The organism is Pseudomonas sp. 2 (genome assembly GCF_056627435.1).
In genome coordinates this window covers 170,955-227,129 of record NZ_JBWXNG010000010.1, presented here as the reverse complement: position 1 = coordinate 227,129, position 56,175 = coordinate 170,955, and the positions used below count along the sequence as shown (strand labels likewise).

The window sequence follows — 56,175 nt, the reverse complement described above, 5'->3', positions numbered from 1 at the left end:
TCGTTGTACACATCGATGGGCTGGCCCTTGAGGATCGCGTCGGTGAATTTGAACAGCGCCATGTCCGGCCGGCCCCAGGGTCCGTAGACCGTGAAAAAGCGCAGGCCGGTGGTAGGAATGCCATAGAGGTGCGCGTAGGAATGAGCCATCAGCTCATTGGCGCGCTTGGTCGCGGCGTAGAAGGAAATCGGCTGTTCGACGGCATCACTCGTGGCATAAGGCAGCTTGTGATTGAGGCCGTACACCGAGCTGCTGGAGGCGTAGATCAAATGCGCCGGCGTGTGCGCGCGGCAGGCCTCCAGCACATTGAGAAACCCCACCAGATTGCTCTGCGCGTAGGTGTCGGGGCTGTCGATGGAGTAACGCACGCCCGCCTGGGCGGCTAGGTGAATGACTTGTTCGAAACGGTGTTCGGCGAACAGCGCCAGCAGCGACTGTTTGTCGGCCACATCCAGCAAGTGAAACTGAAAGTTGCTGCACTGTTGCAGCTGTGCCAGCCGCGCCTGTTTGAGTTCGACGCTGTAATAGCTGTTGAGGTTGTCGATGCCGACCACCTGATGACCGTCGCGGCACAAACGCCTGGCCGTGTGAAAGCCGATGAAACCTGCGGCGCCGGTGATCAGTATTCTCATGCGCTCACTTCCATGGCGGGCTCTGCGAAATAGCGGAATGCGTTTTTTCGGATGCCAAGCCTTATATCAATCGCGAATGACCGTTTTGTGAGCGGCAGATGACGGAACGACGAAGGGTTTTTGACGATGCGGCCCACTTTGTGCGTCAGGCGAATGGCAAAAATTCGGGAGATTTCCTACACCACGCGCACCACGGCAGAACGGCTGTCGAGATTTTGTTCCAAAAATACTCATATTTTGTACACAAAAATCCATTGAAACGACCCCGGAAAAATCCGCCGGACGGTTCGCCCTCTTACGCCATATGGCTTGCATGGCTGATGGAAAGCAGCAACCTGACCACTCGATCAGCTTATTGGCGTAGTTATTGCTCAGACCGAGCCCTTCGCACTGTTCCATCGTGGTTGTGCGCTCGTTTACCCGGAGTTTTCTATGCCTGTGTGGCGCAAGAGTATTCAGTGGCAACTGACCCTGAGCATGGGGGCCGCACTGGTCATCAGCAGCCTGATCGTGATTGCGATCTACGCCTTTGCCCTGAACCGGCTCACGGATCGTTACCTGCTCCAGCAGGCCATGCCCGCCAGCGTAGAGGCGATCCGCAATGACCTGGAGCGCCTGCTGGCCGCGCCACTCACTGCCGCCAGCGACATCGCCGACAACACCCTGGTGTCCGAATGGCTGGCCAACGGCGAGGACGCCACGCAGCAACCGGCCTTCATTCGTTACCTGGCGAAAATCAAGGACCAGCACAATGCGCTGACCACCTTTATCGTCGCCAAAAACAGCGGCCTGTACATCACCAGCAAGGGCGCCGACCGCACGCTGGCGCGCGGCCCGGCAGAGAACGAGTGGTTCTACGGTTTTCTGGACAGCAACAAAAAGCGCTCGCTGGACATCGATATCGACGCCACCACCAAGGTGCCGACGCTGTTCATCAACCAGCGCATCGAACACAACGGCCAGGTGGTCGGCGTGGCGGGCCTGGGGTTCAGCATGAGCGCGCTGTCGCAGATGGTGCGCGACTTTCATTTCGGCAAGGACGGCCAGGTGTATCTGGTCAGCGCCGACGGCAAGATCAAGGTGCACCCCAACGCCGACCTGAACGACCGCGCCAGCTTGACGCAGCTGGTGGGCAATGGCGCCGCCAGCAGCCTGTTGAGCGCTGCCGGGAACGGCCAGGCGCAGGAGTTCGAACGCAACGGCCAAGCGTATGTGGCCGTGGCCAAACCCGTCGCCTCGCTGGGCTGGACGCTGGTGAGCGAAGTGCCGCTAGCCGAAGTCTATGGCCCGGCCAAAGAAGCGCTGACCACCATTTCGGCGATCAGCCTGGCGGTGGTCTTGTGCTTTCTGGGCTTTGTGGCCTGGATCGCCCGCGGCATCGTGCGGCCAATTCAGCAGGTGACCACGGCGCTGGTGGACATCGGCAGCGGCCAGGGGGATCTGACCCGTCGCCTGGACGACAGCCGCGCCAACGAACTGGGCGACCTGGCCCGGGGCTTCAACCGTTTCATCGAAAGCCTGCGCCAGTTGATCGGCGACGTGCTGCAGACCAGCGAGCAGTTGCGCCATAGCGTGGTTGACGTGGCGCAGGTGGTGGACAGCACCTCGAATCGCGCGCTCAAGCAACAGCAGATGACCGACATGGTCGCCACGGCCGTGCACGAGATGGGCCTGACCGTACAAGAAATCGCCCGCAATGCTGGCGCGGCTGCCGATGTGTCGCGCAATACCCATTTCGAGGCGACGTCGGCGAAGAAGGTGGTGGGCGAATCCATCAGCCACATTCAGAGCATGTCCGACGGCGTCGGCACGGCCGCAGGCGCGGTGGAAAACCTGGCGCTGCAGATTTCCACCATCGATCAGGTGCTCAGCACCATTCGCAGCATTTCCGAGCAGACCAACCTGTTGGCGCTGAACGCCGCGATCGAAGCGGCCCGCGCCGGTGAGATGGGCCGAGGCTTCGCGGTGGTCGCCGATGAGGTGCGCACGCTGGCCGGGCGTACCCAGAGCGCGACGGCAGAGATTCAGCAAATGATGGGCGAACTCAAGACCGGCGCCGATCAAGCCGTGAGTTCCATGCGCTCGGGCCAGGCCGCCACTGGCACCGGCGTTGAAGCCAGCCGCCGCACCGGCAACTCGCTGGACGCCATCGCCGGGCATGTCGAGGAACTGACCGATCGCAATCAGCAGGTAGCGGCCGCCACCGAAGAACAGAGCACCGTGACCGAGGAGATCAACCGCAACGTGCAGGGCATTGCGGATCTGGCGCAATCCACGGTCAGCGACGTGAAGGCCTGCCGCGAGGATTGCCAGCGCCTGTCGGAACAGGCCGCGCACCTGGCGGCGCAGATGGCGCGGTTCAAGCTGTAGGCCGCCTGCCACAACGATCAATGGCGTTTATAAGATCTCGGATCTTCGCACAGCCCCGTAGCAGCACGGCTTGCCGGCGGGGCGGTGTGTCAGGCGATATTTTCGTCACAGACATACCGTCCCGCCGGCAAGCCGTGCTGCTACGGGATGGGCGTTTGACTCAAGATTCCCTGAAGGATTTCCTGCGTCGCCAGCACCTGCGCGTACTCGCCCTGCAAATTGCCCAGCGACATCCCGTGAATCTCCTCGGCACTGCGCGGATGGCCGAAAAAATCCGCGCCGTCGAAGGTGTAACAGGCGTCGAACGGCACGATCACCTCGAACCCCAGGTTGCCGCCGGTCCGCGCCGTCGACTCCACCGAGTTGTTGGTCACCACGCCGACAATCACCACCTGACTGACCCCGTCCGCCCGCAACCAGCCTTCCAGCGCCGAATGACAGAACGCATCCGGCACCTGTTTGTGCAACTCCCCCTCCCCGTCCCACGGCAGGAACTCGGGCTGGAACTCGACGCCCGATTGTTTGGGCCAGAACACCGAGTCTTCTGACCTGGAAAAATGCCGCACATGAATCACCGTACGCCCGGTGCGACGCCAGGCGTCCAGCAGCGCGAGCATCTGCTGTTCGGCATCCGGGTTGTTGCGTCGGCCCAGCTTCGGGTGGTTGATGCCCTGCTGCATGTCGATGATGACCAGCGCGGCCTTAGGGTGAATGTTCATGTGCGCCCTCTGACGATTTGCCTCGGAATCGACCATGGTCGCGGCTGCCTGCGGTTTCATCAACAAATGGCTGCGCCTGCCGCTGCGAAACCCGTTACACGTACTACGCTGCAACAGCCTTCGCCGCAGCCATGCCGTTTCGATTTTCAACCAATGGTTTAGACAGAAAACGCCAATTACTGGCTACCGACGCGGTAATCAAATCCAGATACTGAACCCATCCACTCACTACCCAACGGTTACAAGGAGATCGACATGACTCACCCCACCAACCTCACTGGCAAAGTAGCACTGGTTCAAGGCGGTTCCCGCGGTATCGGCGCAGCCATCGTGCAACGTCTGGCCGCGCAAGGCGCAGCGGTTGCCTTCACCTTCGTCAGTTCCGAAGACAAGGCCCGAGCCCTGCAGGACAGCATCACTGCCACCGGCGGCAAGGCCCTCGCGATCAAGGCCGACAGCGCCAGCGAACAAGCCATTCGCGCAGCGGTCAGCAAGACGGTCGAAGCCTTCGGCGGCATCGACATCCTGGTCAACAATGCTGGCGTGCTGGCCATCGCCCCACTGGAAGAGTTCAGCCTGGAAGATTTCGACCGCACCCTGTCCATCAACGTGCGCAGCGTGTTCATCGCCAGCCAGGAAGCCGCGCGCCATATGAAGGAAGGCGGACGCATCATCAACATCGGCAGCACCAACGCCGATCGCATGCCCTTCGGCGGTGGCGGCGTGTACGCCATGAGCAAATCGGCACTCGTGGGCCTGACCAAAGGCCTGGCCCGTGACCTGGGCCCACGCGGCATCACCATCAACAACGTGCAGCCAGGCCCGGTCGACACCGACATGAACCCGGCAGACAGCGACTTCGCTGACTCGCTGATCGGCCTGATGGCAGTGCCGCGCTACGGCAAATCCGAAGAAATCGCCGCCATGGTCGCCTACCTGGCAGGCCCCGAAGCGGGCTACGTCACCGGCGCCAGCCTGACCATCGACGGCGGCTTCGGCGCCTGATCGACCCGCCCACCGCTGTACCGCCAGGCCCCGACGCTCCCCCCGAGAGATCGGGGCCTGCTGCTTTTTTGCTTAAGCGCATGAAAATTCTGAAAAAAAGTTTTGCGTTCGGCAAAGCTTTCGACTACATTAGCGCGCCTCGACAGACTGAACGTCTGAAGATCTACGGTGAAGTGTCCGAGTGGCTTAAGGAGCACGCCTGGAAAGTGTGTATACAGGAAACTGTATCGAGAGTTCGAATCTCTCCTTCACCGCCAAATTCGCTACAAACGAAACCCCTGAATGCTGAAAAGCTTCAGGGGTTTTTCGTTTTTCTGCCCCGCAGACCATCGGAAATCTCCCACAGCAGCCAATTGGCCAGCTACTGTCTAGACATTGAACTCTTTTCAACGAGTATCCATTCAGTACGAGGGTAGTTCTGCACCAGAATCACCCAGCCCGTATTCCAGCCCCCATTGCGCGCCCCATCCGTACGAGTGTCGGGACGCGAATTTCGCAGGAGCAGGTTGATGAACGGTATCGGCAAGCGGTTAAGGCAGGAAAGGAAGCGGTTGAAACTCACCCAGAGCGCGCTGGGTGCCATCGGTGGCGTGGAGGCCAACGCCCAGGGCCACTATGAGAGCGGGCAGCGCCTGCCCCGGGCGGATTATCTGTTTCGCATCGCCGCGGCGGGGGTGGACATCGGTCGAGTGGTCACGGGCATCGAGTCGGGCAATCGGGTCGACATGCCGATGTTCCCTTCCCTGATCGCCAGCCAGGCCGACATTGCCAGCGAAGACGCCAGCAGCGCCGAGAGCGTGGTGCGGATCATCGGCCAGTTGCGGCAAAGCCTGTGGGTCACGGCCAATGCCTTGTGTGAGGTGACCCGATTGGTCGATTCGCGGGATCAGCACGAGATCGATCACGTCGAGGATCACTTGCGGGTCTTGCAGGGCGACGCCGACATGTTTGTCGCCATGGCCCTGGCTCGGGTGCAGAAGGCCAACCACGAAGCCCGTTGAGTTCGTCGCCGCCACACTGACAGCCACTCTCGTGGATGGTAGCCTTGCGCCATTCAGGGAGAGTTTTGATGAAACGGCTTGATATCGTGCTCGCGGCGCTCGCCGTGTGCCTCAGCAGTGCGGCCAACGGTGAAGCCTTCAAGTGCGTGTCCCACGACGGCAAGGTCAGTTTCGCCTCGACCCCGTGCCCGGACTACGTCGGCAGCTCCATGTTGCAACGCCCCGCCAGCTCGCGGCTTTCCAGTGACTGGGAAGAGCGGGACTTCCCGCACCGGGTGAACAAGAATGCCACGGACATTCTGCAGGTCAGCCGCCGCAGAAAGATCATCATCACCAACGAGAAAGAAATCTCCGACCACATGCAGGCCATTCGTCCGCCACCGCCCGGGGTGCCATCGACCTGCGTTGCGCCGATCTACAACAGCGCCTGTTTCGACCCGTCAGGCGGGAAGATTCGTCAGCCGGCGAAGGGCACGCTGTTTCAGTCCGGTGGGAATTGATCCGCGCTGGCGTATTACTTGCGAAATTTCTGAACTAAGTATTTATCGGCAACGATGTTACCGAATGTAAGAGCTGCTTAAAGTCATGCCCCATCGCCAGTACCACAATAACGAGACGGCCATGACCTCCACTGCGCACCTCAAAGAACACGTCCAGCATGCCGCCAACGCACTGGTGGCGGCGTTTTCCAGCAACGACACCGAAGCGTATTTCGCCGCCTTCAGCGAAGACGCCACTTTCCTGTTCTACACCCTGCCCGCGCCCCTGCTGTCCCGCGCCGCTTACCGCGAAGTGTGGAACGGCTGGCAGGCCGATGGTTTTGCCGTACTCGACTGCCAGTCGAGCAACGTGCACATCAACCTGCAGGGCGACGTGGCGATCTTCATGCATGACGTCGCCACCCGCGTGCGTTTCGGCAGCGAAGAGAGCCAGTTTCAGGAACGCGAAACCATCGTTTTCCGCTTCGACGGCCAGCGCTGGCTGGCCTGTCACGAGCACTTGTCGGAGCAGCCTGCGGCCTGAATCCGACGCTGGTGAGCGCCCGATCAGAGGCCGCCGCCAGATCTCTCATACAAGACTTTCATACAACAAGCAGTACCCTTACCCGCAATAACTGCCAAGCCAGCGCCGGACCCGATCCGGCCTCATAACAACACGACTGCGCGCAGGAAAACGTCATGTCACAACCCACTACCACTATCGAAACCTTTGGTGTCGAACAGATACCGGACGATCAGCGCGATGCCCGGCCCATCGACCTGTTCCGCCTGACCTTCGGCGGCGCCAACACCTTCGCCACAGCAGTACTCGGCAGCTTCCCGGTGTTGTTCGGGCTGTCGTTCCAGGCAGGCGTGTGGTCGATCATTCTCGGCATCGTGCTGGGCTCGATCATCCTCGCGCCCATGGGGCTGTTCGGTGCGCTCAACGGCACCAACAACGCCGTGTCGTCCGGCGCCCACTTCGGCGTGCACGGGCGGATCGTCGGCTCGTTCCTGTCTCTGCTCACGGCGGTGGCGTTTTTCTCGCTGTCGGTCTGGAGTTCGGGCGACGCGCTGATCGGCGGCGCCAAGCGCATGATCGGCCTGCCCGAAAACGACCTGACCCTGGCCATCGCCTATGGCGTATTCGCGGTGCTGGTGCTGGTGGTGTGCATCTACGGCTTCCGCTTCATGCTGTGGGTGAACAAGATCGCGGTATTCGCTTCCAGCCTGTTGTTCCTGCTGGGCATCTTCGCCTTCGGCGGCAGCTTCGATGCGGGCTTTGCCGGCACCGTGAATCAGGGTTCGGAAGGCTTCTGGGCAGCCTTCATCGGCGCAGCGCTGCTGGCCATGAGTAACCCGGTGTCGTTCGGCGCCTTCCTCGGTGACTGGTCGCGCTATATCCCACGCAACACGTCGAAAAAACGCATCATGGCCTCGGTGTTTCTCGCACAGGTGTGCACGCTGATTCCGTTCCTCTTCGGCCTGTGCACCGCCACCATCGTCGCCACCCAGGCGCCGCAGTACATCACCGACAACAACTATGTGGGCGGGCTTTTGGCGGTGTCGCCGGGCTGGTTCTTCCTGCCGGTGTGCCTGATTGCGATCATCGGCGGCATGTCCACCGGGACCACGTCGCTGTACGGTACAGGCCTGGACATGTCGAGCATGTTCCCGCGCCTGCTCAACCGCGCCCAGGCGACGATTCTGATCGGCATCGCGGCGATTGCCTTCATCTTCATCGGCCGTTTCGCCTTCAACCTGGTGCAGAGTGTGTCGACCTTCGCGGTGCTGATCGTGACCTGTACTTCGCCGTGGATCGTGATCATGGTGCTGGGGCTGATCATTCGTCGTGGCTTCTATCACCCGGCAGACCTGCAGGTGTTCACCCGCGGCCAGAGCGGCGGGCATTACTGGTTCGAGCATGGCTGGAACTGGCGCGGGCTGGGGGCGTGGATTCCGAGCGCGGCGGTGGGTCTGTGTTTCGTCAACCTGCCGGGGCAGTTCGTGGGGCCTTTAGGGAATCTGGCGGGCGGGATTGATGTGAGTTTGCCGATTACCCTGGGTTTGGCGGCGCTGTTGTATCTGACGCTGTTGCGCACGTTTCCGGAGCCGATCGGGGTGTATGGCGATCATGGGCCGCATCCGCTGTTGGGCAGCGGTGCGCATCGCAATGTGAAGAAGCCGATGGCGATTGGTTAATTTGCCTTAGCGGACTGATCCAAATTCTGCGGTGATGCTGATGTTTCTGGGTCTGGCTAACGCCAGACCTGTTTCGACTTCGTCGAATCACGATCAAGAGCGCTCTTCCTAACGTCAGATCTGTTTCGACTTCGTCGAGTTACTTGGAAAAGTCGGAATGCCGCACCACACCCAAGTAACCAAGGTGTCCTGCTCCTGGTTTGGGTCCTCCTTCGTCGGACTACCCTCTCTCCGGCGATGTTCCGTGGGCCCGGCGCGAATGGGCCATCCATGGCCCCGCGCCTCGCGCGGCATCCTGCCGCTTGACCCACTCCACATCACCTCCGTTCGGCCTGCACCCAAGTCGCGATTTGTGGTGTCTGGACTGTTGCGCACGAAGATCAAAAGCCAAATCAAAAGCGGGTGGCGTATGCCGTCCCGTAGCAGCCGAGCTTGCTCGCGGGTCGCCCTCAAGATCGCCCCCGCCGGCAAGCCGTGCTGCTACGGGACGACGTTAGCCGGTCGATGGCGTTAGCCGTTTGCCTTTGATTTGGCTTTTGATCTTCATGCGCAAATCTTCCAGACGACACAAATCGCGACTTGGGTGCAGGCTGAATGGAGGTCTCGCGCAGTGGGCCAAGCGGCAGGATGCCGCGCGAGGCGCGGGGCCATGGATGGCCCATTCGCGCCGGGCCCACGGAGCGAGGCCGGAATGAAGGAAGTCCGACGAAGGAGGACCCAAACCAGGAGCAGGACACCTTGGTTACTTGGGTGTCTTTTCCAAGTAACTCGACGAAGTCGAAACAGGTCTGACGTTAGGAAGAACGCTCTTGATCTTGATCTTGATCTTGAAGCGCCACACTCACCTCCACCGTTCGCGAAAAAACGCCCCCACCCCACAATCAGCCCGACTACACTGCCCTTCCCCCCTTCCGGCAGCCCGACTGCCCGAGTCAGGCTTGCCAACGCCCACGATTGGAAAGGATGACACCCCATGAAAACCCCAGGTCCGGACCACCCCATCACCATCGCCCCGGTCAAAGGCCGCGTCACGGTTCAGTTCAAAGGTGTGCGTGTCGCGCAAAGTGACAAGGCCCTGGAATTGAAGGAAGCACAGTACCCGGTTGTCATCTACGTGCCCCGTTCGGATATTTCCATTGAACATTACGAAATAACCAACCATCGAACCCATTGTCCCTACAAGGGCGATGCCAGCTATTTCACCCTCAAGGCCAATGGCGAATTCGCCGAAAACGCCGTCTGGAGCTACGAACAGCCGTACCCTGCCGTGAAGGAAATCAGGGAACACGTCGCGTTCTACCCGGACAAGGTGACCATCGAAGTCCACTGATGCTCGAACCGGCGCACCAATGCGCCGGCATGAACCGGAGAAAGCCCCGATGACGCGTCACTCCCGCCAGCTACGTGAAACACCCGCCAGCACCGCACTGTGCAAGCGTTATCAGAGCGTTCGCAGCCGTACCGAACAACTGGTTGCACCCTTGACCGCCGAGGACATGGTCGTGCAATCGATGCCCGACGCCAGCCCCGCCAAATGGCACATGGCGCACACCACCTGGTTTTTCGAGACCTTCCTGCTGGCGCCGAATGTGCCGGACTATCAGGTTTTCGACCCGACCTTCTGTTACCTCTTCAATTCTTATTACGAGGCCGTCGGCCCGCGTCATCCGCGCCCGCAACGTGGGTTGATGACCCGGCCAAGCGTGGACCAGGTGCGTGCCTATCGGCAGTACGTCGACGAGCACATGGCGCAGCTACTGATGGGCCGGCTCTCGGATGACACCATCAGCCTGATCGAACTGGGCCTGGCCCACGAAGAGCAGCACCAGGAACTGCTGCTGATGGACATCCTGCACCTGTTCAGCCTGTCTTCGCTCAAGCCGGCCTACGATCCGCGCTGGCCGAAGGATGCCGCCGGGCGGCGCGGTCGCTTCAAACCGCTGAATGCCGGCCTGACCCAGATCGGCCATGGCGGCGAAGGCTTTGCGTTCGATAATGAAGGGCCGCGTCACACCACTTACCTGCAAGCATTCGAGATCAGTGATCGGCTGGTCACCAACGGCCAGTGGCTGAGTTTCATCGCCGATGGCGGCTATCACACCGCCGCGCTGTGGCTGTCCGAGGGCTGGACGCTGGTGCAGGAGGCCGGCTGGAACGCGCCGCTGTACTGGCAGCATGACGACAGCGGCTGGAAGCGCATGAGCCTGCGCGGCCTGGAAGCCATCGACCCGAACGCGCCGGTGACTCACATCAGCTATTACGAAGCGGCGGCTTTTGCCAACTGGGCCGGGGCGCGCCTGCCCACCGAAGCCGAATGGGAAGCTGCCGCCCGCGCGGGCCTGCTGGAACAGGTGGACGACGTGGCCTGGCAGTGGACCCAGACCGCCTACAACCCCTACCCCGGCTTCAAGCCATCGGTGGGCGCGGTGGGTGAGTACAACGGCAAGTTCATGGTCAATCAGATGGTGCTGCGCGGCGGCGCCAGCGTGACCTCGCCCGAGCACTGCCGCCTGACCTACCGCAACTTCTTCCACGCCGAGAAACGCTGGATGGTCGCCGGATTGCGCCTGGCCCGGGATCCTCGGCAACCGGGCGTGGTCAACCCCCACGACAGCGAGTTTGCTCGCGACGTCATCGCCGGACTGTCGGCGCCGAGCAAATCCCTGTCCCCCAAATATTTCTACGACGCCAAGGGCTCGGACCTGTTCGAAGCCATCTGCGAAACCGCCGAGTACTACCCGACTCGCGCCGAAACGGGCCTGTTGAAAAACGTCGTCGGGCAAATCGCCGCGAGTATTCCCGAAGGTGCCGCACTGGTGGAATTCGGCAGCGGCGCCAGCGAGAAAACCCGCCTGCTGCTCGACGCCGCACCGCACATCGCCGTGTACGTGCCCATCGACATCAGCGCTACGGCGTTGAACAAGGCCGCCAAAGCGTTGCGCCAACGATATCCATCACTGGTTGTGGCACCACAGGTCGACGACTTCACCCGCGTGCTGACCCTGCCCGAACAAGCCCGCAGCCACGTGCGTGTAGGCTTTTTCCCGGGCTCGACCATCGGCAATTTCAGCCATGAACAGGCCGTGGAGTTCCTGCATTCAGCCCACGATGTACTGGGCGAGAACGCGCACTTCATTGTCGGCGTCGACATGGTCAAGGACGAACACACGCTGGTAGCGGCCTACGACGACGCCGAAGGCGTGACCGCGCGCTTCAACAAAAACCTGCTCGCGCGAATCAACCGAGAACTGGGCGCGAATTTCAACGTCGACGCCTTCAGCCACCTGGCCCTCTGGAACGCCGAACAGGCGCGCATGGAAATGCATCTGGTGAGCCAGGCCGAACAAGTCGTCGAAGTCGCCGGACAACGCTTCCACTTCGCCGCAGGAGAGCGCCTGCACACGGAAAACTCCCACAAGTTCACCGTGCAATCGTTCACCGAACTGGCAGCCCGGGCAGGCTGGACCGTCGACGAACACTGGATCAGCGAAGCCCCGCAGATGGCCTTGTTCAGCCTCAAGGCCTAGACCAAAAGCCAAGAGAACAACCATCCGTAGCAGCACGGCTTGCCGGGGGGATCGACCTTGAGAACGCCCCCGTCGAAACAGGCCTGGCGTTAGCCAGAACAAAAAAGGGGCCCGAAGGCCCCTTTCCAATCCCAATCTCAAGGCTTGGCGTCTTTCACCCCAGCCGTGTTATCCAACAGGCTCTTGGTCGCCGTCTGCAGGAAGCTGTCCAGCTTCTTGCGCAGCTCCGCCACATCCGGCGCATCCGGCATCAACTCGGCATGGGGCTTGGTGCCCAGCTCATAGCTGTAAACCTTCGGCTCCATCTCCTTGGGCTCGATCAGAATACGATTGCCCGTCACGATCGCCACCGTCTGCTCACTGCCCGACGGTTTGATCACACCAAAGCCCAAGTCACCCGCCGGCAGGTTCAACAGATCGCGGCCCCAGCACTGATGCACCGTCTCGCCACCCAGACGACCCATGATGGTCGGCACGATATCGATCTGCGTACCCACAATGCTGCTGCGCTTGCCGAACTTGTCCTGCAGTCCCGGCGCGATCATCAGCATTGGCACGTTGAAACGGCCCAGGTCCATCTCGGTGATCTGCTCGTTGTTGCCAAAACCGTGGTCACCCACGACCACGAACAGCGTGTCCTTGTAGTAAGGCTCTTTCTTGGCCTTCTCGAAGAACTGACCCAGCGCCCAGTCGGAATAACGCATGGCAGTCAGGTGCTCGTCCAGCGAGCCGTGCCCGGTGACGCGCTCCACAGGCAGGTTGGCCGGCAAGGCGTATGGCGTGTGGTTGGACAGTGTCTGCAGCAAGGCATAGAACGGCTTGCCCTTGGCCTCGCGCGCCTTCAGCTCCTCGGCGCCGCGGTCGAACATGTCCTGGTCGGAAACACCCCAGGTCGGGTCGGAGAACACCGGATTGACGAAGTCGTTGCGGCCGATGAAGTTGGTCATGCCCTGGTTGCTGAAGAACCCGGACTGGTTGTCCCAGGCGAAGTCGCCGTTGTAGACATACACGTCGTCGTATTTACGCGCGCTGAGCAGCTGCGGCAGGCCGGACAGCTTGTGGCTGCCTTCCGGCGTCTGCATCAGGTATTCGAAGCCCGGCAAGTTGGGGAAGCACGCCATGGTGGCGAACATGCCCTGGTGGGTGTGCGTACCGTTAGAGAAGAAGTGGTCGAACAGCAAGCCTTCTTCAGACAGTTTGTCGAAGTACGGGGTGATGTTGGACTCGTCGCCCAGCGCCCCCACCGAGTGACCGGCGAAGCTTTCCATCAGGATCACGACCACGTTCTTGATCGGCAGCGTGTTGCTGGCCGGCGGCGTGAAGTCGCGGCGGACGGCGGCCCTGTCGGCATCGACCAGCTTGTCGTTGGCGGTCAGCAGCATGTCACGCACGGTCTGCTGCGCTTCGGGCTGGGGCAGTGTGGCTTTCCAGATGTTGTCGCGGTCTTCGGACATCCGGCTCTTGGCCGCTGCGATCAGCGTCAGGGTGCCGTTCAGGCCCAGGGTGTTGGCGAAGTTCGATTCGGTGGTATAAGCATCACCCCAGCGCAGCGGCGGGCCTTGGCGCAAGGTGCCGCGAGCGGCGATTACAGCCACCACCAGGCACAGCACGAACACGCCGACCCGGGTGTACCACGGCGCGATCGCACGGTTGCTGGAACTGCCGATATTGAAACCGCCGCGAGGACGGGTCAGGCGGTCGATGCCCTTGAACACCAGGCTCAGCAGCCAGGTCAGCAGCGCCCACGCCAGCAGATAGCGCACCACCGGGTAGCCGTACCAGATCATGCTCAGCACGGTTTTCGGATCTTCCTTCACGTACTGGAACACCAGGCCGTTCAGGCGCTGGTGGAACTCACGGTAGAAGTCCATCTCCATCAGGCCGAAGAAGGTGGTCAGGCTCGCCACCAGGGTCAGCCAGAAACGGAAGAAGCCGCGCGCGGCCATCAATCGTGCGCTGAACAGCGCCAGCAGCAGCGGAATGAGGATGTAGACCACCAGGCGCAGGTCGAAACGTAACCCGTTGCCGAAGGCCTCGATGAACGTCGAGGCTGGCGTGGCGCCGATGCCTTCACGGTTGTAGACCAGCAGCGCCACGCGCAGCAGGGTGTACAGCACCATCAGCGCCAGGCCGCTCAACAGCGTGTAAGCCAGGTGCGATTTGACGGTAGGTTGCGGCGTGCGCGCCGGGGCGTCCGTTTTGGCCATGGGTCTTTAGATCCGTTGGATTCAAGTTTAGGTTCGAAAAGCCTGTGCGGCCGCAGCAAGCAGTGCAGGTCCGGTCGCGGGGGGCAAATATTACGTGAACGCCTGAGCTTTACCACCGGTGCGCAGCATTCTTCATGCTCGCTCGAAGGGCGACCTCTTCAAATCAGGCGTTGGCAAGGCAAAGCGCAGGGATTTTCCCGAAGAAACAGTGAAAATTCCGTCGTTTCGCCAGTAATCTCATATTTTCTTACAAACCAGTCACTTGAATGACTGATCGTAGAGTTTCAGCGCGTATCTGATCGCTTCGAACACCTGCGGTGCATGGGGAGCCAACGCCGCATTGTGCTCCAGTGACGCTTTCACGGCCTCGATCAGGCGCCTGATGCGCGGTTGCGGTTTGAGGATGTTGCAAGCCGATGCCAGCTCGAGAATGCCCAGTCGCGAGCCAAACAGACTTTTCGAGCCCGCCAGACGCAGCGCCAGACTGTCTCCTTCGATATAGGCCGTTGTGTTGACGATGTCGTACGCCGGGGCAAGGTGAGCATCGCCACCCAGCGGATCCCGGTACAAGAGCCCGAAATTCTTCAGATGGGCGTCGCCGTTGCCTACCATGCAGCTCAGGGCCACGATGTCGAAGAACCGCTCTCTGGATGACTGCACATGTTCGGGAGCACAGAACAGGGCGATGGCCCGCGCGATGTTTTCATAGCTTGAGTCGTACTTCTGTTCTGTGCCCAGGCCCATCAATACCGCCATGTCCTCGAATCCGATGGGACGCTGATCTGCCTCGCGGTCAAAGCGACGCATGACGAACAGTTGGCGATTGTCCGACAGATAGAACTCGGGCACCGGCATTCCCGCTCTGCGCGCGGCATCCATGCAGACGAACTCGTTGATGGCCAGTCCTGGGAAATCCGCCCTGCCCGACTTCACGATCAGCTCCGGCATCAGCAGAGTTGCCTTGGGATCCGCTGCAAAATCCTCCGGAACGATGACCTTGGGTTGCACCCCGGAAATACCGGTGCGCAGGATGTAGCTGTCCACCAGTTCGGCGAAAAGATCGTGCGCACCGTCCCAACTGAGAATCTGCGCCAGACTTCGCCCCTTGCCCTGAGTCGCGCTACCCAACAGCTGGTCAATCGCCGGCGAATGAACGGCAACCCGCCCGATGGGGGAGCCGCTGCCCGTCAGCGCCATCAGCAACATGGGATTGATGGGAGTGGTCTTGGCCAGACGGTTGCGCAGTTGTTCGAGGACATACCCTTCCGGCAGGTTCATCTGGAAAACCGGATGCAGGGTTCGCGACGTGAAACCCGCATCGCGCACGCCCATGGTCAGGCTGATCTGCGACTGCACCCCGGCGTCCAAGCCATAGCGAAAAAGGTAATCACCGGATTCGGCCAGAGACAACTCGCCGCTTTCGCCTTCGGGCGTATGAATTCGCACGCGATCCAGCGCTTTCATTGAAACACCTCACGCAGCTCTTCGAACGTCGGCCGCCGGGCAGGTGCCGTTTTGATTTCAGCATTCAGCGCAGCGAGCGCCTTGGCGTAAAAGTTGATGGACACCGTCGGGCTACCCCGCTCGACTTCCGCAAGTTTCTGCCGTGTCATCCCGGACTGTTCGGCAAGCTGGACCAGCGTCAGGCCTCTGCTTTTACGCATTTGCGCGATTTGCTGACCGAGGCGCTGGGTAATCAGAAGAGCGTCCATAAGTTACGTCTGCATAACATTTCAAGATGAAAGGAATATATACGTAACATCATACCCTCACAAGAAAATGTTACGTATAAATAACTTAAAATGTTAAATGTAACGTATAAATAACATTCAACCTGATAAAAACACCCGATTGCCGTACCGGCCAATCGGGCGTCGATGTCCATTGCCGCCTGCGGGCATTTATATCCGCACGTTCCCCCGCGGCCCGGCGATGGCCCAGATGATCAGCCCCAGCACCGGCAGCAGGACGATCAGCAGCACCCAGAGGATTTTCATGCCGGTTTCGGCGCCGCTCTTCAAGACGTTGAGAATGGCCCAGATATCGAGGGCCAGAATGATCAAACCAACCAGACCATTAAAGGTGGAACCCATGGTGTCGCTCCTTATTGAGGGCTTGCCCTTTTAGGAGTGGTGGCCTTTGGCAAGGGTTCCGTGGGTCGCCCTCGAATTCAACAGGCGTACGCCTCAATCCTGGCGCTTGAGCGCGTCCAGCGTCGGTTCGATCAGGATGCCCAGCTCGACGCCCAGCTCCATCACCCGCGCCAGGTCGTTGCCGTAGACCAGCACGGTCTGCAGCTCATCGTCCAGTGGCTCACTGAGGTTCATCACCACGTAGCCGCCCATTTCCTTGTTCATGCTGCCCATCTGGATCTGGATGCGGTTCATCGCCGTCAGCGGTTCGGTCTTGGCCAGTTGCTTGGGCTTGATGTTGAATGCCACGCCCGGACCGAATGAGGCCGTGATCTCGCTGAACAGGTCCATGTAAGTGTCGGCCTGGAACATCACGGTTTCCGGCAGGCTGCCGACCACCACCCATTCACCCAGCGGGATGGGGAAAGTGTCGTCGTAGTTGATGTCGGGATTGGCCGCCAGAAAGGTATCCGGATCGGCGTAGGCCTGGGCGGCTTCGTCGGCGATCTTTTCGATTTCCTCCTCGCTCATGCAGCCGGAGCTGATCTTGCTGATGAATTCGATGAGTGAGGCTTTCATGGCGGCGAACTTCCGGGGGATAAAAAACAGGCGCGAAGGATATCCGGAAATCCTTCGCGCCTCTATCGGCCTCTTACATCAGGCCGTTGTAGCGCCTCATGCACCCAGGCGGGTGAGCTGCTCGGCGGTTTCGGACGCGCCCATGGTCTGCGCGGCCATCAGTGGCGTGACGCCCTTGGCATCCTTGACGTGGGGGTTGGCGCCTTTGGAGATCAGGTAATCGACGATCGCGGTGCGGTTGAACATGGCCGCCATCATCAGCGCCGTGCGCCCGTCGGCGGACGCACCCTCTACATCCGCCCCGCCTTCCACGAGTGTTTTCACCACCGCCAGATCACCTTTGAACGCCGCACCGGCGATGGGGCTTTGGCCATTGTCGTTGCGAATTTCCGGGTCGGCCTTGTGCTTGAGCAGCACCTTCACCGCTTCCTGGTGGCCGTGATAGCTGGCGAGCATCAGCAGCGTGTCGCCCTTGTGGTTGCGCAGGTTGGGGGTCAAGCCGTTTTCCAGCAGGCGGTCGAGCATCGCGGCATCACCGGCACGGGCGCGGTCGAATACCTGCTCGGCGAACTCCAGCGCCTCCTCGTCGGTCATGCGCGTGGCGGAACCGGTAGTGTTCGGGGCATCAGACATTGCATAACTCCTGTAGCGCGGCATTCGGGCGCGTTCGATGAAAGGTTTTACGCGCAGAGCTCAAGGGATTCACGGCTGCGCTGATGGTCACAACGATGACAGCTCACGAGGAGTCTGACCATGAACCTTTTGGATGATCCCGATAGAAATTGCCGTTTATCGGCGCGACTGAAAAATGGGTGAAATCATTCGAAATGTTTCCGGAGCCTAGCGGTCAGACTTTTCAACAGCACTCCATTTCCTCCCTCCGCTGCCCTCCTTGCGTCAATGACTCCGGCAAAATGCAGGATGCCCCATCGGCCATTCATGCAAAATGCACGAAAGCAAAAAAACGCACAATTACTAATCTATTGATTTTAAAGGATTTTTTTATTTTACGTTGATGGCACAGTCACTGCACTAGTCCTTCCAAGCCTGTTTACACTGAGCAATGGAGCCGCTAGACATGACTTTCATCCAAGAGAAATTCGCTTCTGTTTTTTCCGATTTCGAAGTCACCACCCAGCCGCGTCCGGATGGTGGAGTGCTGCTTTCGCTGCGTAACAGCGAAGGCAAACAGATCCGTCGTTCGGTGTCTTACGCCCAACTGCACACACCGGTGCAGCTGGAATGGGTGATCAGCGCCATCCGTCGTGACTTGGCGGCCCAGGCGAGCGAACTGCCAGCCATCTCGATGCTGCAGAGCCAGCACCGCTTCGATCTGCCGACCTACCACACTCGCTAAGCCGCTACCGCTGCACTGCCTGAAGCATCCCTTGATTGATACCGCGATCGCCGTCTGGGCCATCGCGGTTTTTTTTTTGCCTTTCAACACCTGAGCGACGGTTGTCGCGTCAGCGGATGATCCCTCGGCAGAGGGCCTCGCCTACCGCCTGTGCCCGGTTGGACACGCCCAGCTTGGCGTAGATGCTCTTGAAGTGATGCTTGACCGTGGCTTCGGAAACCTCCTTGATCAAACCGATTTCCCAGGCCGTCTTGCCTTCGCGGGCCCACTTGAGGATTTCCAGCTCCTTGGGCGTCAGCGCCCGGGTCAGCAACTGCCGCCCCTTGCCCGCCACATGCAGCATCGGCACAAGACTTGTGAGCAGGTAACGGTCGGTGTGGGTCAACGACCGCGTCATGCCATTTAGCGAACACACAGTAATCACGCCGCGGTTGGCGCGGTTATCGCTGCTGTAGCCGTACGAAATGGCCGGCAACAGCTGACAGTCTTCTACCGCCGCCAGGTAGGCCGACGACGCCGGGTAGGTCTCGAATGCCTGTCGCCAGTCGAGAAACCCCATCTCGTGGCGGAAACAGCGCACCACCGGGTCCTCGATCATCAAGCGTCCCTGAACGTAGAGATCCTTCCAGTACGGATCGACATTGGAGGTGATGCAACTGAGCAGCGTACTCTCGCGATATTGATAAAGCATCGCCCGCTCACAGCCGCATTCTTGCCTGAGCCAGTCGAGGGCGTTGGCAATGGCCGCATCGCCATCCTGTTGGGTCACGCTGCTGACCATCTGCTGAATCAATGGATTCAATGTCCCTGTTTTCACGTTTTTCATTTTCCCCTCCGTATAAACATCAACTGTCGTCCCTGAGCGCTCTTTAGAGTTTGAAGTTGATTGCAGCCACCCGGACGCGCCAGGCCCTGCAGGAACACCGCAAGGCGTAGCGCAGCCCGGGGGCTGTCAGGCATCGACAGGACTAGGGTTACACAGTCGGAAGGGGTTAAACACAAGGAGGAAAACAAACAGTCTTGCCTGACTCACAAACAGGCAACGTCTTACAAAACAATAAAAACGCGCTTACAGTTTTGTCGAGCAAGCCACAAAAACAGCCCTATTTGTGACATTGGCAGTTGTACAAAGTTGTACGAACCAGAACATTTATACACCCATGAAAAAAGTTGCGCACTACCGTGTGCAACTTTCGTCTTGCTCTTTTATTCAGAAGCCAACACTTCAGTCATCCAGACCGGGGAACTGACCGGCAATATCGTCACCCGTCAATTTCGCGGTCGTGTCCTGCTCCCCGGCCGACAGATCAATGGTGACCAAGTGCGGCTGTTCTCCGATGTCGAGCCAGTGCCGGGTGCCGGCCGGGAGGCTGATCCGGTCGTTTTTCTCGCACTGCACGGCATACACGAAATCATCGAGATGCAGGCAGAGCAAGCCGCGGCCCACAACGAACAGCCGAGCCTGGTCGGTGTCGTGGAACTGCTCATGCAGCAAGCGGGTGCGCAACTCGGTGTTTTGCCCCAGGCCGCCGCTGACACTGACCACTTCGATCGAGCGATGGCCGCGCTCGGTCATCAATTGGTCGATCTCGGCCCGATAGGCACCGATCACCTCGTCCTGGCTGGCACCGGCGATAACCGGAGTCTTCGCCTGCCAGCGCTCGAACAGGATGCCGTGCTCGGCCAGCGTCGAGGCGATGTCTTCGAAGTGGGTCAGGACCTTGTTCGGCAGATCCGGGGATGACACGGGGTAGACGAACAGAATGCTCATGTGCGGGGTTCCTAGAGTTCAGTCAGCTCGCATGCGAGCAGCGGCCAGGATCGCGGCAGTCAGGGCCGCGAGGCTGGCGATGGCAAAGGTCCAGCTTGCGCCCAGCGCGTTCCAGCTGTACCCGGAGTAAAGCGCACCCATGGCGCCGCCGGTGCCGGACAGCGCGGCGTACAGCGCTTGCCCCTGTCCTTGCTGGCGCGGGCCGAAGCTGCGTTGCAGAAAATGGATGGCTGCCGCGTGAAAACTGCCAAAAGTGGCCGCGTGCAGCAATTGGGCGAAGATCAGGATTGACAGGTGGTCGGCAAAATTGCCCAGCAACAGCCAGCGCAACGACGCCAGGCCGAAACTGGCGACCAGCACATGGCGCACGCTCACTCGTTGCAGGATGCGGCTCATGAACAGAAACATCAGCACTTCGGCGACCACGCCCACTGCCCAGAGCATGCCGATGATCCCGCGGCTGTAGCCCAGGTGCTCCAGATGCAGGGTGAGGAAGGTGTAATAAGGCCCGTGGCTGAGTTGCATCAAGGCCACACTGACGTAAAAGGCCAGCACACCCGGGCTCGACAATTGTTTCAAAAAGCCCTCGCCTGCCAGGCGCTGGCTCGACTGCGCGGGCTGAGCGTTGGTCACCCACCAGCTGCTGGCGACGATTCCCGCCATGATGATCAGCAACGCCTTCGGATACAGATCCAGGCTGAACCACTCAAACAAGCGCCCCAGCCCGACCACCGTCAGGATGAAACCGATCGACCCCCACAGGCGGATCTGGCTGTAGCGCGCCGTCTGGCCCTGCAGGTGCGCAAGGGTGATGACCTCGAACTGCGGCAACACGGCGTGCCAGAAAAACGCATGCAGCGCCATGACCATCGCCAGCCAGGCGTAGGATTTGTCGACGAGAATCAGGGAAAAACACGCCAGGGTGCAGACGGCACCGAACCGTACGATCGCCAGACGTTGCCCGGTGTAGTCACCCAGCCAGCCCCAGATATTCGGCGCCACGCAGCGCATCAGCATGGGAATCGCCACCAGCTCGCCGATGCGCGCAGCGGGGAATCCCAGATGGTTGAAGTACAGCGACAGGAACGGCGCCGTGGAGCCGAGCAAGGCGAAATAGAACAGGTAGAAACTGGACAGGCGCCAGTAAGGAAGCGCTGCCACGGTCAAACGACCCTGGCAGCGACAACGGGCGAAGGCATCAGCGCTGGCCCAGAACCGGCGTGTTCACGCGCACGTCCATGTTCTGCCCGCGATGACGCAGCAGGTGGTCGAGCAGCACGATCGCCATCATCGCCTCGGCGATCGGCGTGGCGCGGATGCCGACGCAAGGATCGTGACGCCCCTTGGTGATCATCTCGACCGGGTTGCCATCGACGTCGATGGAATGGCCAGGCGTGGTAATGCTCGACGTTGGCTTGAGCGCCAGGTGCGCGACGATCGGCTGGCCCGAGGAAATACCGCCCAGAATGCCGCCGGCATTGTTGGAGGTGAAACCTTCGGGGGTCATTTCATCGCGGTGCTCGGTGCCGCGCTGGGCCACGCTGGCAAAACCTGCACCGATTTCGATGCCCTTCACCGCGTTGATGCTCATCAGCGCGTGGGCCAGTTCGGCATCCAGACGGTCGAAAATCGGCTCGCCCAGGCCCGGCATCACGCCTTCGGCCACAACGGTGATCTTCGCGCCCACCGAGTCCTGGTCGCGGCGCAGCTGGTCCATGTAGGCTTCAAGCTCCGGCACCTTGTCCGGGTCAGGGCTGAAGAAAGCGTTCTGCTCCACCGATTCCCAGCCCTTGAACGGGATCTCGATCGGGCCGAGCTGGCTCATGTAGCCACGCACGGTGATGCCCTGGCTCTGCAGGTACTTCTTGGCGATGGCACCGGCGGCCACGCGCATCGCGGTTTCCCGCGCCGAACTACGGCCACCGCCGCGGTAGTCGCGGATGCCGTATTTGTGGTGGTAGGTATAGTCGGCGTGGGCCGGACGGAACAGATCCTTGATCTGCGAGTAGTCCTTGGACTTCTGGTCGGTGTTGCGGATCAGCAGGCCGATGGAGGTTCCGGTGGTCTTGCCCTCGAACACCCCGGACAGGATCTCGACCTCGTCGGCCTCCTGACGCTGGGTGGTGTGGCGGCTGGTGCCGGGCTTGCGGCGGTCCAGATCGCGCTGCAGATCTTCCACAGACAGTTCGACACCCGGCGGGCAGCCGTCGACGATAGCGACCAGCGCCGGACCATGGCTTTCGCCGGCGGTGGTGACAGAGAACAGCTTGCCGTAGGTATTGCCGGACATGCGGGAGGCTCCGATAAATCGACCAAAATCACGAGGGCGCCAGTATACGCAGGGTCCGCGTCCAGATCACGCCCGAACCTTATTCAATTGACCGCGTCCAATTTCACACTTTATTGATGATGGCCCTGCGATGCTACGTGGTATGTCCCTGATTCGCGGCTTGATGCCGCTGCGAGTAATCGCCTTGACCCTCACTCTGCTGACCTCCCTGGCCCACGCGGGCACCCCGGTCGTGCTGCAACGTCCTATCAGCCTGGACACCGGCAGCGGAGAGCTGTTCGGCACTCTGCTGCTGCCCAAATCCAGCACGCCGGTGCCGGTGGTGCTGATCATCGCCGGCTCAGGCCCGACCGACCGCGACGGCAACAACCCTGACGGCGGGCGCAACGACAGCATGAAGCGCCTGGCCCTGATTCTGGCCCGACACAACATTGCCAGCGTGCGCTACGACAAACGCGGCGTGGCCGCCAGCCGCCCGGCCACTCCGGACGAACGCGATCTGTCCATCGAGAAATACGTCGACGACGCCGTAGCCTGGAGCGAGAAACTCAAGGCCGATCCGCGTCTTGGGCCGTTGATCCTGATGGGCCATAGCGAAGGCGCGCTGGTCGCGACCCTGGCCGCCGAACGCGCCAGCGCCCGCGCGCTGATTTCCGTCGCGGGCACCGGTCGGCCAGTGGATCAGGTCGTGCGCGAACAGTTGCAATACCGCCTGCCGCCGCCTTTGCTTGCGCGCAGCGAGGAGCTGATCGAGGAGATCAAGGCCGGCAAGACCGACGACAACGTGCCCGAGCCGTTGCAGGTGGTGTTTCGCCCCAGCGTCCAGCCATACCTGATTTCCTTGTTCCGGCAGAACCCGGCAGCGGCCTTCGGCAAGCTGAAAATCCCGACCCTGATCCTCCAGGGCCGCAACGACATGCAGGTCGGCGTCGGCGACGCCGAGTTGCTGCACCAGGCCAAACCCGACTCGCAACTGGCGATCATCGACGGCATGAACCATGTGCTGCGCATCGTGCCGATGGACATGAAGCGCCAACTGGCGTCCTACAAGGACCCGCAGTTGCCGCTGGCCAGCGAGTTGTCGGACCGGATTATGAAGTTCATCGATTCGGTGCCAGCGGCCTGAAGCGCCGCCGCCCCTCCCCCGTAGCAGCACGGCTTGCCGGCGGGGCGGTGTGTCAGGCGATAAACTCGTCACAGATATATCGCCCCGCCGGCAAGCCGTGCTGCTACGGAATGTGGGGCGCTCACAAGATCGATCCTCCCCTTCAGCTTCAGCAAAACCGGCCGATAGCGGGATGCTGGCATTGTGTTTGCCGAGCAATGTCTAGAACAGGATCGCCGTGATGACCCAAGCTACCCTTGAAGACCAAGCGCCCACCGAGACCCAGGCCCAGACCGGCGAAGTTGCCGCACCGGTGCTGTGGGAAAACGTGGTGGCCGAACATTTTTCGATGCTGCGCCTGGCGCCCTTGCCGACTGACCGCGCCACGGGCGGCCGCCCTCTGCGGTTCGTCGAGTTCGGCCGTGCGGAGCGCAACAGTAAGGATTTCAGCCTGCTGCGCCTGAGCTACAACCTGCCGGGGCAGAAGACCCGCAAAGAACAGAACCAGCTGGATATTTGGGTCGATCATGCCAACCGCTCGGTGCGGGTCGGCCCGGAATCGGGCCTGCAAGTGGAGCCGGCCAATCGCGGGCTGGGCCGTTTCATGGCCGCGCAGGGCATTCTCTGGGCGCAGAAACGCTGGTCCGAATACAAGATTGCCGGCACCGCCCTGTCCAACAAGGACGCGCTGAACGAAGACACCCGCCTGCGTCGCGACCACTTCCTCAAGACCCAGGGTTTCGAGGTGGCGTACGCCGATGCCCAGCACCTCAAGGGCACGATCAAGGACGTGAAGGTCGGCAACCTGAACAGCACCTGGAACGCCGACAAGGTGCAGATCGTCGAGATTCTCGACACCGCGCACATGCTGCAGCAGGCCGAGCAGAAGATTCAGGAACAGGAAGTCCTGATCAAGAAAGCCGAAGACAAAGTCAGCAAGTACAAGCGCGACGACAGCGGTTTGCGTTTCACCATCGCCTGCCTGGTGACGTTCGCGGTGTTTCAGGCGGGGTTGTTGATCTGGATTGCGACGCATCGCTGACGGCATCGCCCCCCCGTAGCAATCCGGCTTGCCGGCGGCAGCGGTGTGTCAGACAAAACACCTGTGACTGACACACCGCTCCCGCCGGCAAGCCGTGCTGCTACGAGGTGAGCTGCTTACGCCCGAGCGGCAAAAATCGCCTGATGCTGGCGGCACTGCTCGGCGCTGAGCATGAACACACCATGGCCACCGCGCTGGAAGTCCAGCCAGGCGAAATCCACTTCCGGGTACATCGCTTCAACGTGCACCTGGCTGTTGCCCACCTCAACGATCAGCAAACCCTTCTCGGTCAGGTGATCCGCCGCCTGGGCCAGCATGCGCCGCACCAGATTCAGGCCGTCATCGCCACAGGCCAGCGCCAATTCCGGCTCGTGCTGATACTCATCCGGCATGTCGGCGAAGTCTTCAGCATCAACGTACGGCGGGTTGGACACGATCAGGTCGAAGCGCTGGCCCGGCAGACCATCGAAACCATCGCCCTGAACGGTGTAGACCCGCTCTTCCAGGCCGTGACGCTCGATGTTCTGGTTGGCCACTTCAAGGGCTTCGAACGACAGGTCCGCCAGTGCTACTTCGGCGTTCGGGAACACGTCGGCGCAGGCGATACCGATGCAACCCGAGCCGGTGCACAGGTCGAGAATGCGCGCGGGTTCGCTGGCCAGCCACGGGGTGAAGCCGTTTTCGATCAACTCGCCGATGGGTGAGCGCGGAATCAGCACGCGCTCGTCGACGATGAACGACATCCCGCAGAACCAGGCCTCGCCCAGCAGGTAGGCGGTGGGCACACGCTCCTCGATGCGGCGCTTGATCAGACGCTGAACGTTGACCAGCTCGTCGTCTTCCAGATTGCAATCCAGGTAGTTGTCGGAGATTTCCCAAGGCAGGTGCAGAGCACCCAGGACAAGCTGGCGCGCCTCGTCCCAGGCGTTGTCGGTGCCGTGACCGTAGAACAGGTCTTCCCCGTGAAAACGGCTGACAGCCCAACGGATATGATCGCGCAGGGTGCGCAGGCGGGAAGTGATCACGAGAAACTCCTGGAAAAAAACGACGGGCGATTCTATCAGCCATCCGCTCAGGACACGACGCCTTGCACCAACGCGGCTCTGGCGGTTGAAACTTTCAACAGCCTTTCGCTGAATTTGCAGGCAATATGACAGTAACCGCGACCTGCTCGACGGCTTGAAGCCCGGCAAAAAAGCGACGCCTGTGAGCATTGAGATTCACAGAATCGCTCTGCCAGTGGACAATGTGGCAAAAGCCCCACTCGAAGGAGCCCCAGATGTCTGTTTCAAACACCGGTCCCAAGACCATGTTTCAACTCAGTGGCCGTGAATACTCGGCGGCCACCTTGAGCAATGCCACGCTGATCATCATCGACGCGCAAAAGGAATATCTGAGCGGTCCTCTGGCCTTGACCGGGGTTCAGGACGCAATCGACAACATCGTGCAACTGGTGGCCGCTGCGCGCATCGCCAAGTCGCCGATCATCCATGTTCGCCATCTGGGCACCGTGGGCGGCATGTTCGACCCTCAGGGCGAGCGCGGCAAATTCGTCCCGGAGCTGGTGCCTCAAGCTGAGGACATCATCATCGAAAAACGCCTGCCCAATGCCCTCAACGGCACCGTCCTCAACGACGACCGCACCACCCTGCATGGCCTGCTGGAAAACCTCGGCCGCCTGGACCTGGTGGTCTGCGGTTTCATGAGCCACTCCAGCGTCAGCACCACCGTGCGTGCGGCCAAGGAATACGGTTTTCGCTGCACCCTGGTCCAGGACGCCTGCGCCACCCGCGACCTGCCCACCCCGACCGGCGTGATCAAGGCCGAACAGGTGCAACAGACCGAAATGGCAATCATGAACGACAACTTCGCCAAACTCGCGTTTACCCGTGACCTGATCTGACCGACCTTCTCCTCGAGGAACTGCCCTGTTGATCCGCTGAGTCAGGTAACGTCTCGCATCATTTCCGGCAGTTCCTGAAGAAAAAGCGTACAAATACAGTCATACGGATTGTGACCCGTCTCACATAACCGCCTATCCGTTAAACGCTGATGTTTGCTTTTGAGCGGTGGCCGCACGGGAACCCCGGTGACACAAACGGGTCTGAGCGCCGATACCCATAGAGGAAGTCGGGATGAAGATAAACGATGGTTTCGATGCCCGTCGCCTGCGCCCCAAGGGCCCGAGCAACTGGCGCATGCGCATTGGCGCGGCCATATCAGCCTTGCTCGCGACCGCAGGCGTACTGCTGGCCATGGCCGGCGTGGCCAGCCTGATCGGCCACCCGGATGCCCTGGGCGAACTCAACGCCAGCCCCGCAGGCGCCGTGATCACCATTGTGTTCGGGCTGTTCCTGCTCTACATCGGCGTGTGGATGTGGCGCCGCAGCCGTCGTCGCCGTCGCCGCGCTGGCGAGTTGAGCATGTCTGCACACCTGATGAAGAAGCACGACTGACCCCTCCCCGCGTCATCCGCTGCCGTTTGCACGTATTAGTCGCGCCGTTTACGGCGTGACTTGGTTAAACTGGCGTCCTTCGCGGAGACCGACATGCAAGACGACGATTTTTCCCTGTTCAGAAACGAAACGCGCGGCATCAAGCCGCTCAAGACTGAACACGCCGATGTAGGCAAACCCAAGACCGATCGCAAGAACCTGGCCAAACTGCGGCAGGCGGCTACTGTGCGCTCGGACGCGACCATTACCGTGGACGGCCTGTCGGATCAATTCGTGATCGACGTCGGCCCTGAAGACTCGTTGCACTGGGCCCGTGACGGGGTTCAGGAAGGTCAGATGCGCAAGCTCAAGCTGGGTCAGATCAGCTTCGAGGGCAGCCTGGACCTGCACGGGATGAGCGTTGAACTGGCGCGGGAAACCATGTGGGAGTTTCTCGCCGAAGCGACCAAACTGGAAATCCGCTGCGTGCGCATCACCCACGGCAAGGCCGTACGCCTGGACGGCAAGAAGCCGATGATCAAGAGCCACGTCAACACCTGGCTGCGCCAGCATCAGCAGGTGCTGGGCTTTACCTCGTGCCTGGCCAAACATGGCGGCACCGGCGCAGTGTACGTGATGCTCAAACGTACGATGATGGAAGGCCGGGACGAGTAATCCGGAACATTCCACCGCCCCGTAGCAGCACGGCTTGCCGGCGGGGCGGTGTGTCTGTGACGCATTCATCGCCTGACACACCGCTCCCGCCGGCAAGCCGTGCTGCTACGGGAACCGAGGTGTATCAGCGCGGACCGGGGCCACCGCCGCCAGGACCACCGCCACCACCCGGGCCGCCACCTTCATAATGGCCGCCACCGCCGCCATGGCCTCCCCCGTGACCACCGCCCCAACCCGGTCCCCAGAACGGCCAGCAGCCGGACATGGCCGACATCACCGCGACAACCATCGCGACCTTCGCAATACGCCTCAACATGCTCGTTACTCTCTTGAAAACAGGTACTTATCACCTGCCAAGTCTGACAGCAGGACGCAGGCAAACTGCGTCGCCATTTGGTAGCCAGCCGGTATCAGACACGACACAGAACACACCTGGAAACGAAAAGGCCACATCAGGAAAACACCCCCGATGTGGCCTTTATTCAGTGTCTGTGCAGGGCGAGGACATCTACACCCGATCAAGGAAAGATGAATCAGCGACGATAGTAACCAGGCCCCGGCCCGTAGCCTCCGCGCCCGTCGTAATAGTGGCCACCATCATAGTGGCGATGATCCCAGCCGCCGTGACGGCCCCATCCAGGGCCAAAAAAACATCCCGAAACCGATGACATCAGGGCGATCACCAGTGCGATTTTCGCGATTCGGCTAAACATTATGATTACTCTCTTCATCCGGGCATCTATCACCCACTAACTCAGACACCAAACGGACACATTTCGACATTTTTGCTCGGTAAAGGTTAGGTAAAGGTCCCCCAGGCCCCGGCGAGTGGCGAGTTGTCGCACGTTAGTCGGTCGCCCGCCGTACCCCTCCCCGCCCAGCTACGCTACTATGTGCGCCTTTGCCGGCCACCAAGCCTGCGTTTTTTTGAACCCACACGGAACACAACCCTGTGACACTGGAACAGAACTACACCGCGATCCTTGGTCAACTGGGCGAGGACGTCTCCCGCGAAGGCCTGCTCGACACCCCCAAACGTGCCGCCAAAGCCATGAAATACCTGTGCCGCGGCTACGAGCAGACACTGGAAGAAGTCACCAACGGCGCGCTGTTCAGCTCCGACAACAGCGAGATGGTGCTGGTCAAGGACATCGAGCTGTATTCGCTGTGCGAACACCACCTGCTGCCGTTCATCGGCAAGGCCCACGTGGCCTACATCCCGAGCGGCAAGGTGCTGGGCCTGTCCAAGGTTGCGCGCATCGTCGACATGTTCGCCCGCCGCCTGCAGATCCAGGAAAACCTCAGCCGCCAGATCGCCGAAGCCGTCCAGCAGGTCACCGGTGCCCTGGGCGTGGCCGTGGTCATCGAGGCCAAGCACATGTGCATGATGATGCGCGGCGTCGAGAAGCAGAACTCGTCGATGATCACCTCGGTGATGCTGGGCGAATTCCGCGAGAACTCCGCGACCCGCACCGAGTTCCTCAGCCTGATCAAGTGACGCAGGCGTTCTGAAGAGGTTGCAAGCATGTTGATGAAGGCATTGAGGGTCGGCCTGGGCCAGTTGGTCATTCTGGGCGACCTTCTGACCCGTCCGGGCAAGAAGAAGCGCTCGCCCGAGGCGCAGGCGCGGGTCGAGGAACAGGCGAAGGACCTGACGCTGTATCAGTTCCACGCCTGCCCGTTCTGCGTGAAGACCCGCCGCACCCTGCACCGGCTGAACGTGCCGGTGGCCCTGCGCGATGCGAAGAACAACGAGCTGGACCGTCAGACCCTGCTCAACGAAGGCGGCAAGATCAAGGTGCCCTGCCTGCGGATCGAAGAAGCCGGCCAGACGGTGTGGATGTACGAATCCAAAGTGATCATCGATTACCTGGAAAAGCGTTTCGCAGCCGTTTGAGACCTTCGCGATCCCGTAGCAGCACGGCTTGCCGGCGGGGCGGTGTGTCAGTCGATGAATTCGTCACAGACATATCGCATTCGCCAGCAAGCCGGCTCCCACAGGTTCGATACTCGCAGGCTCGCGCCATTTTTGTTCGGCAAGCCGTGCTGCTACGGGGCATGCATGACTACCTCGGACAACCTTCCTGCCGGCACGCCACGAATTTCTTCAACTGCTCGACCCGCACCCGGGTCTGATCGGCCAGGCACTGGGCCTGCTCAAGCGGCCAGATCGAGCCGGAATCCTCGCGCCTGCCCACCTGATACAAACAATCGGCATCGCGAAAGGCGATCCACTTCTTCTGCGCGTCCTGCAGGGCCTTCTTCTCGCCCGGGCTCTTCAGATACGCCATCTGTGCCTTGTACTGCTTGTTCAGCTCGGCATCCAGTGCCGCGTATTGCTTGCTCGCGCACTGGTTCATCGAGGCCTGGGTGCTGTCGCAATCCTCGGCCTGAGCCGCCATGCTCAAGGCGGCCATGCTCAAACCCAGCGCAGCCACGATGACCTTCATCCTGTTTACCATCCCATGCTCCCTTCTGTTGCGTGATCGTCAGTCCAGCATACCCACATAACCGGGTTGCTGCTGAACCTGGGCCAACCAGCGCTGGATCGACGGGAACGGCGCCAGGTCAAAACCGCCCTGATGGGCCACGTGGGTGTAGGCATAGAGCGCGATGTCGGCGATGGAGAACTGTTCGCCGACCAGGAACGAAGTCTGCTTGAGTTGCTTCTCCATGACCTTCAACGCCTTGTAGCCGCGTTTCTGCAAGATCTGGTATTCCTCCAGACGCTCGTCAGGCAGGCCCAGATAGAACTGAATGAAACGCGCCACGGCGATGGTCGGCTCATGGCTGTACTGCTCGAAGAACTGCCATTGCAGCATCTGCGTGCGCAGCCGCGGCTCGGTCAGCAGGTACGGCGTGCCTTCGGCCAGGAAGTTGAGAATCGCGTTGGACTCCCACAGGCAGGTGCCGTCTTCGAGCTCCAGCACCGGGATCTTGCCGTTGGGGTTCTTTTCCAGAAACGCTTCGGTTTCGGTTTCACCCTTGAGGATGTCCACCGGCACCCATTCGTATTGCGCGCCCAACAGATTGAGCATCAGTTTGATCTTGTAGCAGTTGCCCGAGTTGTAATCGCCGTAAACCTTGTACATCGCCGCGCTCCCCTTCAATCCGCTTTCAATACTGTATCAGGCTGCCAAGTCGGCCTGTGCTTCTCTGATGACTGCCGCCAGACGCTTCAAGCCTTCGTCCAGCCGCGCCGGATCGATGTGGCTGAAATTGAGCCGCAAGTAACCGGGATTGGCGTCCGGGTCGGTGAAAAACGGCTCGCCCGGCATGAACGCCACGTCTTGCGCCAGCGCCCGGTCAAGCAGGCGGCGGGTGTCGATCCGGTTGCGCAGCGTCAGCCAGAAAAACAAGCCGCCCTGCGGGCTGTTCCATTCGGCCAGATCGCTGAAATGCCGCTGCAGCGCGGCTTCGAACTGGTCGCGCCGGCTCCGGTAGAAATCACGCAGTTCCAGCAGATGTTGCTGATACTGCTCACTGCCGATCCACTGCAACGCCTGCCACTGGCCCACCCGGTTGGTGTGCAGATCGGCGGCCTGCTTGAGTTTGAGCAGGTGCGGAAACAGGTCTTTGGACGCGATCAGGTAACCGACCCGCAAGCCCGGCATCAGGGTTTTCGACACGGTGCCGGTGTAGATCCAGCTGGCATTCTTCAAGCGGCTGACAATCGGGCGCGCGCCGCCACCGTCGAACGTCAGCTCGCGGTAGGGCTCATCCTCGATCAGGGTCACGCCATATTCATCCAGCAATGCGGCCACGGCATCGCGCGCCGCTTCGCTGTAACGCACGCCTGACGGGTTCTGGAAGGTCGGAATCAGGTAGGCGAACGACGGCTTGTGCTGCTCAAGACGCTGGCGCAACGCATCCAGATCAGGGCCTTCGGCCAGCAGCGGCACGGTCAGGCAGTCGGCGCCGAACAGCTGGAAGATCTGCAGCGCGGCCAAATAGGTCGGGCCTTCCAGAAGAATTTCCGTGCCCTTGTCGATGTACAGTTTGGCCGCCAGATCCAGCGTCTGCTGCGAGCCGCTGACGATCATCACCTGGCTGGCGTCGCACTCGATGCCCAGTTCGCGCGCCTGCGCGGCCAGTGCCTGACGCAGCGCAGGCTCGCCCTCGCTCATGCCGTATTGGCCGATGCTGCGCGGCATGTCGGACCACTCGCTGCGAGGCAGCATGCTTTCGGCGGGCAGGCCGCCGGCAAAGGACATCATTTCCGGGCGCTGGGCAGCGGCCAGGATTTCGCGAATCAGGGAACTCTTCAAACGGGTAACGCGTTCGGAAAAAGCCATGAGATCACCGCTGGCGGACACAAATGGAAATAGGTCAAACTGTTTGACCGAAATTACGACGACGCGACCGGATACGTCAATATGCTTGACCTTAAAAATTCAGCGACCCAGCAAATCGCCATGGAGGCGTTTTTCTTCGGCTACCAAGCGTTCACCGCCAAGGCCGATGAAATGCTCGACCGTCGAGGCCTGAGCCGCGTGCACCAGCGCATCGTGTTTTTCATCGCCCGCTACCCGGGTTTGAGCGTGAAGGAACTGCTGGGCGTACTCGGGGTGAGCAAACAGGCGCTGAACACGCCGCTGCGTCAGTTGGTGGAGATGGAGCTGGTGCTCAGCGTCGCGCCCGAAGACGACAAGCGCAAACGCCTGCTTGAGTTGACCGCCGAAGGCGCAAAGCTCGAAGAGTCGCTGCGTCGTGAGCAGGTCAAGTTGTTGCAGCGGGTGTTTGCCGACGCCGGGCGCGAGGCGGTGGATGGCTGGCTGGCGGTGAACCAGGCGTTGGGTAATACCCTTAACCGGGCCTGATTCAACTGTTCCGACCATAACGCTGACGGCTGTATTGCAACGAAATGTCACAACTGCGTATAGGCTTGCTGATCTGTGAATCGGCCGTTCCAAGGATAGACCGCATGACTGACGTGACCCACACCCCGCTGCGCCCGCTGAGCGACACTTCGCCCTCCGCCATCGTCGCAGGCTTCATCGCCATGATGACCGGCGTGACCAGTTCGCTGGTGTTGATCTTCCAGGCCGGCCAGGCGGCCGGGCTGACGTCGGCGCAGATTTCCTCGTGGATCTGGGCGCTGTTCATGGGCATGGCGATCTGCAGCATCGGCCTGTCGCTGAAATACCGTGCGCCGGTCAGCGTCGCCTGGTCGACGCCGGGCGCGGCACTGCTGATCGCAAGCCTGGGCCACGTCGCCTACCCCGAGGCCATCGGTGCATTCATCACCAGCGCGATTCTGGTGTTCATCTGCGGCATCACCGGCAGCTTCGAAAAACTGGTCAAGCGCCTGCCCACTTCCCTGGCGGCCGCGCTGCTGGCCGGCATCCTGTTCAAGATCGGCAGTGAAATCTTCGTCGCCGCCCAGCACCGCACGGGGTTGGTGCTGAGCATGTTTTTCACTTACCTGATCGTCAAACGCTACTCACCGCGCTACGCGGTGCTGGTCACGCTGCTGGTGGGCGTCGCGCTGTCGGCGATGCTCGACATGCTGAACTTCAGCGGCTTCACCCTGGAAGTGGCCGTGCCGGTGTGGACCACGCCGTCGTTCTCGCTGGGGGCGACCATCAGCATCGGCATCCCGCTGTTCGTGGTGGCGATGACCTCGCAGAACATGCCGGGCATGGCGGTGTTGCGCGCCGATCATTACGACGTGCCTGCCTCGCCGCTGATCAGCGCCACCGGGTTGATCTCGCTGATCACCGCGCCCTTCGGCGCCCACGGCATCACCCTGGCCGCCATCAGCGCGGCGATCTGCACCGGGCCTCATGCCCATGAAGACAGGAACAAGCGTTACACGGCGGCGATCTGGTGCGGGATTTTCTACGCCATCGCGGGGATTTTTGGCGCAACGCTGGCGGCACTGTTCGCGGCCTTTCCGAAGGAGCTGGTGTTGTCGATCGCGGCGCTGGCGTTGTTCGGTTCGATCATCAATGGGCTGACCGTGGCGATGAACGAGCCCAAGGAGCGGGAAGCGGCGCTGATTACTTTCATGGTGACGGCGTCGGGGTTGACGCTGTTTTCCATTGGGTCGGCGTTTTGGGGGATTGTGGCGGGGGTGTTGACGCTGGTGATTCTGAATTACAAGAAGTAGGTCAGGATCAAGATCAAGATCAAGAGCGTTCTTCCTAACGTCAGATCTGTTTCGACTTCGTCGAGTTACTTGGAAAAGCCCCAAGTAACCAAGGGCTTTTGCTCCTGGTTGGGCCCCTCCTTCGTCGGGGTACCTTCATTCCGGTCTCGCTCCGTGGGCCCGGCGCGAATGGGCCATCCATGGCCCCGCGCCTCGCGCGGCATCCTGCCGCTTGGCCCACTGCGCGAGACCTCCATTCAGCCTGCACCCAAGTCGCGATTGGTGGTGTCTGGGCTATCGCGCATGAAGATCAAAAGCGAGAGAGCGCCTTCATCCCCGTAGCAGCCGAGCTTGCTCGCGGGTCGCCCTCAAGATCGCCCCCGCCGGCAAGCCGTGCTGCTACGGGGTTATATCAACCCCGCAATCACAACCTGAAATGCCCCACCATCCCCTTCAACTCCATTCCCAGCGACGCCAGTTGAATGCTGGAGGCGGCATTGCCCTGCATCGCTACCGCTGACTGATCGGCGCTGGCGCGGATGCTGGTGACGCTGCGGTTGATTTCTTCGGCCACCGAGCTTTGCTCCTCGGCGGCGGCGGCGATCTGTTGGTTCATCTGCTGGATCAGCGACACCGCTGCGGCAATGCTGCCCAGGGCGCTTTCGGTCTGCAGTGCGTCGCTGACCGCCAGCTTGACCAACTCGCCGCTGCTCTGGATCTGCGCTACAGAGGCCTGGGCGCCGCTTTGCAGGCGGGTAACGAGGCGTTCGATCTCTTCGGTGGACTGTTGCGTGCGTTTGGCCAGGGCTCGTACTTCATCAGCCACCACCGCGAAGCCCCTGCCCTGCTCGCCGGCGCGCGCCGCCTCGATAGCCGCGTTTAGGGCCAGCAGGTTGGTCTGCTCGGCCACGCTCTTGATCACACCCAGCACCTTGCCGATGTTCTGGATTTCATCGCTCAGGTCTTCGATGCTGTGGCTCGCCGAATTGGCCGAGTCCGCCAGTTGCTCGATGCGCTGCATGCTCTGGCGCACCACGGCCTGGCCGCTGTCGACCTTGCTGTCGGCGGTCTGCGCGGCCAGCGCGGCTTCTTCGGCGTTACGCGCCACGTCGTGGACCGTCGCCGTCATCTGGTTCATGGCCGTGGCCACCTGTTCGGTTTCTTCCTTCTGGGTGCTGACTTCCAGGTTGGTCTGTTCGGTGACTGCCGACAGCGAATGCGCCGAAGTCGCCAACTGTTCGATGCCCGCCTGCAGGCCGCTGACGATACCGCTCAGGCCTGCGCCCATCTGCTGCATGGCCTGCATCAACTGGCCGATTTCATCCTTGCGGGTGACCTGGACCGTACCGCTCAAATCGCCGGACGCAATGCGCTGGGCGGTGGCAATCACGCTGCGCAGCGGCGCCACAATGATGCGGGTGATGACGATGGAGGCGATCAGGCCCACCAACAGCGCCAGGATCGACGAACCGATGATCTTCAACGAGTTGGCCGCCAGCTCACCGAGCATCGACTGATCTTCAGCGTCGTAGGCCTGATTGACCTGCTGCACCACGGCCTTGGCATTGGTCGCCAACGTCTGGGAAACCTTGGCTTCGTCCACCAACAGCCCGGTGTATTCGTCGAGTTTCTCGCCGAAGTTGGTGATATGGCCGCTGACTTCAGTCAGCACGGTGAGGTAGCCGGCGTCCTTGATCACGCCCTTGAGCTCCTCGGCCAATTCCTTGGCCTGCACCGCTTGTTCGATCTTGCCGCTGTTGGCCTCCTCGCCCGTGCCGGTCTTGCGGCTCTTGTCCAGGCGCACCCGCGCCTCGTCCATGGCCTGCATCATCAGCTTGGCGATCTGGCTGACCTTGGTCGACTGCTCGATGAATTCCGAACCCTGCTGCCCCTGGGAGTCCTTCAGGCCATAGGCGCCATCGTCGGCCAGGCCGGCCTGCAATACGTCGAGGTTGTTGGCCACGCTCGACACCGACCAACTGGCCATGTCCAGCGCCAGGTCTTTGCTCTGGCTGATGCTGACGAATTCGTCGAAGGATTTGCGATAGGCGGCCAGCGACTGCTGCACTTGGGCCATCAGTCGCTGATTGACCGCCGAGGTCGATTTCAGCTGCTCGGCCTGGGCATTCAAGGCGTCCAGACCTGCGTGCAGTTCATCGACCACTTTCGGATCGCTGTGCAGCGCGAATTCCTGTTCCAGCAACCGCACGCGGTTGAGCCCGGTGTTGAGCGCGGTCATTTCCTTGAGGCTGTCGAAATGCACGCTGATCGAGCGCAGCGACCAGACGCCAATGGCGGCGACCACTGCGGTCAGCGCGAGCACGAGGACGAACCCAATACCCAGTTTCTTTGCCATTCCGAGATTAGCAAAACGCGATTGCACGGCCGAAATCATAGGATCATCCCCAGTCACAGCAAAAAGGCGCCCACACGCAGGCCATGTTCTTTTGCATGACCATTCAATTTTCGTGCAGATTCGCAACGGGTTTGCGGCAAAACAAGCTTTTGACGTCGGAATAATGGCAAATAGCTACGCCAAGGTCGCTTCCAGAATGGTTATCGGCGCTTGCAGAATCCTCAGCAGGGAGAGGTGTTGCGAAAACGTCGCAAACCAGGTGTCGGTGCGACGAAAGGTAACGCGCCATGGCGGAGCGAAACCGGGCCTTGAGGTGACATTCGTGCGCCGGTAACGCCCTCCGATGTGGAGCCGCTCAGCGAGTGGCAGAGGTGACGGTCAGGGTGCCTGCATCGGCATCCAGAATCGCTGGGCAGCCCAAGGCCACTGCATGGTTGCGGTCGCCATGGCCGATCGACAGACCACCCAACACGGGGATGCCCAGTCGGCCCAGCCGCTCCATCAAAACGTCCGGCGGACGAATCGCGTTGTTGCCATGCCCCGGCTCGCTGAACTGGCCAACGGCAATGCCTGCCAGGCGTTTGAGAACGCCGCAATTGCCCAGGTGAGTCAGCAGCCGGTCGACGCGGTATGCCAGCTCGCCGACATCCTCGATCAGCAGAATCGCGCCATCGACATCCGGCATGAACGGCGTGCCGATGCAGGTGCTGAGCATGCTCAGGTTGCCGCCCAGCAATGTGCCCTCGGCAACGCCAGACGTGCGCACACTGAAGGTAGGTTCAGCGGTGTCGGCACGAACGATCAGGGGCTCGGTACTCATCAGCGCATGCTTCAACGTACTGGCGAACAGACCGCCGCGTTCCAGTTGCGCCGCGACAGGGCCGTGCACGGTGACCAGGCCGGTGTAGGACCAGAGCGCCGCGTGCAGCGCCGTGATGTCGGAAAACCCCACCACCAGCTTCGGATCGCGGCGCACGGCGTCGTAGTCCAGATGTTCGATGATCCGCTGAACACCGTAGCCGCCGCGATTGCACAGCACGGCGCGAATGTCCGGGTCGGCCAGGGCGTCGTTCAGGTCCGCCGCCCGGTTGGCGTCGCTGCCAGCCAGATAGTGCTCGGCATCCAGCGCGTGGGGATAGATTCGCGGCTTGAGCCCCCATGCCGTCAGCTCGCGCACCGCTGCCTGCACCCGCGTCTCGGCCACCGGGCCGGCGGGCGACACCAGCGCAACGGCATCACCGGGACGCAGGACTTGAGGGTTGAGGATCGGGCGGTTCACAGGCATTTCAACGACTCGGCAGGCTTTCGAATGAACCGGCAATTTAGAGCACTCCCTTGATCGAATCCAGTCGCCATTTACGCTGCGGCCAGCCAGAAATGCCTGACGCTCTATGCGCAAACTGACGCTCGAAGCGTAGTCCGATTCAACTCATCCTGTCGGGCGGGCCTTGATGGCGGCTCACCCCGAAGCGCGTGACATTCTTGCGCAGCCAGCCCATGAAACCGCTCGGATCGGTGATCACCGGGCGGGTTTCCAGCAGCGAGGCCCGGGCATTGGCGCGGAATTTCGCCAGCCCCGCCAACGCCCCGACCAGTTCGCTGTGCTGATCCAGCCAGGGCGCAAGATCAGCCTTGTCGATGCGATAGACCATGCAGTCGGTATAAGCGCAGAACCGCGCCACGGTGGGCGTGCCGTCGACAAAACCGGTTTCGCCGATCAATTCCCCCGGCCCCATGCGCCCCACTTCCATCCAGCCATCTGTACGCTGGATCGACGCCGAGATGATCCCGGATTCGATAATGAACAGCGCATCGGGCACCACCCCTTCGGACAGAATCACGTCTTTGGCGGCATAGGCGCCCAGGCGCATGTGCTGTTCGAGCTGGGCGCGGTCTTCGTCGCTGAGCATCCGCAGCGCGCCCACGGTGTTGAGCACCGCCGATTGCCGGGTGGCCGGGCGGGACTGATCGAGACGGGTTTCGGTGGACGCCAGCTGGCGATGAATGAGGTCGTACAGTTGATTGCGCACGGCAGCGCGGCGGTCGCGGGATTTGACGTAGCCGGTCACCTCATAGACCACGCTGCGCAAGCCGGATTTTGCCACCACGGCCGAAGCCTTGGGCTGGCCGAGCAGTTCGCGGCAGCCCTGTATCGCCTTGTCCAGCGAGTCCAGCACCAGGCTTGGGCGCAGGCGCACGGGCAGCTCGATGGTCAGGCTGACGGAGTGGAAATGATCAGGGCGGCTGAAATTGACGATCCGCGTCTTGGCCGCCATGGCGTTGGGAATCACCGCCATGCTGCCTTCGGAGGTCAGCAGATGGGTGGAGCGCCAGTCGATTTCAATGACCTTGCCTTCGATGTCGTCGACGCGTATCCAGTCGTCGACCCTGAACGGCTTGGTGGCGTTGAGCACGATCCCGGAAAACACGTCCCCCAGCGTGCTTTGCACCGCCAGACCGACGATGATCGCCACCGCACCGGACGTCGCCAGCAGCCCTTTGACCGGCAGGTCCAACACGTACCCCGCTGCGGCCACGGCGGCCACCAGAAAGATGATGGCACCCATCACGTCCTGCAGCAGATGGCCCTTGCCGCCGATGCGCGGCTCCATGATGACCACCACCAGCACGGTCAGGGTGCGCGCGCCGAACAGCCACCAGGCGATGGTCAGAATGGTCGCCAGCACATGACGCGACACCGACCAGTCGGCCGGCACCTGGTACAACGGGCTCAGACCGCCATCGAGCAGCGCCATGCTGAACAACACGAACAGCACAAGGCGAATCGCCAGTTTGCGTCGCAGCAGGCGCGCGTGCAGCCATTGCCAGAGCACGAGGTCCAGGATCAGCAACACCGAAGCGCTGATCAGGGGATAGGCGAACCAGAGGTGATCCATCGAAGCTCTCTAAAGGTAAGCAGCCACAGGAGCTTAGCTGATTACCTTGTAGGAGCGACCGGGGTGGCGCTCCACCTTGCCCGCGAATGGCCATGACAGGCGATATAAATGCATCGGTCTCACGGACGCAATCGCGGGCAAGCGCGCTCCTACAGACGGATATGCATCACCCGCGAAACAGCGGAATCCCCCAGGGCGCGCCGATGTTGCCGCCATCGACCACGATCTCGGCGGCGGTCATGCCGCTGGAAGCGTCCGAGGCGAGGAACATCACGGCCTGGGCCAGCTCTTCAGGGTCGGAAAAACGTCCCATCGGAATGCGTGGCGACATGGCTTTTTCCGTGGCGTCGATGGTTGTACCGGCCCGCGCCCCGCGGCTCCAGATCGGCGTACGGGTTGCGCCGGGGATCACGGTGTTGACGCGAATGCCCTTGGGCGCCAGCTCCGAGGCGAAGACCTTGGCCATCGAGGTGATCGCGCCTTTGGTTGCCGAGTAGGCTGAGGACCCAGGCGAACCCAGTTCGCGCATCACCGAACCGTTGAGGATCACCGCACTGCCCTGTTTGAGCAGCGGCAGCACGCCTTGCACGGTGAAAAACACCGAGGTCAGGTTGGTGCGCACGATCGACTCGAAGGCCTCCAGCGTGGTGTTGCCCAAGGGCGTGGGCCCAGAAATGCCGGCGTTGGCGAACACCACGTCGAGGGTGCCGAACGCCGCGCCGACCTGCTTCACCACTTCTTCGATTTCAGCCAGGTTGTTCACGTCGGCACGGATGCCCAGCACCTCGCCGCCCAGTTCGGCGACGGCGGCGTCGAGCTTGGCCTGGTCGCGGCCGGTGATGGCGACGCGTGCGCCGTTTTCCAGCAACAACCTGGCAGTCGCCAGGCCAATGCCGCTGTTGCCGCCGGTGATCAGAATGCTTTTGCCTTGGACAGTCATGATGGCTCCTGCAGAGTCAATGGATGTGGATGGCAACGTAATCTGGCACCCACCAGCACGTTATGGAGTACAACCATACTCTTATTTTGGATTTCGTCCATACTCCAAATTAAAATTTTCTCTCTCGGGATTTGGCGTATGATCGCTCACCATATCGTGGTGAAAAGTGATTACCGGAGACCTCCCCATGTCGCGCTCGCAGGCAGACAAAGCCATCATCCATGACCACATCGTCAACCTGGCGGCGGAACGGTTTCGCGAAGTCGGCCTCAACGGCATTGGCGTTTCCGACCTGATGAAAGAAGCGGGCCGGACCGGCGGCGGCTTCTACAAGCATTTCGAATCCAGGGAAAAACTGGTCGAGGAAGCGCTGCAATGCGCCTTCGACAAACGCTCCGAAGCGCTGAAAAACTACACCGATGCAGGCTCCACATTGACCATGAGCGATCTGGTGGAGCGCTATCTGAGCGAGCGCCATCAGAATGACCCCGGTTCAGGTTGCGCATTGGCAGCGGTTATGAACGATGTGGCGCGCAGCAGCGAGCCGATTCGTGAGCTCTATACGCGCGCGCTGGAAAACGAGCTGGCCGCGCTGACCGCCCTGACCAGCAGCAAGCAACCGGCGAAAAAACGCGCCCAGGCCTTGCTGGCAATCTCCACGCTGGTGGGCGCGATCGGCCTGTCGCGGGCGGTGAGCGATGAGGCGCTGGCGGCCGAATTGCTCGACACCGGCAAGACCTTGCTCAAGGCGCTGGATGCGTGAAGGCACGCATAAACCTGTGGGAGCCGGCTTGCTGGCGAAAGCGTCAGGTCAGACACCGTTGTGGTGAAGGATTGACCGCAATCGCCAGCAAGCCGGCTCCCACAATTGAACATTGCAGCGCCCTTTAAAACGCCGTCACCCCACCATCCACCGCCAGCGAATGCCCGGTGGTAAACGCCGCGCCGTCACTGCACAGGTACAACACGGCGCTGGCGATTTCCTCGACCTTGCCGATGCGCCCGACCGGGTGCATGGTGGCGGCGAATTCGCCCTTGCGCGGGTCGGCTTCGTGGGCGCGGCGGAACATGTCGGTGTCGATCACCGCCGGGCACACCGCATTGACCCGGATCTGCTTCTTGGCGTACTCGATGGCCGCCGATTTGGTCAGGCCGATCACCGCATGCTTGGACGCCGCGTAGATGCTCATCTTCGGCGCCGCCCCCAGGCCCGCCACCGAAGCCGTGTTGACGATCGCCCCGCCACCCTGGGCCAGCATCACCGGCAACTGATACTTCATGCACAGCCACACGCCTTTGACGTTGACGCCCATGATCGCGTCGAACTCCGCTTCGCTGCCCTCGGCCAGCTTGCCTTTTTCGATCTCGATGCCGGCGTTGTTGAAGGCGTAGTCGATGCGGCCGAATGCCTCCACTACCCTGCTGGTCATTTGCGCCACTTCAGCCTCGCGCGTGACGTCGCAGCGCAGAAACAGCGCCTCGCCGCCGGTCTGACGAATCAGTTCGGCAGTGCCCTCGCCGCCGTCGCTGTCCAGATCCACCGCCACCACTTTCAAGCCCTGTTCGGCAAAAGCCAGCGCCGTGGCGCGGCCGATACCTGCGGCGGCGCCGGTGACCAGGGCCACCTGGCCGGAAAACGTCATGCTCATGGAATCGTCCTGTGTTGTGCTTTTTGTAAGGAAGGGCCCGCAGCCCGTTGCCAGACAGTGTAGTCACGGGCCGCTGGCCGCCGTCAGCACTATCAAACAGCCGTTTGCCTGATCATGGGCAGTGGTGATATTCGGATTGAAAAACATCATTGCGATGGATCGCCCCGCATTCGCCGGGGTGGCGTTGCTTGCCGTTCAGCCGTTGAGCGTCTATCACTGGCGTTTCCCCTTTGATCCAGGAACCTGCCATGACCGCCCTGAACAATCGCCAATTCCTGCTGGCCCGCCGTCCTGTCGGTGCGGCCAGCCGCGATGACTTCACCTTTCAGACCGTGCCGGTACAGGCTGCGACCGACGGCCAGATCGTGGTGAAAAGCGAATACCTGTCGCTGGACCCGGCCATGCGCGGCTGGATGAATGAAGGCAAGTCCTACATTGCGCCGGTGGAATTGGGCGCGGTGATGCGCGCGTTGGGCGTGGGCAAGGTGATCGAATCCCACAACCCGAAATTCGCCGTGGGCGACTACGTGCAGGGCGTGACCGGCGTTCAGGATTACTTCGTCGGCGAGCCGAAGGGCTTTCACAAGGTCGATCCGAAACTGCTGCCGCTGCCGGTGTACCTGGCCGCGTTGGGCATGACCGGCATGTCGGCCTATTTTGCCCTGCTGGAAGTCGGCCAGCCCAAGGCCGGTGACACCGTGGTGATTTCCGGCGCGGCGGGTGCGGTGGGCAGCGTGGCCGGGCAGATCGCCAAGATCAAAGGTTGCCGGGTGATCGGCATCGCTGGCGGCCAGGACAAGTGCAAGACCCTGATCGACGAGTTCGGCTTCGACGGCGCCATCGATTACAAGAGCGAAGATATTCACGCCGCCCTCAAGCGCGAATGCCCCAAAGGCGTGGATGTGTTTTTCGACAACGTCGGCGGCGACATCCTCGACGCCGTGCTCACGCGCCTGGCGCTCAAGGCGCGGGTGGTGATCTGCGGTGCGATCAGCCAGTACAACAACAAGGAAGCGGTCAAGGGCCCGGCCAATTACCTGTCACTGCTGGTCAACCGCGCCCGCATGGAAGGCTTCGTGGTCATGGATCACGCCGAGCATTTCGGCCGCGCAGGCATGGAAATGGCCGGCTGGCTGGCCCAGGGCAAATTGAAGAGCAAGGAGCATGTGGTCGACGGGCTGGAAACCTTTCCCGAGACCTTGCAGATGCTGTTCAAGGGCGAGAACAACGGTAAGTTGGTTCTCAAGGTTTAAAACAGCCCCGTAGCAGCACGGCTTGCCGGCGGGGCGGTGTGTCAGTCGACATATCCGTCACAGACAAACCGCCCCGCCGGCAAGCCGTGCTGCTACGGGATGAACTCATATCGGCTTTCAGATAACAAAATCCATCCAAACGACCACCTGCATATGTGAAAAAAATGTAAAAACCCAGATACGCAATGATAACAATTTGCAATACGTTCCTATACTGAGTCTCGATACGCCGCTGTAAGCAAGGCATGGAAGCGCTTGGCATCCTTTCGAGACCTGTAGAGGACACCCTTTCCATGGCCATATGCTTGCCCTCCCGCCCCACTTTTCTTGCACTGTGCTGCTCGGTCAGCGTCAGCGCCTACGCCGCCGATCAGGCACTGGAACTCGGCGCCACCGCCATCAACGCCGATGCTCTGAAACAGACACCCAGCACCCTCCCCGAGCCCTTCGCCGGCGGCCAGGTCGCCCGTGGCGGGCAGATGGGCGTGCTGGGCAATCAGGACAACATGAGCGTGCCCTTCACCATGACCAGCTACACCTCGAAAATCATCGAGGACCAGCAGGCCGAAAACGTCGGCGACGTGCTGCTCAATGACCCGTCGGTGCGGGTGTCGGGCGGTTTCGGCAACCAGTCTCAGGTGTTCACCATTCGCGGGCTGCCGCTGAACGGCGATGACCTGTCCTTCAACGGCCTGTATGGCGTGCTGCCGCGGCAGATCATTTCCATCGATTCGGTGGAGCGCGTCGAAGTGTTCAAGGGCCCGAACGCCTTCCTCAACGGCGCCAGCCCCACCGGCACCGGCCTTGGCGGCAACGTCAACCTGCAGCCCAAGCGCGCCCAGGACATCCCGACCCGCCGCTACACCCAGGACATCAGCACCGACGGACGGATCGGCGAGCACCTGGACATCGGCCAGCGCTTCGGGCCGGAAAACCGGTTCGGCGCCCGGCTCAATCTCAGCCAGCGCGAAGGGGAAACGGCGATCGACGACATGGACCAGCGCTCGAAACTGTTTATTGCAGGCCTGGATTACCGGGGCGATCGCTTCCGTATTTCCACCGACTTCGGCTATCAGAAGGAACGCATCAACCATTTGCGCAACAACGTGCGCTTCGGCAGCATCGACGGCATCCCCACCGCGCCGTCGGCCGATCACAACTACGGGCAGAACTGGACCCACCAGGAAACCGAAGACACCTTCGGCATGATTCGCGGCGAATACGACCTGAACGACAGCTGGACCGCGTACCTCGCCGGCGGCGGCAAGCACACCCGGGAAACCGGGGTCTACGGCACGCCCGTGCTCAACAACTCGGCCACCGGCGATGCCGATATCGCAGCGTCGAACATCAACCACAACGAAGACGCGGGCACTGTCATGGCCGGGCTCAACGGCCGCTTCCAGACCGGGCCGGTCAGCCATCAGATCGCGCTGGGCGCGGCGAGCATCTGGACCCGCCAAGAGAACGCCTTCGTGTTCTTCAACAGCGTACCCACCAACATTTACCACACGCCGTCGGTGCCCAAACCTGGCACCGTGACCTTCGCCTCGGGCGACTTGGGCGACCCTGACCTGAACGGCAAGACCCGTAACCGCAGCATCGCGCTGTCGGACACGCTGGGCTTTTTCGACGACAAACTGCTGCTGACCTACGGCGTGCGGCGCCAGCAATTGCGGGTCGAAAGCTACAGCCTTACCACCGGCAGCCGCACCGCGCTGTACGACGACGGCATCACCACGCCGGTCTACGGCATCGTCTACAAACCGGTGGAAAGCGTGTCGCTGTACGCCAACCGCATTGAGGGCCTGGCCCAGGGGCCCACCGCCGGAGCGCCGGCAATCAACCTCGGGCAGACCTTCCCGCCGGGCCGCACCAAGCAGCTGGAAGCGGGGATCAAGCTGGACATGGGCTCCTACGGCGCGAATCTGGGCGTGTTCCGCATCGAAAAACCCACCGACGGCTTCATCAATGCCGACGATGTGTTCGTGCGTGACGGCAAGCAGATCAACCGCGGCATCGAGTTGAATGTCTACGGCGAGCCGATCGAAGGGTTGCGCCTGCTGGCCGGCGCCACGCGCATGACCTCCGAGCTCAAGGACACCGGCAACGGCGCCGACGACGGCAACCACGCGGTGGGCGTGCCAACCTTCCTGATGAACGCCAGCGTCGACTGGGACGTGCCGGGCATCAACGGCCTGTCGCTGAACGCCCGGGCCCTGCGCACCGGCGGCCAGTACGCCGACCAGGCCAACACCCTGAGCCTGCCAACCTGGAACCGCTTCGACGCCGGCGCGCGCTACGGCTTCAAGGTGGCGCAGAAGGATGTGACCTTGCGGGTGAACGTGGAGAACATCACTGACAAGAATTACTGGGCCTCGGCGGCGGGCGGCTTCCTGACCCAGGGCGATCCGCGGCTGGTGAAGTTTTCCGGGACCATTGATTTCTGATTCGATCGCTGCCCTCCCCCGTAGCAGCACGGCTTGCCGGCGGGGCGGTGTGTCAGACAATGCATCTGCCACAGACACACCGCTCCCGCCGGCAAGCCGTGCTGCTACGGGATCAAAAGCCATTCCCACCTCCGCGCATTTCCTGAAAATCCGCTGAACAACTCAACGAACCTGCTGCCAAAGCCACCAATAGGCGCACTCTGGTGTAAGCTCGTGCGCTGTTGATTCGACCCATCGAGAGGCTTATGCGGGCTCCCTTCCGACGCTCCACCCTTGCAGCGCTGCGCGGCTTCGAGTCGTCCGGCCAGGCCATTACCCTGCTGCCGAGCGCGGCCGACTATCGCCGCGTGTTGCTGCAGAAGATCGCCCAGGCCACCCGGCGCATCTGCATCGTCGCCCTTTATCTGCAACAGGATGAGGCCGGGCAGGAAATCCTCGACGCTCTCTACGCCGCCAAAGCCGCCAACCCGGCGCTGGAAATCGTCGTGCTGGTGGACTGGTTCCGCGCCCAGCGCGGGCTGATCGGCGCCGGCAAACAGGCGGGCAACTCGGCCTGGTATCAGGCCCAGCACCTGGAACACGATCAGGAAGTGCCGATCTACGGCGTGCCGGTGCAGACCCGCGAGCTGTTTGGCGTGCTGCACCTCAAAGGCAGCATCATCGATGACTGCGTGATCTACACCGGCGCCAGCATCAACAACGTTTACCTGCACAAACTCGGCAAATACCGCCTGGATCGTTACCAGTTGCTCGAAAACAAGGCGCTGGCCGACTCCTTCCTGCGCCTGGTGCATGAACAGATTCTCCCGTCCGAGGCCGTGCATCGCCTGGACCTGCCCAATCCACCGGCCTCGCGCAGCATTCGCGGGGAAATCCGCCAGTTCCGCCAGCGCCTCAAGCGCGCCAGCTATGACATCAACGACGGCGTGCGGGAAAACGGCGAGATACGCCTGATCCCGCTGCTGGGCATCGGCAACAAGAACCCGCTGAGCAAAGTGCTGTGCGACCTGATCGCCGCGACCCGCCATCAACTGACGCTGTGCACGCCGTATTTCAACATGCCGCTGGTGGTCAAACGCGAGATCAACCGGGCGCTCAAGCGTGGGGTCAAAGTCGACATCATCATTGGCGACAAGACCGCCAACGACTTCTTCATCCCGTCGCAGGAGCCGTTCAAGGTCATCTCGGCGCTGCCTTACCTGTACGAAATCAGCCTGCGCCGCTTCATGCAGAAGCATCAGAATGCGGTGGCCCGTCAGGAGCTCAACATCCATTTGTGGAAAGACGGCGACAACACCTTCCACCTCAAGGGCCTGTGGTCGGATCAGCGCTACACCCTGCTCACCGGCAACAACCTCAACCCGCGCGCGTTTCAGCTCGACCTGGAAAACGCCGTGCTGATCGACGACCCCAAGGGCGAATGGCTCAGGCCGCGCGCCGAGGAAATCGAGCTGTTGATGCGCAACACCCACCGCGTGGGCAAGTTCGATGAGCTGGACACCTTGAGCGAATACCCGCTGGGCGTACGCACCTTCCTACGCCGGGTGAGCCGGGTGCGGGTCGAACGCCTGCTGTACCGGATCCTCTGATCGCCATGAGCAAGAACACGGGCGTTCGCGCGCAACAGGCCGAAGAAACCAAGGCACGCATCCTCAAGGCGGCCATCACGGTGTTCACCCGCGATGGCTACTCGGGCGGGCGCATCGAGAAGATCTCCGCCGAGGCCGAATCCAACGACCGGATGATCTACTACTACTTCGGCAGCAAGGAAAAGCTCTTCGTCAAAGTGCTGGAGCACACGTACGAGCGCTTCAACCTTGCCGAAAGCCAGCTGCAGCTCGACCCGGCCACGCCAGTCGAGACTCTGCAGCAACTGGTGGCGTTCGTCTGGGACTACTACGTCAATCATCCCGAGTTCGTGGCGATACTGAGCATCGAAAACCTGCACAAGGGCAAACACGCCAAACAGTCCAGCGAGTTGCGACGCCTGTCGGGCGAAGCGGTGGGCGTGCTCAAGCCGATCATCGAAGCCGGCCAGCAACAGGGCCTGTTTCGGCTGGACGTGGACCTCAAGCACGTCTACCTGATGATCGCCTCGCTCTGCTACTTCTATAACTCCAACCTGCACACCCTGACCTCGTTCCTGGGCCAGGACATGGGCGGCCAGGGCCAGCGGCAGGACTGGCTGGCGTTCATTCAGGATCTGGTGGTGCGTGGGGTGAAAGCACAAAACTGATCTCGTAGCAGCACGGCTTGCCGGCGGGGCGGTGTGTCAGACAATACATTTGTCGCAGACACTCCGCTCCCGCCGGCAAGCCGTGCTGCTACGGGGTCGGTGAGAGGTCAGTGGGTGCCAGGGTTGGCTTTGAGATACGCCACTTTCTCCTGCAACCCCGTCCACTGCGGCTCGCTGGGCGCGAAGCGGCTGCGTAAATAGGCCGCCAGGTCGCTGATCTGGGTATCGCTCAGGCTGTCCTTGAAACCGGGCATGTAGCCCAGATCCTTGGTCGCCGGGTTGGCGATGCCTTGCTGGATCACCTTGATCAGGTTGTCCGGGAGCGCGCTGTGCACGTTGGTGTTGCTGGCCAGCGAAGGACTCACGCCAAACAGCTTCGGCCCCGCGCCATCGGCATGACAGCCCTGGCACGAGCCTTCGAACACCCGCTGCCCGTTACTCAATGACTGCGCCGACACCACCGGCTGCACGGCCACTGAAGCCTGGGGCGTGGCTTGCGCCGAGCCGTTGAGCGACGCCAGGTACACCGCGATCGCCCGCACATCGGATTTCGGCAGCTTCGACAACTCCGAAACCACCGGCCCCATCGGCCCTGCTGCCACGCCATGAGCGTCGGAATAGCCGGTGCTCAGGTAGTTGAACAACTGATCCTCGGTCCAGGGCGTCGGCGCTTTCGACAGGCTGTTGAGCGCCGGCGCTTCCCAGCCATCGACCATCCCACCTGCTAGAAACGACGTCCCGCCCTTCTCCGCGCCCATTAGATTGCGCGGCGAATGGCAGGCCGCGCAGTGCCCAAGGCCATTGACCAGATACTGCCCGCGATTCCACTGCGCGCTTTGCTCAGGTTGCGCCTTGACCTCGCCCTTGCGCAGAAACAACGCATTCCAGCCCGCCATCAGTGGCCGCACGTTGAACGGAAACTGCATGTCATTGGCCGGCTGCACTTGCCTGACCGGCGCCTGGGACATCAGGTACGCGTACAGCGCCTGCATGTCGGCGTCGTCGATATTGCGAAACGCGGTGTAGGGAAACGCAGGGTACAGGTGTTTGCCATCACGACTGATGCCGTCACGCATCGCCCGTTCGAACGCCGGATACGACCAGTTGCCGATCCCCGTTTCCGGATCGGGGGTGATGTTGCTGCTATATAAAGTGCCGAACGGCGTTTGCATTGCCAGGCCGCCAGCATTCTTTACCCCGCCCGGCGCGGTATGGCAGACCGCGCAATCGCCAGCCGATGCCAGCAGCCGCCCACGCTCCAGCGTCGCGGCTGACCAGGTGCCCGCGCCAGGCGGTGCGATCGGGGCGATTTCTGCGCGCCAAGGCAAGGCCGTCGCGGCCATGCCCAGCACCGCGCCGAAGGCAGCGAACAGCGAACCGAACAGCCACTTCGAGCGCTTGGCCTTGGGCAACTCAGGCGGATTGGCGTTAGCCGCTTCTCCCGCACCTTTCAGCGCCGCAAGCACCCGTTCAGCAGTGATCGGCAGCTCGCGAAAGCGAATCCCGGTGGCGTCGTAGATGGCGTTGGCGATGGCCGCCGCGCTGGGCACTGACGCCGATTCACCAGCGCCCATCGGCGGCTCGGCCTGGCGCGGCATCATCATGACGTCGACCTTGGGCACTTCCGGGAAGGTCAGGATCGGATAGCCGCCCCACTCCTTGCTGGCGATGGTCGACTCTTCGAAGGTCACCCGCTCCTTGAGCACCCGGCTGGTGGACTGAATGACATTGCCGTGAATCTGATGCTGCACGCCGGCCGGGTTGACCATCATCCCGGCGTCGTGGCCGATCACCACCCGCGTCACCGACACATCGCCGGTGTGCTTGTCCACCGCGACATCGGCGACCCACGCCGCCCACGCCGCGCCGAAGCCGGGGAATTTGCTGTGGATGTAACGGGCGTAGGCGAATCCACGGCCGCGCAGCACGCCGTCTTCTTCCGGGGTCTGCATCGGCTGGGTGCGCGGCGCCCACTCGGCCCGCTCGGCGGTGGAGCGCACCAGCTCGGCGGCGCGCTCATCGTGCAGGTAACGCAGGCGGTATTCGACCGGATCGACCCCGGCGGCGAACGCCAGCTCATCGATGTAGGACTCATGAGCGAAGGTATTGGGCAACGCCGAAACGCCACGCATCCACGACGCGCGCACGATGGGCGCCATGTCGTTGATGGCCACGCGCATGTGTTCGATGTCGTAGGGCGGGATCGAAGTGCGGTCGCCCATTTCGAACATCACCGGCACCGGCTCGACACGCCCGGTCAGCAGCAGCGCCAGGGTCGGCGAATTGTTGGAAGGATAACTGGTGGTGAAGTCATACCCGGCCACCCCGCCGTCGGCATTGATGCCGCCATCGACCTCCATCAGCTGCGCCGTGCCCTTGGGTTCCCACGCATGCTCCTGCTCGCGGGTCAGTTGAACCCGCACCGGCAACCCGACCGCGCGGGAAAGCAGCACCGCGTCGGCGCACACATCATCGGCGCAGTTGCGCCCGTAGCAACCGGCCGCTTCCATGCGGATGATCTCGATCTGCTCTTCGGAATATTCCAGCAACCACGCCAGATCCGCCCGCAGCATGTGTGGGTTCTGCGTGCCGGACCAGACGCGAATGCCTTCTGGCGTGTAGTCCGCCAACCCGCAGGAGGGTCCGATGGAGCCATGAATCTGGTAGGGCCACAGATAGGTGCGGGTCATCCGCTCACTGGCCTGGGCCAACGCCTGCTCGACATTGCCCTGATCCAGCACCACCCGCTTGATGCTCGGGTTGTCGCGAATCGCCTGCTCGACATCGCTCATGTCCGGCAACTGCTGCTGCCAGGGCTTCCAGCTGACTTTCAGTTCCTTGGCCGCCTTGGCGGCTTGCTCTTCGCGCATCGCCACCACGCCGATGAAATCGCCGATCACCACCACTTTGACGATGCCGGGAATGTGCGCGATGGACGACTCATCGACCGCCAGCAGGCTGGTGCCGACGAACGAGCCGGTGTCGTAGCCAGCGTAAGGCGGGCGTACGACCCGGCCGTGGAGCATGTTGGGCAGGCGCATGTCGTGCACGTAGGTCAATTCCCCAGTCGCCTTGCCCGGAATGTCCACCCGCGCAGCGACTGTGCCGACCAGTTTGTAGTCTTCCAGCCGCTTGAGCGGTGCGTTGCCGGAGATGCGCAACTCGATGCGCTCGCCCGTCAGCAATTCGCCAAAGTGGCAGGTGCGGCCATCCGGCGCTTTGATCACGCCGTTTTCGATCAGCAGCGAATCGGCCTCGACAGCCCAGCGTTGCGCGGCGGCCTGCAACAGGTAGCGCCGTGCTTCGGCTGCGGCGTTGCGCAACGGAATTGCCGAGATCTGCAGCGTGGCGCTGGCGATGGTCGCGCCCTGATTCGGCGCCCGCTCGGTGTCGCCCAGAATCATGGTCACCTGATCCATGCGCAGGTCCAGTTCTTCAGCGACGATCTGCGCCAGCGAGGTGCGAATGCCGGTGCCCAGATCGACATGGCCGTTGAAGGCGTACACCAAGCTGTGCTGATCGATGGCGATGAATAGCCCCAGTTCCTTGGGTTTGACGGTGGGCGTGCCGCCTTTGGCGACCGGACCCGAAGGGGGCAGGATGTCGTCGACGATCAGCAGCACACCGCTACTCGCCAGCAGTTGATCGCGGGTGGGCGTTGCCTGAGGGGTTGGACTGGACAAGGAAAACGCTCCGTTCAAGGCTGTTGGCGGGCGGCACGCATGACCGCGCGAAGAATTTCGATGTGCGTGCCGCAGCGGCACAGGTTGGCGGACAGCTCGCTGCGGATCTGCGCTTCGCTGGGGTGCGGGTTGCGGTCGAGCAAGGCCTTGGCGGTCATGATCATGCCGTTCATGCAGTAGCCGCATTGCGCGGCTTGCTCGTCGATGAACGCCTGTTGCACCGGGTGGGGGCACTGGCGCGAGCCGATGCCTTCCAGGGTGGTGATGTCCCGCCCTTCGGCGCCTGCCAGCGGAAACACGCAGGAACGCGCCGCCACGCCATCGATGATGACCGTACACGCCCCGCACTCGCCCAGGCCGCAGCCGTATTTGGGGCCGTTGAGCTGCAGGTCGTTGCGCAGAATCAGCAACAGCGGCGTGTCCGCCATCGCCGTCACCGTCGCGGCCTGGCCGTTGACCTTCAGTGCAACGGTCCGTTCGACCGCCACCTGCTGCTCGCTCATATCGCCTTCCCCATGTGTTACGAACCCTCTCGGGCTTTTGATGAAGTGATTACTTCATGAATGGAGAGCAGGAAGCGTGCCAGTGGGGAAAGGGATGTAGGAAACGGGGAAATTTCAGGCGGGAGTGTTACCCGGATGGCATGAACAGCCCCTGCCCCGTAGCAGCCGGGCTTGCCCGCGGGGCGGTGTGTCAGTCGATGAATTCTTCACAGACATATCGCATTACCTGTAGGAGCGAATTCATTCGCGAAACGGTGTTTCAGGCGGTACATCTCCTGCGCCTGTCCCACCTTCGCGAATGAATTCGCTCCTACAGAGAACCGCGGTGCGTTTTATTCTCCAGGCTCATCAATCAGCTTGCGCAGCAGAAACAGCACCGCCACGCGCTCGGCCGGGTTGAGCCTGCTCAGGGTCAGCTCGCTGATCTGCGCGGCACGGGGCACGGTCTCCTGCACCAGCGCAAGACCGCTGTCGGTCAGGCTGCAGATGACCTTGCGCCGGTCCTGCGGGTCGGGGTCCAGGCTGATCAGGTCGCGAGCCTTGAGGCGGTCGACGATGCCGCGAATGGTCGCTTGGTCAACGGCTGTGGCCTTGACCAGCTCGGTCTGGGAACTGGGTCCGTGATCACGCAACGCACACAGCGTGACGAACTGCACGGCGGTGAGCTGCGAGTCGCCGACGTTCTGCTGGAAGATCGCCAGATGGCGCTGGTACGCCTTGCGCAGCAGATGGCCGACCTGCTCGGAAAAGGTGTAGGACTGATGGTTGTCGGAGGGGTTGTCAGTGGACACGGGTGGCTCGTTCGCAGGATCGGGGGTGGCGGTACATTAACGGTTGTGGGCAGGCAGGGGAATCTTCAGGCTACGCCCCTCCCTGTAGGAGCGAATTTATTCGCGAAAATAGATCAGGCGATAGAGATGCACCGTCTGAACGATCTTTCGCGAATGAATTCGCTCCTACAGAGGGATCGGCTAAACCTTGGAAGCCTCTGGCGCCACCACATCCCCTCCCACCACCACCGCCTGGTCATCCAGATAGATGTCGCAATGGCGCAGCGGAATATCCAGATGGCATGGCGTCTTGCGCGTGCCGCCCACTTCGGTATTCGGCCCGGTGGAGAACAGGAAGTTGCCGTAGAACGCCCGGGCGTCCATGCACATGCCGTCGTTCTTGTCGTGCAGGCCCATGGCGGTCCACTGCGCGCGCGGCTGCAGGCCCCAGCCGATGTGGGAGATGCCGTACACCTCCGGGTCGTTGAAATACTTCATGTAGTCACGCAGGTACTCGGCCTCGAAACCACCGTGAATCTTCGTGATAAAGCCCTTCTCGATCTCCAGGGTGATCCGCTCACGAGAGTAGTTCTTGAACGGCAATACGATGTCACCGACGTCGATGACCAGCGTGCCCTCGGCGGTTTCCTCGTTCGGCCAGGAGAACAGAAAACCGCTGGGCCAGTGGTCCCAACGCCCGGGCTCGTCGGCGAAACCGTACTCGGTGACCGAAGGATACTGCCCCAGCTGCGCACGGAAATCGCTGCCGGCACGGGACTTCACATGGATCGAGCGCGCCCCTTTGAGCACCTGCTCGGCGGCCAACACCCGCTCTTTGTCCGCCAGGGTCGGCAGCATGCGCGCCAGCACTTCAGGCGGTTCGACCGCCAGCAGAATCCGCGTGCCGGTCTTGAGGATCTGCTCCTGTTCCGGCGAGTGCAGCAGCATCATGGTGTCGACGATCAGGTCCGCCGCTTCCAGCGCCCGTTGCGCGGCGATGTTGCCGGTCAGAGCGGTGTCGCCGCAGTAGGCGGTCATGTCGTTGCCCATGGCCCTGGGGTGGTTGAACGACGGCAGCTCCACCGCGTACACCTTGGCACCCAGACGCTGCGCGGCATCCATGGCCGCGCGCACCGTGCGCGCATCGGAATAGTGGCTCTTGAGCACCGCCACGCTCTGGGTCGCGTCCACCTTCGACAGCGTCAGCACGTGTTCGAACATCTGGGTCAATTCGCAATCGCTAACCGGCATTTCTTTTCTCCTGGCGTTTGAAGCGGGGGGCATCGTGCGTTGCTCAAGATGCACCAGCGAAAGGCACCGCGCTCCGGATTAGTGCAAATTTTAAAGCGTACACACTTATAAAAAGCGATCAGACATCAAATTCAGATTGACTGCAATAGGCAGACCAGTTTGTTACCCATGCACACATACCCCTATATTTATGGGTTACAAAGGGTGACATGCCCATTTACGACGTCGCACAGTTAATTTTCAAAAAGCAGTTCACTTTTAAATTTTTCAGCGTATACACTTTAAAAACGCGAATGACTGACTATGCTCAATCGCCACACCCTTACCGAAGATTCACGAAACACGAAGGAAGTGCGCCATGCCAACCACGCAAAAAATCGCCATCGTCGGAGCCGGTCTCGGAGGGGCAGCCGCCGCCACGCTGTTGCAGCAGGCCGGTTTCACAGTCGATATCTATGAGCAGGCGCCGGAGTTCTCGCGCATCGGTGCGGGGATCCACATGGGCCCCAACATCATGAAAATCTTCCGCCGCATGGGCATCGAACAACGCCTGAGCGACATGGGCTCGCACCCGGATTTCTGGTTCAGCCGCGATGGCGCCACTGGCGACTACATGTCCCGCATCGCGTTGGGCGAGTTCTCACGCAAGGAATATGGCGCGGCCTACATCACCGTGCACCGCGGCGATCTGCATGCGCTACAGATGTCGACCCTGGCCCCTGGCAGCGTGCACTTCAGCAAATGCCTGACCACCCTTGAAGAACGCGACAACAGCGTGCGCCTGAACTTCGCCGATGGCACCCACGCCGACGCCGACATCGTGATCGGCGCCGACGGCATCAACTCGAAGATCCGCGAAGAACTGCTCGGTTTCGAGAAACCGCTGTACAGCGGCTGGGTGGCCCACCGCGCCCTGATCCGCAGCGAAGTGCTGACCAAGTACAACCTGGACTTCGAGAACTGCGTGAAATGGTGGAGCGAGGATCGTCACATGATGGTCTACCACACCACCGGCAAGCGCGATGAGTACTACTACGTCACCGGCGTGCCTCATGCGGCGTGGGATTTCCAGGGCAATTTCGTCGACAGCAGCCAGGCAGAAATGTACGAGGCCTTCGCCGGCTATCACCCCACCGTGCAGGCGCTGATCGAATCCACCGAAAGCGTCACCAAGTGGCCGCTGCTTAACCGTAATCCGCTGCCGCTGTGGAGCCGCGGCCGCCTGGTGCTGCTGGGCGATGCCTGCCACCCGATGAAGCCGCACATGGCCCAGGGCGCCGGCATGGCCATCGAAGACGCTGCCATGCTGACCCGCTGCCTGCAGGAAACCGGCATCAGCGACTACCGCACCGCCTTCGAGCTCTACGAAGCCAACCGCAAGGAGCGCGCCTCCCGCGTGCAGGCCGTGTCCAACGCCAACACCTGGCTGCGTACCCAGGAAGATCCGGCCTGGGTCTACGGTTACGACCTCTACGCCCAAGCACTGAAATCGGGGGTGGCAGCGTGAGCACCTTCATTCACGGCGGCAACGTCCAGGCCAATGGCATTCGCCAGCACTACCTGCGCTACGGCGGCACCCGCCATGCAGGGCAACCGGCGCTGATCCTGATCCCCGGCATCACCAGCCCGGCGATCACCTGGGGCTTCGTCGCCGAACGCCTGGGGCAGTATTTCGACACCTACGTGCTGGACGCGCGGGGTCGCGGCCTGTCTTCCTCGGGGCCGGACCTGGACTACAGCGTCGACACCTGCGCCAATGACATCAGCGCTTTTGCCGAGGCGATGGGCATCGACAGCTATCACCTGGTCGGCCATTCGATGGGCGCGCGTTTTGCCGCCCGCACTGCAGTGCGCAACCCGCGCGGGCTGCAAAGCCTGGTGTTGATCGACCCACCGGTGTCGGGCCCGGGCCGCCGCGAATACCCGTCGAAGTTGCCGTGGTATGTCGACTCGATTCGCCAATCGCAACAAGGCATGAGCGCCGACGACATGCGCGCGTTCTGCCCGACATGGACCGAGGAGCAATTGCAGCTGCGCGCCGAGTGGCTGCACACCTGCTATGAGCCGGCTATCGTGCGCGCCTTCAACGACTTCCATGAAGTGGACTTCCATCAGGACCTCCCGAAGCTGCCGGTGCCTGCCCTGCTGATCGTCGCCGGTCGCGGTGGTGTGATTCAGGCCGAGGACGAAGCCGAGATCCGACAGTTGCAACCGCAGATTCTGATCGCCCGCGTGGAAAACGCCGGCCACATGATTCCGTGGGACAACCTGCCGGGGTTCTTTGCGGCGTTCGGGGATTTTCTGGGCACACCACTGCGCTAACGCCAGGTGCAATTTCCTTGTGGGAGTGAGCTTGCTCACGAAGAGCGTCAGTCTCTATCCCTGTAGCTGACGTACCGCTTTCGTGAGCAAGCTCACTCCCACAGGAACTCCACCAGCAACAAAATCGGGTATCAGCTTTCAAGCCGTTAGTTCTCAAGGAGAACGGGATGAGTAATCAACAAAGCGTCGACGCCAACTACCAGGGCGTATGGGGCAACCGCATCGGTTTTGGCAACAAGCCTGCAC

52 protein-coding genes, 1 tRNA gene and 2 pseudogenes (2 of these 55 running past the window's edge) are annotated in these 56,175 nt (G+C 61.5%); 28 read left to right on the top strand and 27 right to left on the bottom strand.

Going from position 1 to position 56,175, the window contains the following annotated elements; all coding sequences use genetic code 11:
* On the bottom strand, window positions 1–632 hold the 5' portion of the coding sequence (locus tag AC1MEK_RS18275) for an NAD-dependent epimerase (protein ID WP_480397680.1). Its footprint begins 340 nt before the window's first position; 632 of the gene's 972 nt are visible here — the first part of the coding sequence; the start codon lies at window positions 630–632; its stop codon lies off the left edge, out of view.
* A gap of 432 nt (window positions 633–1,064) precedes the next feature.
* On the opposite strand from AC1MEK_RS18275, the pseudogene AC1MEK_RS18270 reads away from it, so the two are divergent.
* Window positions 1,065–2,147: pseudogene (locus AC1MEK_RS18270) on the top strand (HAMP domain-containing protein); the annotation flags it as partial.
* A gap of 117 nt (window positions 2,148–2,264) precedes the next feature.
* On the top strand, window positions 2,265–3,002 hold the full coding sequence (locus tag AC1MEK_RS18265; RefSeq protein ID WP_480397709.1) for a methyl-accepting chemotaxis protein: 738 nt from the start codon (window positions 2,265–2,267) through the stop codon (window positions 3,000–3,002).
* A 140-nt stretch (window positions 3,003–3,142) separates the two neighbouring features.
* Here AC1MEK_RS18265 and AC1MEK_RS18260 read toward each other — a convergent pair whose 3' ends face one another.
* Complete coding sequence (locus AC1MEK_RS18260) at window positions 3,143–3,721, bottom strand: cysteine hydrolase family protein (RefSeq protein ID WP_480397679.1); 579 nt, start codon at window positions 3,719–3,721, stop codon at window positions 3,143–3,145.
* A 255-nt stretch (window positions 3,722–3,976) separates the two neighbouring features.
* Between AC1MEK_RS18260 and AC1MEK_RS18255 the strand changes: the two genes are divergently transcribed.
* The 8 genes from AC1MEK_RS18255 (at window position 3,977) to egtB (ending at window position 11,935) form a co-directional block, all read left to right on the top strand.
* A complete protein-coding gene (locus AC1MEK_RS18255) occupies window positions 3,977–4,726 on the top strand; it encodes a 3-oxoacyl-ACP reductase family protein (protein ID WP_480397678.1) in 750 nt (249 codons plus the stop codon).
* A 167-nt stretch (window positions 4,727–4,893) separates the two neighbouring features.
* Window positions 4,894–4,983 (top strand) — tRNA-Ser (locus AC1MEK_RS18250).
* Window positions 4,984–5,235: 252 nt separating this feature from the next.
* The gene (locus AC1MEK_RS18245; protein WP_480397677.1) at window positions 5,236–5,727 is read left to right on the top strand and encodes a helix-turn-helix domain-containing protein; all 492 of its coding nucleotides are present in this window, start codon (window positions 5,236–5,238) and stop codon (window positions 5,725–5,727) included.
* 68 nt (window positions 5,728–5,795) lie between these two features.
* Window positions 5,796–6,227 carry a DUF4124 domain-containing protein gene (locus AC1MEK_RS18240; protein WP_480397676.1) on the top strand — a complete coding sequence of 144 codons (432 nt, stop codon included), beginning with the start codon at window positions 5,796–5,798 and terminating at the stop codon, window positions 6,225–6,227.
* Window positions 6,228–6,348: 121 nt separating this feature from the next.
* The gene (locus AC1MEK_RS18235; RefSeq protein ID WP_480397675.1) at window positions 6,349–6,750 is read left to right on the top strand and encodes a YybH family protein; all 402 of its coding nucleotides are present in this window, start codon (window positions 6,349–6,351) and stop codon (window positions 6,748–6,750) included.
* Window positions 6,751–6,905: 155 nt separating this feature from the next.
* A complete protein-coding gene (locus AC1MEK_RS18230; protein WP_480397674.1) occupies window positions 6,906–8,408 on the top strand; it encodes a purine-cytosine permease family protein in 1,503 nt (500 codons plus the stop codon).
* A 973-nt stretch (window positions 8,409–9,381) separates the two neighbouring features.
* Window positions 9,382–9,738, top strand: a complete 357-nt coding sequence (locus tag AC1MEK_RS18225) for a DUF427 domain-containing protein (RefSeq protein ID WP_480397673.1) — start codon at window positions 9,382–9,384, stop codon at window positions 9,736–9,738.
* Window positions 9,739–9,787: 49 nt separating this feature from the next.
* Window positions 9,788–11,935, top strand: a complete 2,148-nt coding sequence (gene egtB / locus AC1MEK_RS18220) for an ergothioneine biosynthesis protein EgtB (RefSeq protein WP_480397672.1) — start codon at window positions 9,788–9,790, stop codon at window positions 11,933–11,935.
* A 137-nt stretch (window positions 11,936–12,072) separates the two neighbouring features.
* Here egtB and AC1MEK_RS18215 read toward each other — a convergent pair whose 3' ends face one another.
* The 6 genes from AC1MEK_RS18215 to AC1MEK_RS18190 all read right to left on the bottom strand — a co-directional run bounded on the left by AC1MEK_RS18215 (window position 12,073) and on the right by AC1MEK_RS18190 (window position 17,486).
* Window positions 12,073–14,142 (bottom strand): LTA synthase family protein, encoded by a 2,070-nt coding sequence (locus AC1MEK_RS18215; protein WP_480397671.1) that lies wholly within the window; start codon window positions 14,140–14,142, stop codon window positions 12,073–12,075.
* Window positions 14,143–14,400: 258 nt separating this feature from the next.
* Window positions 14,401–15,606, bottom strand: a complete 1,206-nt coding sequence (locus AC1MEK_RS18210; protein ID WP_480397670.1) for a type II toxin-antitoxin system HipA family toxin — start codon at window positions 15,604–15,606, stop codon at window positions 14,401–14,403.
* Window positions 15,603–15,854: a helix-turn-helix domain-containing protein gene (locus AC1MEK_RS18205; protein WP_480397669.1), complete on the bottom strand. Its 252-nt coding sequence runs from the start codon at window positions 15,852–15,854 to the stop codon at window positions 15,603–15,605. The genes AC1MEK_RS18210 and AC1MEK_RS18205 overlap by 4 nt, the downstream gene beginning before the upstream one ends.
* Window positions 15,855–16,043: 189 nt before the next feature.
* On the bottom strand, window positions 16,044–16,235 hold the full coding sequence (locus tag AC1MEK_RS18200; RefSeq protein WP_480397668.1) for a PLDc N-terminal domain-containing protein: 192 nt from the start codon (window positions 16,233–16,235) through the stop codon (window positions 16,044–16,046).
* A gap of 93 nt (window positions 16,236–16,328) precedes the next feature.
* Window positions 16,329–16,853, bottom strand: a complete 525-nt coding sequence (locus AC1MEK_RS18195; protein WP_480397667.1) for a hypothetical protein — start codon at window positions 16,851–16,853, stop codon at window positions 16,329–16,331.
* 96 nt (window positions 16,854–16,949) lie between these two features.
* The gene (locus tag AC1MEK_RS18190) at window positions 16,950–17,486 is read right to left on the bottom strand and encodes an ankyrin repeat domain-containing protein (RefSeq protein WP_480397666.1); all 537 of its coding nucleotides are present in this window, start codon (window positions 17,484–17,486) and stop codon (window positions 16,950–16,952) included.
* A 445-nt stretch (window positions 17,487–17,931) separates the two neighbouring features.
* Here AC1MEK_RS18190 and AC1MEK_RS18185 point away from each other — a divergent pair, with 445 nt between their 5' ends.
* The gene (locus AC1MEK_RS18185) at window positions 17,932–18,210 is read left to right on the top strand and encodes a DUF3509 domain-containing protein (protein ID WP_480397665.1); all 279 of its coding nucleotides are present in this window, start codon (window positions 17,932–17,934) and stop codon (window positions 18,208–18,210) included.
* Window positions 18,211–18,319: 109 nt separating this feature from the next.
* Here AC1MEK_RS18185 and AC1MEK_RS18180 read toward each other — a convergent pair whose 3' ends face one another.
* From AC1MEK_RS18180 to aroC, 4 genes are all read right to left on the bottom strand, one after another.
* Window positions 18,320–19,036: a helix-turn-helix transcriptional regulator gene (locus AC1MEK_RS18180; RefSeq protein WP_480397664.1), complete on the bottom strand. Its 717-nt coding sequence runs from the start codon at window positions 19,034–19,036 to the stop codon at window positions 18,320–18,322.
* Between the two features lie 399 nt (window positions 19,037–19,435).
* The gene (locus AC1MEK_RS18175; protein ID WP_480397663.1) at window positions 19,436–19,981 is read right to left on the bottom strand and encodes a 1,2-dihydroxy-3-keto-5-methylthiopentene dioxygenase; all 546 of its coding nucleotides are present in this window, start codon (window positions 19,979–19,981) and stop codon (window positions 19,436–19,438) included.
* Between the two features lie 18 nt (window positions 19,982–19,999).
* On the bottom strand, window positions 20,000–21,142 hold the full coding sequence (locus AC1MEK_RS18170; protein ID WP_480397662.1) for an MFS transporter: 1,143 nt from the start codon (window positions 21,140–21,142) through the stop codon (window positions 20,000–20,002).
* Between the two features lie 37 nt (window positions 21,143–21,179).
* Window positions 21,180–22,271: a chorismate synthase gene (gene aroC, locus AC1MEK_RS18165; RefSeq protein ID WP_480397661.1), complete on the bottom strand. Its 1,092-nt coding sequence runs from the start codon at window positions 22,269–22,271 to the stop codon at window positions 21,180–21,182.
* A 130-nt stretch (window positions 22,272–22,401) separates the two neighbouring features.
* Between aroC and AC1MEK_RS18160 the strand changes: the two genes are divergently transcribed.
* Together AC1MEK_RS18160 and AC1MEK_RS18155 are read left to right on the top strand one after the other, a co-directional pair.
* Window positions 22,402–23,397 (top strand): alpha/beta hydrolase, encoded by a 996-nt coding sequence (locus AC1MEK_RS18160; protein WP_480397660.1) that lies wholly within the window; start codon window positions 22,402–22,404, stop codon window positions 23,395–23,397.
* 220 nt (window positions 23,398–23,617) lie between these two features.
* Window positions 23,618–24,418, top strand: coding sequence for a hypothetical protein (locus tag AC1MEK_RS18155; RefSeq protein ID WP_480397659.1), 801 nt, complete (start codon window positions 23,618–23,620; stop codon window positions 24,416–24,418).
* 116 nt (window positions 24,419–24,534) lie between these two features.
* On the opposite strand, the gene prmB is transcribed toward AC1MEK_RS18155, so the two are convergent.
* On the bottom strand, window positions 24,535–25,443 hold the full coding sequence (gene prmB, locus AC1MEK_RS18150; protein WP_480397658.1) for a 50S ribosomal protein L3 N(5)-glutamine methyltransferase: 909 nt from the start codon (window positions 25,441–25,443) through the stop codon (window positions 24,535–24,537).
* Window positions 25,444–25,697: 254 nt separating this feature from the next.
* On the opposite strand from prmB, the gene AC1MEK_RS18145 reads away from it, so the two are divergent.
* The 3 genes from AC1MEK_RS18145 to AC1MEK_RS18135 all read left to right on the top strand — a co-directional run bounded on the left by AC1MEK_RS18145 (window position 25,698) and on the right by AC1MEK_RS18135 (window position 27,528).
* Entirely contained in the window at window positions 25,698–26,321 is a 624-nt protein-coding gene (locus AC1MEK_RS18145; protein WP_480397657.1) for a cysteine hydrolase family protein, read from the top strand.
* 232 nt (window positions 26,322–26,553) lie between these two features.
* The gene (locus AC1MEK_RS18140; RefSeq protein ID WP_480397656.1) at window positions 26,554–26,874 is read left to right on the top strand and encodes a hypothetical protein; all 321 of its coding nucleotides are present in this window, start codon (window positions 26,554–26,556) and stop codon (window positions 26,872–26,874) included.
* A gap of 93 nt (window positions 26,875–26,967) precedes the next feature.
* On the top strand, window positions 26,968–27,528 hold the full coding sequence (locus AC1MEK_RS18135) for a Smr/MutS family protein (RefSeq protein ID WP_480397655.1): 561 nt from the start codon (window positions 26,968–26,970) through the stop codon (window positions 27,526–27,528).
* Between the two features lie 124 nt (window positions 27,529–27,652).
* Here the strand turns inward: AC1MEK_RS18135 and AC1MEK_RS18130 are convergent, their stop codons facing one another.
* The gene (locus AC1MEK_RS18130; protein ID WP_480397654.1) at window positions 27,653–27,844 is read right to left on the bottom strand and encodes a hypothetical protein; all 192 of its coding nucleotides are present in this window, start codon (window positions 27,842–27,844) and stop codon (window positions 27,653–27,655) included.
* Between the two features lie 636 nt (window positions 27,845–28,480).
* Here AC1MEK_RS18130 and folE point away from each other — a divergent pair.
* Together folE and AC1MEK_RS18120 are read left to right on the top strand one after the other, a co-directional pair.
* Entirely contained in the window at window positions 28,481–29,026 is a 546-nt protein-coding gene (gene folE / locus AC1MEK_RS18125) for a GTP cyclohydrolase I FolE (RefSeq protein ID WP_480397653.1), read from the top strand.
* A 27-nt stretch (window positions 29,027–29,053) separates the two neighbouring features.
* Entirely contained in the window at window positions 29,054–29,425 is a 372-nt protein-coding gene (locus AC1MEK_RS18120; RefSeq protein ID WP_480397652.1) for a glutathione S-transferase N-terminal domain-containing protein, read from the top strand.
* Window positions 29,426–29,594: 169 nt separating this feature from the next.
* Here AC1MEK_RS18120 and AC1MEK_RS18115 read toward each other — a convergent pair whose 3' ends face one another.
* From AC1MEK_RS18115 to AC1MEK_RS18105, 3 genes are read right to left on the bottom strand one after another with little or no spacing between them, the layout of a single operon-like run.
* A complete protein-coding gene (locus tag AC1MEK_RS18115) occupies window positions 29,595–29,978 on the bottom strand; it encodes a lysozyme inhibitor LprI family protein (protein ID WP_480397708.1) in 384 nt (127 codons plus the stop codon).
* A 39-nt stretch (window positions 29,979–30,017) separates the two neighbouring features.
* On the bottom strand, window positions 30,018–30,620 hold the full coding sequence (locus AC1MEK_RS18110) for a glutathione S-transferase family protein (RefSeq protein WP_480397651.1): 603 nt from the start codon (window positions 30,618–30,620) through the stop codon (window positions 30,018–30,020).
* 36 nt (window positions 30,621–30,656) lie between these two features.
* A complete protein-coding gene (locus tag AC1MEK_RS18105; RefSeq protein WP_480397650.1) occupies window positions 30,657–31,823 on the bottom strand; it encodes an aminotransferase-like domain-containing protein in 1,167 nt (388 codons plus the stop codon).
* Between the two features lie 81 nt (window positions 31,824–31,904).
* On the opposite strand from AC1MEK_RS18105, the gene AC1MEK_RS18100 reads away from it, so the two are divergent.
* Window positions 31,905–32,348: a MarR family transcriptional regulator gene (locus tag AC1MEK_RS18100; protein ID WP_480397649.1), complete on the top strand. Its 444-nt coding sequence runs from the start codon at window positions 31,905–31,907 to the stop codon at window positions 32,346–32,348.
* Window positions 32,349–32,452: 104 nt separating this feature from the next.
* Window positions 32,453–33,640, top strand: a complete 1,188-nt coding sequence (locus tag AC1MEK_RS18095) for a benzoate/H(+) symporter BenE family transporter (RefSeq protein ID WP_480397648.1) — start codon at window positions 32,453–32,455, stop codon at window positions 33,638–33,640.
* Between the two features lie 403 nt (window positions 33,641–34,043).
* Here the strand turns inward: AC1MEK_RS18095 and AC1MEK_RS18090 are convergent, their stop codons facing one another.
* From AC1MEK_RS18090 to AC1MEK_RS18070, 5 genes and pseudogenes are all read right to left on the bottom strand, one after another.
* A complete protein-coding gene (locus AC1MEK_RS18090) occupies window positions 34,044–34,907 on the bottom strand; it encodes a methyl-accepting chemotaxis protein (protein ID WP_480397707.1) in 864 nt (287 codons plus the stop codon).
* Window positions 34,905–35,129: pseudogene (locus AC1MEK_RS18085) on the bottom strand (HAMP domain-containing protein); the annotation flags it as partial. The gene AC1MEK_RS18090 and the pseudogene AC1MEK_RS18085, both read right to left, overlap by 3 nt.
* Before the next feature lie 1,201 nt (window positions 35,130–36,330).
* Window positions 36,331–37,260 (bottom strand): S66 peptidase family protein, encoded by a 930-nt coding sequence (locus tag AC1MEK_RS18080; RefSeq protein WP_480397647.1) that lies wholly within the window; start codon window positions 37,258–37,260, stop codon window positions 36,331–36,333.
* Between the two features lie 139 nt (window positions 37,261–37,399).
* Entirely contained in the window at window positions 37,400–38,872 is a 1,473-nt protein-coding gene (locus tag AC1MEK_RS18075) for a mechanosensitive ion channel domain-containing protein (RefSeq protein ID WP_480397646.1), read from the bottom strand.
* A 166-nt stretch (window positions 38,873–39,038) separates the two neighbouring features.
* Window positions 39,039–39,812, bottom strand: coding sequence for an SDR family oxidoreductase (locus tag AC1MEK_RS18070; protein ID WP_480397645.1), 774 nt, complete (start codon window positions 39,810–39,812; stop codon window positions 39,039–39,041).
* Window positions 39,813–39,999: 187 nt separating this feature from the next.
* On the opposite strand from AC1MEK_RS18070, the gene AC1MEK_RS18065 reads away from it, so the two are divergent.
* Window positions 40,000–40,575 carry a TetR/AcrR family transcriptional regulator gene (locus AC1MEK_RS18065; protein ID WP_480397644.1) on the top strand — a complete coding sequence of 192 codons (576 nt, stop codon included), beginning with the start codon at window positions 40,000–40,002 and terminating at the stop codon, window positions 40,573–40,575.
* A 124-nt stretch (window positions 40,576–40,699) separates the two neighbouring features.
* Here AC1MEK_RS18065 and AC1MEK_RS18060 read toward each other — a convergent pair whose 3' ends face one another.
* Complete coding sequence (locus AC1MEK_RS18060; RefSeq protein ID WP_480397643.1) at window positions 40,700–41,461, bottom strand: SDR family oxidoreductase; 762 nt, start codon at window positions 41,459–41,461, stop codon at window positions 40,700–40,702.
* Window positions 41,462–41,709: 248 nt separating this feature from the next.
* Here AC1MEK_RS18060 and AC1MEK_RS18055 point away from each other — a divergent pair, with 248 nt between their 5' ends.
* The 4 genes from AC1MEK_RS18055 to AC1MEK_RS18040 all read left to right on the top strand — a co-directional run bounded on the left by AC1MEK_RS18055 (window position 41,710) and on the right by AC1MEK_RS18040 (window position 47,400).
* The gene (locus AC1MEK_RS18055; protein WP_480397642.1) at window positions 41,710–42,714 is read left to right on the top strand and encodes an NADP-dependent oxidoreductase; all 1,005 of its coding nucleotides are present in this window, start codon (window positions 41,710–41,712) and stop codon (window positions 42,712–42,714) included.
* Between the two features lie 293 nt (window positions 42,715–43,007).
* Window positions 43,008–45,164: a TonB-dependent receptor gene (locus AC1MEK_RS18050; protein WP_480397641.1), complete on the top strand. Its 2,157-nt coding sequence runs from the start codon at window positions 43,008–43,010 to the stop codon at window positions 45,162–45,164.
* Between the two features lie 245 nt (window positions 45,165–45,409).
* Complete coding sequence (pssA, locus tag AC1MEK_RS18045; RefSeq protein ID WP_480397640.1) at window positions 45,410–46,753, top strand: CDP-diacylglycerol--serine O-phosphatidyltransferase; 1,344 nt, start codon at window positions 45,410–45,412, stop codon at window positions 46,751–46,753.
* A 5-nt stretch (window positions 46,754–46,758) separates the two neighbouring features.
* Window positions 46,759–47,400, top strand: coding sequence for a TetR/AcrR family transcriptional regulator (locus AC1MEK_RS18040; protein WP_480397639.1), 642 nt, complete (start codon window positions 46,759–46,761; stop codon window positions 47,398–47,400).
* Window positions 47,401–47,507: 107 nt separating this feature from the next.
* Here the strand turns inward: AC1MEK_RS18040 and AC1MEK_RS18035 are convergent, their stop codons facing one another.
* The 4 genes from AC1MEK_RS18035 to AC1MEK_RS18020 all read right to left on the bottom strand — a co-directional run bounded on the left by AC1MEK_RS18035 (window position 47,508) and on the right by AC1MEK_RS18020 (window position 53,607).
* The gene (locus AC1MEK_RS18035) at window positions 47,508–51,083 is read right to left on the bottom strand and encodes a molybdopterin cofactor-binding domain-containing protein (RefSeq protein ID WP_480397638.1); all 3,576 of its coding nucleotides are present in this window, start codon (window positions 51,081–51,083) and stop codon (window positions 47,508–47,510) included.
* 14 nt (window positions 51,084–51,097) lie between these two features.
* A complete protein-coding gene (locus AC1MEK_RS18030) occupies window positions 51,098–51,586 on the bottom strand; it encodes a (2Fe-2S)-binding protein (protein WP_480397637.1) in 489 nt (162 codons plus the stop codon).
* A gap of 332 nt (window positions 51,587–51,918) precedes the next feature.
* Window positions 51,919–52,377 carry a MarR family winged helix-turn-helix transcriptional regulator gene (locus tag AC1MEK_RS18025; protein WP_480397636.1) on the bottom strand — a complete coding sequence of 153 codons (459 nt, stop codon included), beginning with the start codon at window positions 52,375–52,377 and terminating at the stop codon, window positions 51,919–51,921.
* 180 nt (window positions 52,378–52,557) lie between these two features.
* Window positions 52,558–53,607, bottom strand: coding sequence for a 2,5-dihydroxypyridine 5,6-dioxygenase (locus tag AC1MEK_RS18020; protein ID WP_480397635.1), 1,050 nt, complete (start codon window positions 53,605–53,607; stop codon window positions 52,558–52,560).
* Window positions 53,608–53,965: 358 nt separating this feature from the next.
* Here AC1MEK_RS18020 and AC1MEK_RS18015 point away from each other — a divergent pair, with 358 nt between their 5' ends.
* From AC1MEK_RS18015 to AC1MEK_RS18005, 3 genes are all read left to right on the top strand, one after another.
* A complete protein-coding gene (locus AC1MEK_RS18015; protein ID WP_480397634.1) occupies window positions 53,966–55,114 on the top strand; it encodes an FAD-dependent monooxygenase in 1,149 nt (382 codons plus the stop codon).
* Complete coding sequence (locus AC1MEK_RS18010; protein WP_480397633.1) at window positions 55,111–55,929, top strand: alpha/beta fold hydrolase; 819 nt, start codon at window positions 55,111–55,113, stop codon at window positions 55,927–55,929. Before AC1MEK_RS18015 ends, AC1MEK_RS18010 begins: the two co-directional genes overlap by 4 nt.
* Window positions 55,930–56,096: 167 nt before the next feature.
* A protein-coding gene (locus AC1MEK_RS18005; protein ID WP_480397632.1) for an N-carbamoylsarcosine amidohydrolase crosses the window boundary here: on the top strand, window positions 56,097–56,175 show its beginning. It continues 554 nt past the right edge of the window; only the first 79 of its 633 coding nucleotides appear in the window; the start codon lies at window positions 56,097–56,099; its stop codon lies beyond the right edge, outside the window.

What these genes read in the sequence shown, in the direction of transcription:
- AC1MEK_RS18260 (WP_480397679.1), bottom strand. Translation starts at nt 3,721, where the DNA reads ATGAACATTCACCCTAAGGCCGCGCTGGTCATCATCGACATGCAGCAG.
- AC1MEK_RS18120 (WP_480397652.1), top strand. Translation starts at nt 29,054, where the DNA reads ATGTTGATGAAGGCATTGAGGGTCGGCCTGGGCCAGTTGGTCATTCTG.
- AC1MEK_RS18070 (WP_480397645.1), bottom strand. Translation starts at nt 39,812, where the DNA reads ATGACTGTCCAAGGCAAAAGCATTCTGATCACCGGCGGCAACAGCGGC.
- AC1MEK_RS18255 (WP_480397678.1), top strand. Translation starts at nt 3,977, where the DNA reads ATGACTCACCCCACCAACCTCACTGGCAAAGTAGCACTGGTTCAAGGC.
- AC1MEK_RS18235 (WP_480397675.1), top strand. Translation starts at nt 6,349, where the DNA reads ATGACCTCCACTGCGCACCTCAAAGAACACGTCCAGCATGCCGCCAAC.
- AC1MEK_RS18145 (WP_480397657.1), top strand. Translation starts at nt 25,698, where the DNA reads ATGTCTGTTTCAAACACCGGTCCCAAGACCATGTTTCAACTCAGTGGC.
- AC1MEK_RS18015 (WP_480397634.1), top strand. Translation starts at nt 53,966, where the DNA reads ATGCCAACCACGCAAAAAATCGCCATCGTCGGAGCCGGTCTCGGAGGG.
- AC1MEK_RS18155 (WP_480397659.1), top strand. Translation starts at nt 23,618, where the DNA reads ATGACCCAAGCTACCCTTGAAGACCAAGCGCCCACCGAGACCCAGGCC.
- AC1MEK_RS18020 (WP_480397635.1), bottom strand. Translation starts at nt 53,607, where the DNA reads ATGCCGGTTAGCGATTGCGAATTGACCCAGATGTTCGAACACGTGCTG.
- egtB (WP_480397672.1), top strand. Translation starts at nt 9,788, where the DNA reads ATGACGCGTCACTCCCGCCAGCTACGTGAAACACCCGCCAGCACCGCA.
- AC1MEK_RS18090 (WP_480397707.1), bottom strand. Translation starts at nt 34,907, where the DNA reads ATGGGCGCAGGCCTGAGCGGTATCGTCAGCGGCCTGCAGGCGGGCATC.
- AC1MEK_RS18135 (WP_480397655.1), top strand. Translation starts at nt 26,968, where the DNA reads ATGCAAGACGACGATTTTTCCCTGTTCAGAAACGAAACGCGCGGCATC.
- AC1MEK_RS18195 (WP_480397667.1), bottom strand. Translation starts at nt 16,853, where the DNA reads ATGAAAGCCTCACTCATCGAATTCATCAGCAAGATCAGCTCCGGCTGC.
- AC1MEK_RS18100 (WP_480397649.1), top strand. Translation starts at nt 31,905, where the DNA reads ATGCTTGACCTTAAAAATTCAGCGACCCAGCAAATCGCCATGGAGGCG.
- pssA (WP_480397640.1), top strand. Translation starts at nt 45,410, where the DNA reads ATGCGGGCTCCCTTCCGACGCTCCACCCTTGCAGCGCTGCGCGGCTTC.
- AC1MEK_RS18115 (WP_480397708.1), bottom strand. Translation starts at nt 29,978, where the DNA reads ATGAAGGTCATCGTGGCTGCGCTGGGTTTGAGCATGGCCGCCTTGAGC.
- AC1MEK_RS18200 (WP_480397668.1), bottom strand. Translation starts at nt 16,235, where the DNA reads ATGGGTTCCACCTTTAATGGTCTGGTTGGTTTGATCATTCTGGCCCTC.
- AC1MEK_RS18240 (WP_480397676.1), top strand. Translation starts at nt 5,796, where the DNA reads ATGAAACGGCTTGATATCGTGCTCGCGGCGCTCGCCGTGTGCCTCAGC.
- AC1MEK_RS18050 (WP_480397641.1), top strand. Translation starts at nt 43,008, where the DNA reads ATGGCCATATGCTTGCCCTCCCGCCCCACTTTTCTTGCACTGTGCTGC.
- AC1MEK_RS18140 (WP_480397656.1), top strand. Translation starts at nt 26,554, where the DNA reads ATGAAGATAAACGATGGTTTCGATGCCCGTCGCCTGCGCCCCAAGGGC.
- AC1MEK_RS18060 (WP_480397643.1), bottom strand. Translation starts at nt 41,461, where the DNA reads ATGAGCATGACGTTTTCCGGCCAGGTGGCCCTGGTCACCGGCGCCGCC.
- AC1MEK_RS18040 (WP_480397639.1), top strand. Translation starts at nt 46,759, where the DNA reads ATGAGCAAGAACACGGGCGTTCGCGCGCAACAGGCCGAAGAAACCAAG.
- AC1MEK_RS18175 (WP_480397663.1), bottom strand. Translation starts at nt 19,981, where the DNA reads ATGAGCATTCTGTTCGTCTACCCCGTGTCATCCCCGGATCTGCCGAAC.
- AC1MEK_RS18215 (WP_480397671.1), bottom strand. Translation starts at nt 14,142, where the DNA reads ATGGCCAAAACGGACGCCCCGGCGCGCACGCCGCAACCTACCGTCAAA.
- AC1MEK_RS18055 (WP_480397642.1), top strand. Translation starts at nt 41,710, where the DNA reads ATGACCGCCCTGAACAATCGCCAATTCCTGCTGGCCCGCCGTCCTGTC.
- AC1MEK_RS18080 (WP_480397647.1), bottom strand. Translation starts at nt 37,260, where the DNA reads ATGCCTGTGAACCGCCCGATCCTCAACCCTCAAGTCCTGCGTCCCGGT.
- AC1MEK_RS18265 (WP_480397709.1), top strand. Translation starts at nt 2,265, where the DNA reads ATGACCGACATGGTCGCCACGGCCGTGCACGAGATGGGCCTGACCGTA.
- aroC (WP_480397661.1), bottom strand. Translation starts at nt 22,271, where the DNA reads ATGTCCGGCAATACCTACGGCAAGCTGTTCTCTGTCACCACCGCCGGC.
- AC1MEK_RS18110 (WP_480397651.1), bottom strand. Translation starts at nt 30,620, where the DNA reads ATGTACAAGGTTTACGGCGATTACAACTCGGGCAACTGCTACAAGATC.
- AC1MEK_RS18075 (WP_480397646.1), bottom strand. Translation starts at nt 38,872, where the DNA reads ATGGATCACCTCTGGTTCGCCTATCCCCTGATCAGCGCTTCGGTGTTG.
- AC1MEK_RS18230 (WP_480397674.1), top strand. Translation starts at nt 6,906, where the DNA reads ATGTCACAACCCACTACCACTATCGAAACCTTTGGTGTCGAACAGATA.
- AC1MEK_RS18180 (WP_480397664.1), bottom strand. Translation starts at nt 19,036, where the DNA reads ATGAAAAACGTGAAAACAGGGACATTGAATCCATTGATTCAGCAGATG.
- AC1MEK_RS18160 (WP_480397660.1), top strand. Translation starts at nt 22,402, where the DNA reads ATGCTACGTGGTATGTCCCTGATTCGCGGCTTGATGCCGCTGCGAGTA.
- AC1MEK_RS18245 (WP_480397677.1), top strand. Translation starts at nt 5,236, where the DNA reads ATGAACGGTATCGGCAAGCGGTTAAGGCAGGAAAGGAAGCGGTTGAAA.
- AC1MEK_RS18210 (WP_480397670.1), bottom strand. Translation starts at nt 15,606, where the DNA reads ATGAAAGCGCTGGATCGCGTGCGAATTCATACGCCCGAAGGCGAAAGC.
- AC1MEK_RS18205 (WP_480397669.1), bottom strand. Translation starts at nt 15,854, where the DNA reads ATGGACGCTCTTCTGATTACCCAGCGCCTCGGTCAGCAAATCGCGCAA.
- AC1MEK_RS18065 (WP_480397644.1), top strand. Translation starts at nt 40,000, where the DNA reads ATGTCGCGCTCGCAGGCAGACAAAGCCATCATCCATGACCACATCGTC.
- AC1MEK_RS18095 (WP_480397648.1), top strand. Translation starts at nt 32,453, where the DNA reads ATGACTGACGTGACCCACACCCCGCTGCGCCCGCTGAGCGACACTTCG.
- AC1MEK_RS18130 (WP_480397654.1), bottom strand. Translation starts at nt 27,844, where the DNA reads ATGTTGAGGCGTATTGCGAAGGTCGCGATGGTTGTCGCGGTGATGTCG.
- AC1MEK_RS18225 (WP_480397673.1), top strand. Translation starts at nt 9,382, where the DNA reads ATGAAAACCCCAGGTCCGGACCACCCCATCACCATCGCCCCGGTCAAA.
- AC1MEK_RS18185 (WP_480397665.1), top strand. Translation starts at nt 17,932, where the DNA reads ATGACTTTCATCCAAGAGAAATTCGCTTCTGTTTTTTCCGATTTCGAA.
- AC1MEK_RS18105 (WP_480397650.1), bottom strand. Translation starts at nt 31,823, where the DNA reads ATGGCTTTTTCCGAACGCGTTACCCGTTTGAAGAGTTCCCTGATTCGC.
- AC1MEK_RS18030 (WP_480397637.1), bottom strand. Translation starts at nt 51,586, where the DNA reads ATGAGCGAGCAGCAGGTGGCGGTCGAACGGACCGTTGCACTGAAGGTC.
- AC1MEK_RS18190 (WP_480397666.1), bottom strand. Translation starts at nt 17,486, where the DNA reads ATGTCTGATGCCCCGAACACTACCGGTTCCGCCACGCGCATGACCGAC.